At 61.5% G+C, this 55522-nt stretch carries 55 protein-coding genes, 1 tRNA gene and 1 pseudogene (2 of these 57 only partly in view); 30 read left to right on the forward strand and 27 right to left on the reverse strand.

Going from position 1 to position 55522, the window contains the following annotated elements:
* The 5 genes from GNP00_RS10890 to GNP00_RS10910 all read left to right on the forward strand — a co-directional run.
* Positions 1-78, forward strand: partial view of an ABC transporter substrate-binding protein gene (locus GNP00_RS10890; protein ID WP_011581700.1) — the end only. The gene continues 1017 nt to the left of window position 1, outside the view; the window shows 78 of its 1095 coding nt (coding positions 1018-1095); its start codon lies off the left edge, out of view; it ends in the stop codon at positions 76-78.
* 140 nt (positions 79-218) lie between these two features.
* Positions 219-1016, forward strand: coding sequence for an ABC transporter permease (locus tag GNP00_RS10895; protein WP_157038083.1), 798 nt, complete (start codon positions 219-221; stop codon positions 1014-1016).
* Positions 1009-1833 (forward strand): ABC transporter permease, encoded by an 825-nt coding sequence (locus GNP00_RS10900; protein WP_011581698.1) that lies wholly within the window; start codon positions 1009-1011, stop codon positions 1831-1833. Before GNP00_RS10895 ends, GNP00_RS10900 begins: the two co-directional genes overlap by 8 nt.
* Before the next feature lie 99 nt (positions 1834-1932).
* Positions 1933-3054, forward strand: a complete 1122-nt coding sequence (locus GNP00_RS10905; protein ID WP_011581697.1) for an ABC transporter ATP-binding protein — start codon at positions 1933-1935, stop codon at positions 3052-3054.
* 57 nt (positions 3055-3111) lie between these two features.
* A complete protein-coding gene (locus tag GNP00_RS10910; RefSeq protein WP_041544755.1) occupies positions 3112-4668 on the forward strand; it encodes a TCP-1/cpn60 chaperonin family protein in 1557 nt (518 codons plus the stop codon).
* 34 nt (positions 4669-4702) lie between these two features.
* On the opposite strand, the gene GNP00_RS10915 is transcribed toward GNP00_RS10910, so the two are convergent.
* On the reverse strand, positions 4703-5464 hold the full coding sequence (locus tag GNP00_RS10915; protein ID WP_011581695.1) for an IclR family transcriptional regulator: 762 nt from the start codon (positions 5462-5464) through the stop codon (positions 4703-4705).
* 186 nt (positions 5465-5650) lie between these two features.
* On the opposite strand from GNP00_RS10915, the gene argH reads away from it, so the two are divergent.
* From argH to GNP00_RS10950, 8 genes and pseudogenes are all read left to right on the forward strand, one after another.
* The gene (argH, locus tag GNP00_RS10920) at positions 5651-7132 is read left to right on the forward strand and encodes an argininosuccinate lyase (protein WP_166016053.1); all 1482 of its coding nucleotides are present in this window, start codon (positions 5651-5653) and stop codon (positions 7130-7132) included.
* Positions 7129-8331: a M24 family metallopeptidase gene (locus tag GNP00_RS10925; protein ID WP_011581693.1), complete on the forward strand. Its 1203-nt coding sequence runs from the start codon at positions 7129-7131 to the stop codon at positions 8329-8331. Before argH ends, GNP00_RS10925 begins: the two co-directional genes overlap by 4 nt.
* Before the next feature lie 10 nt (positions 8332-8341).
* A complete protein-coding gene (metC, locus tag GNP00_RS10930) occupies positions 8342-9532 on the forward strand; it encodes a cystathionine beta-lyase (protein ID WP_041544754.1) in 1191 nt (396 codons plus the stop codon).
* A gap of 162 nt (positions 9533-9694) precedes the next feature.
* Positions 9695-11032: an MFS transporter gene (locus tag GNP00_RS10935; protein WP_166016055.1), complete on the forward strand. Its 1338-nt coding sequence runs from the start codon at positions 9695-9697 to the stop codon at positions 11030-11032.
* Positions 11029-12354, forward strand: coding sequence for an LLM class flavin-dependent oxidoreductase (locus tag GNP00_RS10940; RefSeq protein WP_011581689.1), 1326 nt, complete (start codon positions 11029-11031; stop codon positions 12352-12354). The genes GNP00_RS10935 and GNP00_RS10940 overlap by 4 nt, the downstream gene beginning before the upstream one ends.
* A 9-nt stretch (positions 12355-12363) precedes the next feature.
* The gene (locus tag GNP00_RS23165) at positions 12364-13191 is read left to right on the forward strand and encodes a creatininase family protein (RefSeq protein WP_041544753.1); all 828 of its coding nucleotides are present in this window, start codon (positions 12364-12366) and stop codon (positions 13189-13191) included.
* The gene (locus GNP00_RS10945) at positions 13184-14041 is read left to right on the forward strand and encodes a D-amino-acid transaminase (protein ID WP_011581687.1); all 858 of its coding nucleotides are present in this window, start codon (positions 13184-13186) and stop codon (positions 14039-14041) included. The genes GNP00_RS23165 and GNP00_RS10945 overlap by 8 nt, the downstream gene beginning before the upstream one ends.
* Positions 14042-14232: 191 nt before the next feature.
* Positions 14233-14340: pseudogene (locus GNP00_RS10950) on the forward strand (oligopeptide/dipeptide ABC transporter ATP-binding protein); the annotation flags it as partial.
* A gap of 134 nt (positions 14341-14474) precedes the next feature.
* Here GNP00_RS10950 and GNP00_RS10955 read toward each other — a convergent pair.
* From GNP00_RS10955 to GNP00_RS10965, 3 genes are all read right to left on the reverse strand, one after another.
* Positions 14475-15323: an FCD domain-containing protein gene (locus tag GNP00_RS10955; RefSeq protein ID WP_157038082.1), complete on the reverse strand. Its 849-nt coding sequence runs from the start codon at positions 15321-15323 to the stop codon at positions 14475-14477.
* Between the two features lie 275 nt (positions 15324-15598).
* Positions 15599-15766, reverse strand: coding sequence for a hypothetical protein (locus GNP00_RS10960; protein WP_166016041.1), 168 nt, complete (start codon positions 15764-15766; stop codon positions 15599-15601).
* A gap of 476 nt (positions 15767-16242) precedes the next feature.
* A tRNA-Met gene (locus tag GNP00_RS10965) sits at positions 16243-16319 on the reverse strand.
* A gap of 181 nt (positions 16320-16500) precedes the next feature.
* Here GNP00_RS10965 and GNP00_RS10970 point away from each other — a divergent pair.
* Positions 16501-17493 (forward strand): Gfo/Idh/MocA family protein, encoded by a 993-nt coding sequence (locus GNP00_RS10970; protein WP_011581552.1) that lies wholly within the window; start codon positions 16501-16503, stop codon positions 17491-17493.
* A gap of 245 nt (positions 17494-17738) precedes the next feature.
* Here the strand turns inward: GNP00_RS10970 and mnmA are convergent, their stop codons facing one another.
* Positions 17739-18920 carry a tRNA 2-thiouridine(34) synthase MnmA gene (gene mnmA / locus GNP00_RS10975; protein WP_198139686.1) on the reverse strand — a complete coding sequence of 394 codons (1182 nt, stop codon included), beginning with the start codon at positions 18918-18920 and terminating at the stop codon, positions 17739-17741.
* A gap of 233 nt (positions 18921-19153) precedes the next feature.
* Between mnmA and sciP the strand changes: the two genes are divergently transcribed.
* Entirely contained in the window at positions 19154-19429 is a 276-nt protein-coding gene (gene sciP, locus GNP00_RS10980) for a CtrA inhibitor SciP (protein ID WP_011581550.1), read from the forward strand.
* On the opposite strand, the gene bla is transcribed toward sciP, so the two are convergent.
* Entirely contained in the window at positions 19426-20307 is an 882-nt protein-coding gene (gene bla, locus GNP00_RS10985; protein ID WP_166016111.1) for a class A beta-lactamase, read from the reverse strand. The genes sciP and bla overlap by 4 nt on opposite strands.
* A 212-nt stretch (positions 20308-20519) precedes the next feature.
* A complete protein-coding gene (locus GNP00_RS10990) occupies positions 20520-20888 on the reverse strand; it encodes a flagellar export protein FliJ (RefSeq protein WP_011581548.1) in 369 nt (122 codons plus the stop codon).
* A 441-nt stretch (positions 20889-21329) separates the two neighbouring features.
* Between GNP00_RS10990 and ctrA the strand changes: the two genes are divergently transcribed.
* A complete protein-coding gene (gene ctrA / locus GNP00_RS10995; RefSeq protein ID WP_041544736.1) occupies positions 21330-22025 on the forward strand; it encodes a response regulator transcription factor CtrA in 696 nt (231 codons plus the stop codon).
* 53 nt (positions 22026-22078) lie between these two features.
* Here the strand turns inward: ctrA and GNP00_RS11000 are convergent, their stop codons facing one another.
* Both GNP00_RS11000 and chpT read right to left on the reverse strand, forming a co-directional pair.
* Positions 22079-22447: a response regulator gene (locus GNP00_RS11000; RefSeq protein WP_011581546.1), complete on the reverse strand. Its 369-nt coding sequence runs from the start codon at positions 22445-22447 to the stop codon at positions 22079-22081.
* 88 nt (positions 22448-22535) lie between these two features.
* Positions 22536-23165: a histidine phosphotransferase ChpT gene (chpT, locus tag GNP00_RS11005; protein WP_011581545.1), complete on the reverse strand. Its 630-nt coding sequence runs from the start codon at positions 23163-23165 to the stop codon at positions 22536-22538.
* Positions 23166-23438: 273 nt separating this feature from the next.
* Here chpT and GNP00_RS11010 point away from each other — a divergent pair, with 273 nt between their 5' ends.
* A complete protein-coding gene (locus GNP00_RS11010; RefSeq protein WP_011581544.1) occupies positions 23439-24032 on the forward strand; it encodes a DUF1134 domain-containing protein in 594 nt (197 codons plus the stop codon).
* A gap of 75 nt (positions 24033-24107) precedes the next feature.
* Positions 24108-25292: a coiled-coil domain-containing protein gene (locus GNP00_RS11015; RefSeq protein ID WP_011581543.1), complete on the forward strand. Its 1185-nt coding sequence runs from the start codon at positions 24108-24110 to the stop codon at positions 25290-25292.
* Here the strand turns inward: GNP00_RS11015 and GNP00_RS11020 are convergent, their stop codons facing one another.
* Complete coding sequence (locus GNP00_RS11020) at positions 25293-26093, reverse strand: TrmH family RNA methyltransferase (RefSeq protein ID WP_011581542.1); 801 nt, start codon at positions 26091-26093, stop codon at positions 25293-25295. It lies immediately after the preceding gene.
* Positions 26094-26216: 123 nt separating this feature from the next.
* Complete coding sequence (locus GNP00_RS11025) at positions 26217-26972, reverse strand: HugZ family pyridoxamine 5'-phosphate oxidase (protein WP_011581541.1); 756 nt, start codon at positions 26970-26972, stop codon at positions 26217-26219.
* Between the two features lie 188 nt (positions 26973-27160).
* On the opposite strand from GNP00_RS11025, the gene GNP00_RS11030 reads away from it, so the two are divergent.
* From GNP00_RS11030 to GNP00_RS11040, 3 genes are all read left to right on the forward strand, one after another.
* Positions 27161-28051, forward strand: a complete 891-nt coding sequence (locus GNP00_RS11030) for an NAD(P)/FAD-dependent oxidoreductase (RefSeq protein WP_011581540.1) — start codon at positions 27161-27163, stop codon at positions 28049-28051.
* 145 nt (positions 28052-28196) lie between these two features.
* Positions 28197-29321 carry a DUF2333 family protein gene (locus tag GNP00_RS11035; protein WP_011581539.1) on the forward strand — a complete coding sequence of 375 codons (1125 nt, stop codon included), beginning with the start codon at positions 28197-28199 and terminating at the stop codon, positions 29319-29321.
* 106 nt (positions 29322-29427) lie between these two features.
* The gene (locus tag GNP00_RS11040) at positions 29428-31107 is read left to right on the forward strand and encodes a formate--tetrahydrofolate ligase (protein ID WP_011581538.1); all 1680 of its coding nucleotides are present in this window, start codon (positions 29428-29430) and stop codon (positions 31105-31107) included.
* A 13-nt stretch (positions 31108-31120) separates the two neighbouring features.
* Here the strand turns inward: GNP00_RS11040 and GNP00_RS11045 are convergent, their stop codons facing one another.
* From GNP00_RS11045 to GNP00_RS11055, 3 genes are all read right to left on the reverse strand, one after another.
* A complete protein-coding gene (locus GNP00_RS11045) occupies positions 31121-31594 on the reverse strand; it encodes a GreA/GreB family elongation factor (RefSeq protein ID WP_049764770.1) in 474 nt (157 codons plus the stop codon).
* Between the two features lie 194 nt (positions 31595-31788).
* A complete protein-coding gene (gene rnk / locus GNP00_RS11050; protein ID WP_011581536.1) occupies positions 31789-32196 on the reverse strand; it encodes a nucleoside diphosphate kinase regulator in 408 nt (135 codons plus the stop codon).
* Between the two features lie 224 nt (positions 32197-32420).
* Positions 32421-33548 (reverse strand): site-2 protease family protein, encoded by a 1128-nt coding sequence (locus tag GNP00_RS11055; protein WP_011581535.1) that lies wholly within the window; start codon positions 33546-33548, stop codon positions 32421-32423.
* Between the two features lie 95 nt (positions 33549-33643).
* On the opposite strand from GNP00_RS11055, the gene GNP00_RS11060 reads away from it, so the two are divergent.
* From GNP00_RS11060 to GNP00_RS11070, 3 genes are all read left to right on the forward strand, one after another.
* Positions 33644-34390 carry a phosphatase PAP2 family protein gene (locus GNP00_RS11060; protein ID WP_011581534.1) on the forward strand — a complete coding sequence of 249 codons (747 nt, stop codon included), beginning with the start codon at positions 33644-33646 and terminating at the stop codon, positions 34388-34390.
* 201 nt (positions 34391-34591) lie between these two features.
* Positions 34592-36781 (forward strand): anthranilate synthase, encoded by a 2190-nt coding sequence (locus GNP00_RS11065; RefSeq protein ID WP_011581533.1) that lies wholly within the window; start codon positions 34592-34594, stop codon positions 36779-36781.
* Positions 36782-36828: 47 nt separating this feature from the next.
* Positions 36829-37710, forward strand: a complete 882-nt coding sequence (locus GNP00_RS11070) for a cation diffusion facilitator family transporter (protein WP_011581532.1) — start codon at positions 36829-36831, stop codon at positions 37708-37710.
* Between the two features lie 12 nt (positions 37711-37722).
* On the opposite strand, the gene GNP00_RS11075 is transcribed toward GNP00_RS11070, so the two are convergent.
* From GNP00_RS11075 to GNP00_RS11085, 3 genes are all read right to left on the reverse strand, one after another.
* A complete protein-coding gene (locus GNP00_RS11075) occupies positions 37723-38139 on the reverse strand; it encodes a YciI family protein (protein ID WP_011581531.1) in 417 nt (138 codons plus the stop codon).
* A 190-nt stretch (positions 38140-38329) separates the two neighbouring features.
* Positions 38330-38881, reverse strand: coding sequence for a dihydrofolate reductase family protein (locus GNP00_RS11080; RefSeq protein ID WP_011581530.1), 552 nt, complete (start codon positions 38879-38881; stop codon positions 38330-38332).
* Positions 38882-38896: 15 nt separating this feature from the next.
* Positions 38897-39763, reverse strand: coding sequence for an alpha/beta fold hydrolase (locus GNP00_RS11085; protein WP_011581529.1), 867 nt, complete (start codon positions 39761-39763; stop codon positions 38897-38899).
* A gap of 103 nt (positions 39764-39866) precedes the next feature.
* On the opposite strand from GNP00_RS11085, the gene GNP00_RS11090 reads away from it, so the two are divergent.
* Positions 39867-40397 (forward strand): winged helix-turn-helix transcriptional regulator, encoded by a 531-nt coding sequence (locus GNP00_RS11090; protein WP_011581528.1) that lies wholly within the window; start codon positions 39867-39869, stop codon positions 40395-40397.
* On the opposite strand, the gene GNP00_RS11095 is transcribed toward GNP00_RS11090, so the two are convergent.
* From GNP00_RS11095 to GNP00_RS11105, 3 genes are all read right to left on the reverse strand, one after another.
* Positions 40394-40843: a GFA family protein gene (locus GNP00_RS11095; RefSeq protein WP_011581527.1), complete on the reverse strand. Its 450-nt coding sequence runs from the start codon at positions 40841-40843 to the stop codon at positions 40394-40396. The two genes, GNP00_RS11090 and GNP00_RS11095, sit on opposite strands and share 4 nt — an antisense overlap.
* A 128-nt stretch (positions 40844-40971) precedes the next feature.
* On the reverse strand, positions 40972-41445 hold the full coding sequence (locus GNP00_RS11100) for an SRPBCC family protein (protein ID WP_011581526.1): 474 nt from the start codon (positions 41443-41445) through the stop codon (positions 40972-40974).
* Positions 41435-41782 carry an ArsR/SmtB family transcription factor gene (locus GNP00_RS11105; protein WP_011581525.1) on the reverse strand — a complete coding sequence of 116 codons (348 nt, stop codon included), beginning with the start codon at positions 41780-41782 and terminating at the stop codon, positions 41435-41437. Before GNP00_RS11105 ends, GNP00_RS11100 begins: the two co-directional genes overlap by 11 nt.
* A gap of 399 nt (positions 41783-42181) precedes the next feature.
* Here GNP00_RS11105 and leuA point away from each other — a divergent pair, with 399 nt between their 5' ends.
* The 3 genes from leuA (at position 42182) to GNP00_RS11120 (ending at position 44899) form a co-directional block, all read left to right on the forward strand.
* The gene (gene leuA / locus GNP00_RS11110; protein WP_041545443.1) at positions 42182-43849 is read left to right on the forward strand and encodes a 2-isopropylmalate synthase; all 1668 of its coding nucleotides are present in this window, start codon (positions 42182-42184) and stop codon (positions 43847-43849) included.
* Between the two features lie 147 nt (positions 43850-43996).
* Entirely contained in the window at positions 43997-44596 is a 600-nt protein-coding gene (locus GNP00_RS11115) for a hypothetical protein (RefSeq protein WP_041544735.1), read from the forward strand.
* A 108-nt stretch (positions 44597-44704) separates the two neighbouring features.
* Entirely contained in the window at positions 44705-44899 is a 195-nt protein-coding gene (locus tag GNP00_RS11120) for a DUF3955 domain-containing protein (RefSeq protein ID WP_041544734.1), read from the forward strand.
* Between the two features lie 53 nt (positions 44900-44952).
* On the opposite strand, the gene GNP00_RS11125 is transcribed toward GNP00_RS11120, so the two are convergent.
* Positions 44953-45876: a metallophosphoesterase family protein gene (locus tag GNP00_RS11125; RefSeq protein WP_011581521.1), complete on the reverse strand. Its 924-nt coding sequence runs from the start codon at positions 45874-45876 to the stop codon at positions 44953-44955.
* A gap of 51 nt (positions 45877-45927) precedes the next feature.
* Here GNP00_RS11125 and GNP00_RS11130 point away from each other — a divergent pair, with 51 nt between their 5' ends.
* Entirely contained in the window at positions 45928-46425 is a 498-nt protein-coding gene (locus GNP00_RS11130; protein WP_011581520.1) for an NUDIX domain-containing protein, read from the forward strand.
* A 33-nt stretch (positions 46426-46458) separates the two neighbouring features.
* Here GNP00_RS11130 and GNP00_RS11135 read toward each other — a convergent pair whose 3' ends face one another.
* Positions 46459-47448 (reverse strand): glutathione S-transferase family protein, encoded by a 990-nt coding sequence (locus tag GNP00_RS11135; protein WP_011581519.1) that lies wholly within the window; start codon positions 47446-47448, stop codon positions 46459-46461.
* Between the two features lie 286 nt (positions 47449-47734).
* Between GNP00_RS11135 and GNP00_RS11140 the strand changes: the two genes are divergently transcribed.
* A complete protein-coding gene (locus GNP00_RS11140; protein WP_011581518.1) occupies positions 47735-48307 on the forward strand; it encodes a GNAT family N-acetyltransferase in 573 nt (190 codons plus the stop codon).
* A gap of 13 nt (positions 48308-48320) precedes the next feature.
* On the opposite strand, the gene GNP00_RS11145 is transcribed toward GNP00_RS11140, so the two are convergent.
* The 5 genes from GNP00_RS11145 to GNP00_RS11165 all read right to left on the reverse strand — a co-directional run.
* Positions 48321-49178, reverse strand: a complete 858-nt coding sequence (locus GNP00_RS11145; RefSeq protein WP_011581517.1) for a hypothetical protein — start codon at positions 49176-49178, stop codon at positions 48321-48323.
* 100 nt (positions 49179-49278) lie between these two features.
* The gene (locus tag GNP00_RS11150; protein WP_011581516.1) at positions 49279-51351 is read right to left on the reverse strand and encodes a membrane protein; all 2073 of its coding nucleotides are present in this window, start codon (positions 51349-51351) and stop codon (positions 49279-49281) included.
* A 247-nt stretch (positions 51352-51598) separates the two neighbouring features.
* On the reverse strand, positions 51599-54427 hold the full coding sequence (locus tag GNP00_RS11155; RefSeq protein ID WP_011581515.1) for a DUF4159 domain-containing protein: 2829 nt from the start codon (positions 54425-54427) through the stop codon (positions 51599-51601).
* Positions 54424-55329 (reverse strand): DUF58 domain-containing protein, encoded by a 906-nt coding sequence (locus tag GNP00_RS11160; protein WP_011581514.1) that lies wholly within the window; start codon positions 55327-55329, stop codon positions 54424-54426. The genes GNP00_RS11155 and GNP00_RS11160 overlap by 4 nt, the downstream gene beginning before the upstream one ends.
* 8 nt (positions 55330-55337) lie before the next feature.
* Positions 55338-55522 carry the final stretch of an AAA family ATPase gene (locus tag GNP00_RS11165; RefSeq protein ID WP_011581513.1) on the reverse strand. Its footprint extends 838 nt past the window's final position, so the window shows 185 of its 1023 coding nt (coding positions 839-1023); its start codon lies off the right edge, out of view; its stop codon occupies positions 55338-55340.

Raw genomic sequence — 55522 nt, forward strand, 5'->3', positions numbered from 1 at the left:
GTGTGGGTGGATGTCGATTGGTGGGCCGACAATCTCGAGGCGGCAACCGTTCGCTACAAGACTTGGCTGCTGAGCTAACAACCGGGATATTGCGGGCGAGCGTCGGCTCGCCCGTTTCTCAATGTAAACACCGCCGCCCCGTCTGACGGCGGGCGCCGCCTTGCAAGCCACTTTGCGCCGAGGGACAATTGTACTTTATACTGCCATTGCTGATCTATATGGCCGCCGTCTTCCTGTTGCCATTGCTGTTCGTGCTGTTCACCAGCGTGGTGTCCGAAACCAGCGGCCAGCTCACGCTGGAGTTCTTCGAGCGGTTCTTCACGCACGGCCTTTATCTGCGTGTCTTGAAGACCACGTTGGAGATCTCGCTGATCGGGACGGCGCTCACGCTGCTGATCGCGTATCCGATAGCCTACTACCTCGCCAAGCAGACGCCGAAACGGCGCTCGTATCTGACGCTGCTTATCCTGCTGCCCTTTTATACGAGCATTTTGGTGAAGGCCTTCGCCTTCATGGTGGTGCTGGGCTACAACGGTGTCGTCAATGATGCCATCCGTTTGGTGCTGGGCGAAGACTTCGTTTTGCCGCTGCTGTTCAATCGTTTTGGCGTCATGATCGGCGTGGTCCATGACATGGTGCCGTTCATGGTCTTTCCGATTGTGATCAATCTGCTGGCCCAGAACTCCTCGATCCACAAGGCGGCAGAGATCATGGGCGCGACCAGGACCCGCATCTTCTGGTCCATCATCTTTCCGCTCAGTTTGCCCGCGGTGGCTGCCGGAAGCCTGCTGGTGATCATTCGCCTCATGGGGCAGTTCGTTACGCCGGCGCTGCTCGGCGGACGCACCGACATAATGATGTCGAACCTGATCAGCTTTCACATCAAGGATGCGCTGGACTGGAACATGGCTGCGGCCGTTTCCATCGTTCTGCTGCTCCTGTCATGTCTGATTTTGCTTGCCCTCACCCGGGTGAGGGGGGCTCAACTGTTTGGGGAGCAGCCGCGCCATGGATAAAGAACGCGACGTTGAGGCGCTGGGCGGCTCGGCGCCATCCCCCCTGGTCGCCACCGCCGCTTGGCTGGGGTTCGTCTACCTTCTCCTCCCAAGCCTCATCATCATCCCGATGTCTTTCGGAGACACGCGCGAGATCGTTTTCCCGCCCGCCACTTATACGCTCGACCTTTACCGGGAATACTTCACCAACCCGACCTGGACCGGTTCCACCATCCAGAGCATCCGCATCGCGGTAATCGCGACACTCGCCGGTTTGGCACTAGGCACATCCGCCGCCTATGGCATTGTGCGGGGCAGCTTCCGTGGGAAGGTCCTGCTTGGCGCGCTCCTGCTGAGCCCGTTTTTCGTGCCGGCGGTGGTCAAGGCCCTTGGCTTCTACATCTATTTCGCGGCGCTCGGCATTCAGGGAACGACTCTTAGCGTGGTGCTGGGGCACACGCTGTTCGTCACACCTTACGTCATGATCGTGATGATGGCCGCGTTGCGGAACGTGGACGCGCAGATCGAGGCAGCGGGAATGATTATGGGCGCAAGCCGCATTTACGTGTTTCGTAAGGTGACGCTTCCGATGCTCCGCAATGCGCTGATCGCGGCAGGGCTGTTCGCCTTCCTCATGTCCTTCGACGAGATGATCATCGCATTCTTCCTGTCGGGCTTCGGAACGGCGACCCTGCCCGTCAAGATGTACGAAAGCATCGTGCACGAGGTGTCGCCGGTACTGTCGGCTATATCGGCGCTGCTGACATTTCTTGCCCTTGTCATCTGCTTGGCCGTCACCGCGCTGAGCGGGAGAAGCGGCAGACAACCGTCGCACTGAGTGTATGGAGCGGGCTCGGCTGGTCCGCCAGCAGAATGGTGCTCCTCAGAAAATCGGGTTCGCATCGGTGCGTAAAGCATTAATCGTAGGATACCAAGCATGTATATAGCTCATCATCAGGTGCCCGCCGGCGATACGGCGCAGCCCAAGGTTTGGCTGGAGAACGTCAGCAAGCAGTACGGCTCGGTGACCGCACTTCAGCCATCGGACCTCAAGGTCCGGTCGGGCGAGTTCCTCACTATTCTTGGGCCGAGCGGCTCGGGAAAGTCGACGGTGCTGAACCTGATCGCCGGAATGACCAACCCCACGGCAGGACGGGTCTGGATCGACGGCCGTGACTGCACCAATGTCCCCCCAAGCAAACGCGGCTTGGGTATGGTGTTTCAGAACTATGCCTTGATGCCGCATATGAGCGTATTCGAGAACGTGGCTTTTCCCCTCCGCGTACGCAGGGTGACGGAAGCCGAGATCAAGCGCCGGGTCGGCGAGGCGCTGGAACTCGTCCGCCTGCCTAGCGTTGCCGGGCGCAAGCCCGCCGAACTGTCCGGAGGACAACAGCAGCGCATCTCGATCGCGCGCTGCCTCGTCTACAATCCCGCCATCATCCTGATGGACGAGCCGCTTGGTGCTTTGGACAAGAAGCTGCGCGAGGAAATGCAACTCGAGCTGAAGCGCCTGCACGTTGAATTGAAGGTGACGGCGCTTTATGTGACGCATGATCAGGAAGAAGCACTGACCATGTCGGATCGCATCGTCCTGTTCAATGGCGGCAGGATCGAGCAGGCTGGCACACCGCACGAACTGTATTTCCGTCCCAGAACTCTCTTTTCGGCGAAGTTCCTCGGCGACTCCAACGTCCTCTCCGGCAAGCTCCAGGGCCGGGCGCAAGACGGCCTTGTCGAGACGCCGGTGGGGCTGTTGCGCAGCTCGAACGGCAACGAGCATGTAGGCGACGGCGCGTCCGTGCACCTGATGGTTCGGCCCGAGAATGTGCTGCTGCTGCCTCCGGACAATAAGCACGAATATGCGAACGGGTTGGAGGCGATGGTCGTCGACACCATTTCCTTTGGTGGCGTGATCAAGACATTCGCCCGGCTTTCGGATGGCTCCACCATGACCGTTCAGGAGCTTACTCGCGCGCGGCGGCAGGCTTTCGATCGTGGTGCGCGTGTTCGGTTGGCCTGGCAGGCTGAGGACATGCTGCTTTTGCCGGCGGCGTGAAGCCAGCCTCGCCGCCATCCTTGGCGTGGCACGGTGACGGGAGCTTTACGGACGGACATGGCGCGCGACTTCATTTTTGCCGGGGATGACATGCGGCGCATCATGGCGTCCGATGCAGCGCTCGTGGCGCGTGTCATCGCCTCGAGCATGGGGCCGGGAGGCTGTCATGTCGCAATCGAGCGCAGCTACGGCAATCCGGTCGCACGCGACGCCGTCAGCGTGGTTCGCGCACTGGCCGGCGGCCCCGACAGCATCTCTCCCGGTCAGCGGCTTCTGCGTGAGGCCGTCATGGAGGTCCATCAGACCTGGGGCGACGGCGGAAGCACGGTGGCGATTGTCGTTTCGTCGCTCCTGCGGAGCATCACCAGGCTGTGCGCTGGCCAAATTGATCGCCTTGAACTGGGGCAGGGGGTTCGAACCGCGCTCGCGCAGGCCCGCGATCGCTTGATCGCGGACAGCCGCCCGGTGGTCGAGGACCGCGAACTCCTTTGTCTCACCACCACTGCTGCACAGGACAAGGCGCTGGGCGGCCTGGCGATGCAGGCATTGCGGCGAGCCGGGATGGAGGGCCAGGTCAGCGTGCAGGTCTCGCCGGAAGGCGGCGACCGGCTCGAAGCCGACCATGGCTTTCGCGTTCCGCCGCTTGCGGCGCCGCTTGGGTTCAGCAAAGGGCTGGCGCTGAACCAGCTGGAACGCCCTTTCGTGCTGCTGCTGGACGAAACACTGCCCGGCTTCGACCCGCTTGGTCCTCTTCTCGACAAGGTTCTACGGACGGAACGCCCTTTGCTGATCGTATGCCAGGGCGGCGCCCCCGCAGCAATTCAGGCGATCAACCAGAACCGAAGGCAAGGTGGCATGGCCACCGCCCTCGTCACAGCGCCTCCGCGTCCCGACCAGCGGGAGGAACTACTGGAGGATCTGGCGGTGCTGTGCGGCGGGTTGGTCACTGGATCCCACCGCGGAGTGCCGCTGGCATCCGTCGATATTGACATGCTGGGTTCGCTCGACGAAGCCATCTTCGGTGCGGCGGATACCGTTCTCAAGCCAGACCACACATCAGGGATCTCGAAACGTCTCGAGATCCTGCGCCGGAGGCGGGAATCGGCACCCCCGCAGGAGGTCGAGGCGCTGCGTCAACGCATTGCCCGGCTGAGCGGCCACCTGGTATCTCTGATGATCGGGGGTGCGACGGGGCTGGAGGCGACCGACAGGCGCGACCGTTGCGAAAGCGCGCTCAAGTCAGGCCGTGCCGGGCTGGTCGGCGGCTACGTGGCGGGCGGCGGCGCGGCGCTGGCGCGCGCGGCGGCGGCGATCACCGTTTCGCCCGAGGCTACGGTGGGCGCGATGGCAGGCGCGCGCATTGTGCAGGAGGCTCTGCGGCAGCCCTGCTCGACCATCGCTCGCAATGCAGGCCATTCGTCGCCGGCTGCGGTTGCGGCTCTTTTGGCTGAAGCCGATCCCGACATCTGCTTCGACCTGCGCACATCTCGGTTTGGAAACATGCTGGACTTGGGCCTGTGCGACGCGGCGGCGCCCCTGGTGCATGGGTTGACGGTAGCCCAATCGATCACACGGAGCTTCCTGGATGCTGAAATCCTGCTTATCCGGCGCTGATCCGAGCGGCGCGCCGCCTGCGATCCGATCTTTTTCAGCCCGGCGACCAGCCCAGATCGCGCGAGACGGTGTCGGCGGCGGCCACCACGATGGGCGCGACGTTGTCGATCGTCAAATGCGGCGAAGATCGTTCGGCGAATGCCACGCTCATGGCAGCTTGCACTTCGCCGGAGGCATTGCGCACCGGCGCGCCGACCGAGATCACGCCCAGTATCGTCTCTTCAACCACGCTGGCGTAGCCGGCCTCACGTGCCTCTCGAACCTGCTTAATAATCACGTCCGGATCGGTAATCGTGGCGGGCGTCATCTTAGGAAGCGGCTTCTCACGGAGGATCGCTTCGGCCTCGGCGTCATCCAACGCCGCAAGCAAGACCTTGCCCATGGCGGTGCTGTGCAAAAATGCCAGCTCGCCCGGCGAATTGCGGATGGCAATCGGCCCAACCGATTGCACGCAGAGCAGATAGACGGCTTGGTTGCCATGGCGCCGGCCGAGATAGCCGTTCAGTTCGTGGTTGCTTGCGACCATTTCCAACTGCCGCTGCGCCGACACGATCATGCGGTCCTTTCTCAGGATCGAATTGCCCAGGCTGAATGCGCGGTAGCCGATGCTGTAGCGGCGGCTTATTCTGTCCTGCTCGACAAAGCCGTGCTCAAGGAAGGTATTCACCAGGCGCTGTACGATCGCATTGCTGAGCCCGATGTGGCGGGCGATCTCGCGGATGCCCATCGGTTCATTGGCGCGGTCCAGCAGGTCAAGAATCTGAAGCGCTCGTTCGAGTGATTGGCTGTTTGTCATGGCTCTTCTGAAAGGCAGGGTGAAAACGTAATCCAGGAAACGTGAAGCAAAGGCAAGGGGGGCACACGCATTGACAGGAATAGCGCACTACTCTACAAATAGGAACAACGTTCCTAATTTAGGTACATCACCATCATGCTAGACGCCAGTAGCGCGGGTGGCTCTGCTGCCCCATCCGAGCCGTTGTTGACCGATGCGCGACTGGGAAAGAAGCCGGCCGACCGTCTTCAGCGGCACTATCTCCAGGCGACCTTGAAGCGTGAGGAGAACAAGTTCGACCAGATCATCGCCGTCGATCAGGCCCATGCGGTGATGTTGACGGAACAGGGTATTATTCCCCGCGCAACGGGGACGGCCCTACTGGTCCAGCTGTCCAAGCTGCGGCGCGAGGATGTCGGCATAGACGTGATGCGCGGCAGCATGTTGCTGCAGATCGAAGGGCACCTGGCCAGCAAGACCGGAAACGAAGCCGCTGGCGCGCTCTCGACTGGGCGAAGCCGCATTGATCAGGGCGCGACCTTTCGCAGACTCTACGAACGCCAGGCAATTATCGCGGTCCTTACCGAGCTGATCGACCTGGAAGCCGCCGTGATTGCGCAAGCTGCAAATCATATCGACACCATCATGCCGGGATACACCCACCTACAGCCATCTCAGCCCTGGGTCTTCGGCCACTATCTTCTCGGTGTGGCGGAGCGGCTGGATATAGATCTCGTCCGGCTGGAGAGGGCCTACGCGGCGGTCAATCTCTGCCCGTTGGGAACAGTGGGAGGCAGCGGCTCGACGTGGCCGCTGGATCGGCATCGCGTGGCCAGCCTTCTGGGCTTCGACGGTATCGTCGAAAACGCGCGTCTGGGACGGGACATCCAGTACACGGGCGACATCGCCGCGGCGGCCTCGATGCTTATGGCGACGCTGAACGACCTGGCGACGGACCTGCAGCTATGGTCGATGCAGGAGTTCGGATTTGTCGAGCTGGACGCCGGCTATTGCGGCACCAGCAGCATCTTCCCGCAGAAGAAGAATCCGGTGGCGCTCGAAGGCGTCCGCTCGGCGGCGGCCGGCGCGGTTCAATGGGTGGGCAACGTGCTGGCGGTCTCGCGCGGGGTCGGCTCCGGCGACCTGGCGCTGCGAGGGGCGGCATTCCTGGACACGGCGCTGCAGAGCACGGCCCAGATGTGCGATCTGATGACTGGAGTGATGGAGACGCTGATCGTGCATAAGGACCGAATGGCCGAAAGGGCGGGCGAGGGCGGCACCACGGCAAGCAATCTCGCCGATACGCTGGTGCGCGAGCTGGGCCTTTCCTATCGGGCGGCCCACCATGCGGTCGGAAGATTCGTGCGGGTCTGCCTGGAGCGCAACCTCCCGTTGACGGGCGTCAGAGCGTCCGAATTCCATGAAATGGCCGGCCTGGCCGACCAGCCCCGCCTCAGTGACGAGCAGCTTGCGGTTGCTTTGGATCCCGCCGGTTTCGTGCGGAGATGCCGGACGCCCGGTGGGGTCGCTCCCGAAGAGGTCGCGCGGCTGCACGCGGCCGCCGTCGAGCGGCTGGGTGAAAGCCGCGCGCGTCTGGAAGCGCGGATCGCTGCCTTGAATAGCGCGGAGCGAAAGCGGGCGGCGGCCATAGCGGCCATTTTGAACGCGCCGGAGGCGGCAACCCGATGAGCCGGCGCGATCTGGATCAACTGTCCCTGGCCTCTCAGCTTCGATCGCGGGTTTTTGCGCGAGGGCCGAACTTCGACGCGCTTATCACGTCCGACCCCGACCATGTGGGTTATCTGACCGGCTATCGAAGCATGTCCAGCGACATGAATCGCTATTATCCCATTGCGGCCGTCGCAACGGCGGACGATGCCATCCTAATCGTCAGCGCCGGCGACGCTCCGCCGGCCCGCGAGGTCGTGGGCCAGGCAGTGATGACCTACGGTCGCTTCTTCGTGATGCAGGACGGCGCGTTCCAGCCTTCCGATGCGGATGAAGAGCGCTCGTTCGGCGTCGCCATCGTCCAAGCCGTGAACAGGCTCTGCGGCCCACGCGCGACCGTAGGCCTGGACTGCACTGGCCTCTCGGCACACGACGTCCGATCGGTTATTCAGCGCGACCTGCCGAATCTGCGGACCGTTTCTGCATCCCAATGGCTGCGCGACTGCCGCCGCACCAAGCTGCCCGGTGAAATCGGGCAACTGCGCCGTGCCGCACGCCTGCTGGAGCGCGGCATCGAAGCCGCTCTCGCAGCGGCGGAGCCTGGCGTGACCGAGCGATACATCGCCGCCCGGATCGCAAGCGCGGTGGTGGAGGGCGGCGGCGTACCGCGCTCGCTGGCGGTCACCTCGGGCCCGCGATCGGCCTTGGTCGACGCCTATGCGGCCGAGCGGGAACTTCAGCCGGGCGACCTGCTCAGGCTCGACCTCAGCTGTACGTTTCAGGGCTATTGGGCCGATATGGCCCGGACAGCCGTCATCGAAGGCCCATCTCCGCTGCAGCGGCAGTATTTCGATGCCATTTCTTCGGGTCTGGCTGCTCAGCGCGAGATATTGCGCGCGGGCATTGAGGCGCGCCGGCTTTTTGACGTGGCGGTCGAAGCCACGCGCGGCAACGGTATCCCGCACTACCGCCGCCATCATTGCGGCCATGGCATCGGGGTTACGATCAACGAGTTTCCGGTGTTGTCGCCCGAAAACACCGCAGAGCTGGAGTCGGGGATGGTGCTGTGCATCGAGACACCGCTCTACGCGGCGGGCTGGGGCGGCATGATGACTGAGGACATCGTCGAAGTGACCGACACTGGATGGAACCCCATAACCGAACTGTCGCGCCACCTGCACGTCTGCACCGGCGGACGCGCTGAAGTTCTTGCCTCCTGACGAGATGCCTATGTCGCCGTTGCTTATCAACCCGCCGCAGGATGATGACACTTGCTGTGTCCACCATCCCGAGATCGACGAGACCGGCTTTGCGGCCGTCACTGTTCCGGTCTGGCGCGCCTCGACCATCGTCTTTCCCGATATGGCCGCCTATGCGGCGCGCAACAGCAAGGGCCATGACGCCTACAGCTACGGCCTGCACGGTACGCCCACGACCCGCACCCTTGAGGCGCAGATCGCGCGGCTGGAAGGAGGGGGCCGCTCGATCGTGACGAGCTCGGGCCTGTCGGCGATCACGATGACGCTGCAGACGATGCTGTCGCCCGGCGATACGGTCCTGCTCGTCGATACTGTCTACCCACCCGTGCGGGAATTCGCCGACCGCTTTCTCCGACGGATGGGGGTCGATATCGTCTACTACGACCCGGCGATAGGAGCGGGAATCGCCGAGCTGATCACCGCCACGACGAGGCTGGTGTGGATGGAGTCGCCGGGATCCACGACGATGGAGGTCCAGGACATCCCCGCGATCGTGGCGGCCGCGCGTGCGCGTGGCGTACCCACGGCCATCGACAACACCTGGGCCACTCCGCTTCTGCTCAAACCTCTGGAACTGGGTGTTGATATCGTCATACAGGCGGTCAGCAAATATATGGCGGGTCATTCGGACCTGCTCATGGGGGCGGTGACCGTACGCGACCTCGCGCTCTTCGACAGGTTGAGAACAGCATTCAAGCTGCTGGGGCACGGCGTTTCTCCCGACGATTGCTCGCTCGTCCTGCGAGGGCTGGAGACGCTGGCCGTCCGGCTGCGACAATCCTCGGCTTCCGCATTGGATCTGGCGAGGATGCTGGAGGAAAGCGGGCGCTTTCAGGCCGTTCTCCACCCGGCATTGCCCAGCTTTTCCGGCCACGCAATTTGGAAGCGCGACTTCAAGGGTGCGAGCGGAGTGTTCAGCGTGGTGCTTAAGCCAGAAAGCCTCGATCGGCTGCCAAACGCGCTCTCCCGGCTAAGAGTTTTCGCCATAGGCGCGTCCTGGGGCGGAACGCACAGCTTGGTCGCACCCATGGATATTACGGCCGCGCGCACGGCGACGGCATGCCCATGGAGATGTCCGATCATCCGCCTCAGCGTCGGTATGGAAGGCCTCGCCGACCTGCGCGCGGACCTCCAGGCATTCGCCGGGGGACTGACGTCGTGAAGCACCGAGACTGCCGAATAGGAATGGACGGGAAAATCATGCCGTCGTGCCGGCCGGCCAGCATACGACATCCAGCACGGGGCAGTCGTCGATGGCAAACAATAGGGACCAGGGGGCCGTATCGACCGCTGGTGAACGCAGTCTGAGGGAAGCGTCCGGGGCATGTTCGCCGTACTGAACCATCCGATCTATCGCCGGCTTTTCACGGCCCAGGTCGTGTCTGTCCTGGGAACGGGGCTGGCGACCGTGGCGCTCGGTTTCCTGGCGCTGAAGATCAGCCCTCTTCAGGCCGGCTTGGTTCTGGGCATGGCCTTCGCCATACGTATGGTGGCAAATGTGGCGGTCACGCTTGCCGCAAACGCACTGTTGATGAACGTGCCGCGAATGCGGCTGCTTTCCATGCTAGATTATAGCCGTGCGGCGATGGTGCTGGCCTTTCCGTTCGTCTATGAGATCTGGCACATCTACGTGCTGGTCTTCTTGATCCAATCGGCTTCGGCTGTCGCATCGCCGCTGATGCAGGCCACCATTGCCGACACCGTCAAGGGTGAGGCCGATTATGGCCGCGCCCTCTCGATGACTCGTTTCGCTTACGACGTCGAGCTGGTGATCAGTCCGGTTTTGGCGGCGGCGCTGCTGATGGTGACCACTTTCGAGTATCTGTTCGCCGGGACTGCGGCGGGTTTCGTCGTCTCGGGCTTGATCCTGGCCCACACGCGCACCGAGAAGACTGCTGCGAAGATTGCGCGGCGCGATGCGATCAATCGGATCGCCGTCGGGCTGCGGGCATATATCGACACTCCGGCATTGCGTGCTGTGCTTGTGCTGAACTTCGCCGCCGCGGGCGCTCTGTGCACGGTACTGGTCATCACGGTCGTGCTGGTGCAGGTCCATCTGGGCTTAGGGGAAAGCCACACGGCCTTGGCGGTCGCCTGTTATGGCGCGGGGTCAATGGCGCTCGCACTGGCGCTGCCTGCGCTTTCCGCCCGCATTCCCGACCGCATAGTGATGGTTTGCGGCGGGGTGCTGATCGCCTGCGCGCTGCTGCTTGCTGCCGCGCTGCCCAGCAATACGATGCTATGCTGTCTATGGTTTGCGCTCGGGATCGGCCATTCTTCGATCCAGACGCCGGCAGGCCGGGTGATCCGCGCCAGCGGTGATGAGGATCTCCGCACGGCACTTTTCGTCGCCAATTTCAGCCTCACCCATGCAGTGCGCCTCTCCGGATACCTGGTGGCAGGCTGGCTGGGCAGCCGAGCGGGCTTGCCGGTGGCGTTGGCCGCTGCCGGCGGAATTGCTCTGGCCGCCGCCGCGCTGGGAAGTCTGTTTTGGCGAACGCGGCGCCGGGGGCAGGACATTCATGTGCACAACGATCTGCCGGCGGACCATCCGCACCTCTTGCAGGTGCCGCTTTTCCGGGGCCGGCACAGGCATGAGCCTATTCAGGATTCGCTGCATGGCCATACCGACTTTCACCATCACGGGGTTTTGGGAAGATGAGCAAGCGCCAGATCAAACTCGGCTTGTCCATGCGGCAACTGGGCTATCATGCCGGAGCATGGCGGCACCCTGACGTCAATCCGGGCGGAGCGATGGACATTCAGCACTTTGTCCGGATCGCGCAGACGGCGGAGCGTGGTCTGTTCGACATGGTATTCCTCGCCGATGGGCTGGGCCTTCGCCAGACCGACAAACCGAAGGGCTCGCTGTCGCGTTCCAACCAGAACGTCGAACTGGAGCCGCTGACGATGTTGGCCGCCGTCGCCATGACGACGCGCCATGTGGGCCTCGTTGCAACCGCGTCCACCAGCTATAACGAGCCCTTCCACATCGCCCGCAAATTCGCCTCGATTGACCACATCAGTGGCGGCCGCGCAGGTTGGAACATTGTCACCTCGTGGTCCGAGGAGGAAGCCAAGAATTTCAACAGAACCAAGCATTTCGAATATGACGAGCGCTATGCTCGCGCTGCCGAATTCGTGGAAGTCGTGCGCGGCCTCTGGGACTCCTGGGACGATGATGCCTTTGCTCATGACAAGAAGGAGGGGCTCTTCTTCCATCCCGACAAAATGCATGTGCTGAATCACAGGGGCGAGCATTTTTCCGTGATGGGTCCTCTAACCGTCTCGCGTTCGCCGCAGGGGCATCCGGTATTGGTTCAAGCGGGCACTTCGCCCCAAGGACAGGAGATCGCAGCCGCCAGCGCGGATGTCGTCTTCACCGCTCAGACCGATCTGAAGGACGCCACGGAGTATTACCGATCGGTGAAGGGGCGAATGGCCAGATACGGGCGGAAGCCGGAGGATCTAAAAATCTTGCCCGGCCTGCTGCCGGTGGTCGGCAAGACGCGCGCGGAAGCCTCCGATAAGATGCAGCAGCTTCAGGACCTGATCCATCCGCTGGTTGGATTGGCGCATGTCTACGGCCCGATGGGAGACCTGTCGGGTTATCCTCTGGACGGGCCCGTGCCGGAGCCGGTTGATCCGGAACTGCGCAGCCGGGCGAAGGTCATGCTCGACCTGGCGCGCCGTAACAACTGGACTGTCCGGCAGCTATATCTCGCCGCCTCGGCCGGGCGCGGCCACCGGACGGTCGTGGGAACGCCGGCCGAGATCGTCGACGCGATGCAGGAATGGATCGATGCCGAGGGCGCCGACGGATTCAACATAGTGCCGCCCTATCTGCCGGGAGGTGCGGAGGATTTCGTCGACCTGGTGGTGCCGGAGCTGCAGAACCGGGGGCTGTACCGCACGGCTTACGAGGGCAGCACATTACGTGAAAATCTTGGCGTTCCCAAACCGCCAAGCCGCTATGCCAGTTAGGACGCAGACATGAAACATGCCATCGAGGAAATGACGTTCGTCGAATTCCGGGAAGCGGCCAAGCACGATCCCGTGATCATCATTCCCCTGGGCAGCCAGGAAACTCAGGGGCCGTGCAATCCCATGGGGGACTTCATGCTAGTGCGGCGGCTGGCGAACGAGGTCGCGTCGCGAACGGGCTGCCTGGTGGCGCCGACCGTTCCGTTCGGCTTTGCCGACTGCTTCAGCACCGTGCCTGGTGGCATTCAAGTTTCGCCCGAAACCTTCATGAGCCTTGTCCGCGACGTGCTGCTGTCGTTTCTGAACCATGGGCTCAGGCGGCTGGTCATCATGAACGGTCATACCGGGAACAGCGCTCTTATAGATTTGACGGTCCGGCGCCTTAGACAAGAGCGCGGAGCGCTGGTGCCCTGGATCAATATATGGCCGCTGGCTTCGACCGGACGCCGAAACGAGGCGCACGGAGCGAATGCGGGACAGGCGACCGGGCACGGGGCCGACCCGATCGGTTCCGTGTACGAATACTACTATCCCAACCTCACCCGGCGAGAGCTGGCGACGACCGAGGGAACGGGTAAAACCTTTTTCGGCCTGCCGACGAGCGGATTGCAGTCGGTCGACCTGGCGGGGACTCCCGTCCATCTGCCAGTACGGGTCGACGATCACTGCGATTATGTCGTGGGCGGCGATCCGTCGCTCGCCAATGCTGCGGCGGGAAGGATCTTTGCCGATTTCATCGTGGCCGAGTTCAGCAAGCTTGTCGAGCACGTGGCCGGCCTGCCGGCGGAGCAGCTGGTCGAACCGAAGCCGTCGCGGGTGGGAGGCACGGGTGCCTGACGATTCACGCGTGGTTTATGTCAATGGCGATTACGTCGCCGCCGCAGAAGCGAAAGTCTCCGTATTCGACCGCGGATTCTTGTTCGGCGATGGGATCTACGAGGTTACGGCCGTCGTTGATGGCCAGCTTGTGGACAGCGACGCCCATCTGAGCCGGCTGGCCCGATCCGCACGGGAAATCGGCATCTCGCTTCCCTGGACGGCAGCCGAGATCGAATCCGTCGAAAAACAGTTGATCGTGAAGAACGGCCTGCGCGAGGGCCTCGTCTATCTTCAGGTAACGCGCGGCATCGCCGACCGGGACTTCAACTATGGCTCGCTCGTGCCGAGCATTGTGCTGTTCACTCAGAAGAAATTACTTATCGAATCGCAAGCGGCCGCGCAGGGTATTGCCGTCAAATCTGTTCGCGATCTTCGATGGGCGAGGCGCGATATAAAGAGCGTGTGCCTTCTCCCGCAGGTTCTGGCAAAGGCCCTTGCCCGGTCCGAGGGATGTGCCGAGGCCTGGATGATCGACGAGAATGGACTTGTAACGGAAGGTGGGTCGTCGACGGCGTATATCGTGAAGAATCGCAGGATCTTTACGCGAGAGAATTCGCAAGCAATCCTGCCCGGCTGTACCCGTGCGTCGCTCCTTCATCTGAGGCGACATCACGCCGTTGAGGTCATTGAACGTTCTTTTTCGCTCGAAGAGGCTTATGCCGCGGATGAAGCGTTCATAACCAGTGCCTCGTCTTTCGTAACACCTGTCATATCAATCGACGACCGCCGGATCGGCGAAGGTAAGCCCGGCGCGGTCACAAAGGCACTGCGGGAAGCTTACATCCGGTTCGCGCGTCGGGCCACATAGGCAGTAGGACAGAAGGTACACGGCCGCCATCGCCCCAGAGTCCCAGCATCAGCTGCCGACGCCGCTTCGCTGTGCCGAGAGTTGAGTCAGAGTTCGTGTTGTTAGCCTAGGTTCCTGACCTGCAGGTTTTGGCGCGATCAGCGGTACTTTTGATAAATGACATTCCGTGACCACTTCAATGGGGAGCGCCGATTCTGCTCGGCGACGTGCCGAGCCCCCTCGAGCCGCCGTCCGGCTGCCGCTTTCATACGCGCTGTTCGATCGCCCGGGATGTCTGCCGAAGAGCCGTGCCGGAATAGCTAGAGATCGACTCGGGACATCGCGTCGCCTGTCATGCGGCGACTTTTCGCTGGCTCTAGCACAATCTCGGCTCTCCCTACCGCTTCCGGATCGGAAGGGAGGTCAACGAAAAGGGCGTTGGATTTAAACAAGGTCAGACTGCCACTTTGCCGAGAGATGCAAACGGCCCTGCCTTTTGCTCGATAGATGCCTGATTTATAAGAAAGTCACGGGTCTTGCCGATGTCCAGGACCATGGCGGATTGCGCAGCCTCGGGGTCCTTTTTCTTAAATGCATCCTGCAGAAGACGGTGGCCTGAATTGTCCCAAAGGTTGTTTGGAGAATTGAACGAATAATACATGGTCGGCCCGCAACGAAGCCAGAGTGATTCGATTATCGGCATCAGGACCTCTGAATCGGCGGCCTCGTATATGGTGAAGTGAAATTTCTGATTCAGGCGTAGAACTTCGGTCATGTTCATCGCCTTGAGGCTCTTTAGGAGAGCGTCGTTGATCTCCCTCAGGTCGCGTACGATCGATGGTCCAACGGTTTCGCAGGCAATTCGCGTTGCAATCGCTTCGATTGATAGTCGTATTTCAAAGATTTCCTTTAGTCCCTTGGCGGACAGCTTCGGGACACGAACAGATCCATTTGGCAGTTCTTCCAGCGCATGGGCGGCGACGAGCCGGTTAAGGCTTTCCCGGACGGGCATAGCGCTTGTACCCAAGCTTGATGCTAGCTTTCGCAGACTGAAAACGTGGCCGGGAAGGAAAACTCCGGACATCAAGGCGTCTTTCAGATTTGCGAGAACCTGATCTTGAACAACCGATCGCGACCGCTTTGGATGTTCGGACGACGGGGCCTCCCCAGCGAGATCTCCCAGTTTGTTCATAAGGGCTTCCCTATCACCTGTGGTGCAGCCAATTGTATTCCGCCTTATGACATGTTCCCGAAAACTTCGAAATAGCCGATTGACAATGTCGTGATTAGTTACTGTGATCACGATTAGGGACTGATGAGCGAGATGATAACGGGCCAGTTGCCGAGATCTCGACTGTCGGGCATGCCGTGCTCTTCAAGGTATGCTAACCGGTGTTATTCCTCAGGCGCGCGCCGGCTGAGACCACGTCCCGGTGCGGGGAACTCGGCGAAATCATCCGCGCGTTATGACGGGCCTGACCGTTGCTGGCTTGTCCTGAGGATTTCAGAAGGGGTTCGAACCGCGTGATCATGATCGATCGGCATTTGCCGGATCGGGGGTCGCGGCCACCGCTCTCGTCATTCCCGGTTCGTGTCTTGCATCGAAGCGCGTCCGTCAACAACGGTATCGCCAGTATCGATGAACTGATTGCCGGAAAAGTCACGGCAGCAAACAATGTTGACGGTCGGTTCCACCTTTACCGTGTCGGCGATGCCGTCTCCAGCCGGAACATTCCATTCGGCCATATTGGATTCGCTGCGGATCTGCCGCTCCCTTTAGAGCCTCTGCGGAACGAACGTCGTCACCGGCGCTCGGGTTTATACCAACGCTCGGGAAGGTTTGAGCCGCACGGAACTCGAAGGAAAAGCCAGTCGCCTCGATCAAGGTAAGTATGCCCAATAAATCTAGCACCGTCCTTTATGACGGCTGAAACCGATCTTGTTGCCGCTGCTCAGAGCGTTCCCGATGCATCGGTTACAATTCAACGGCTAGGGACGTAATCTCCGCGTCCGAAGGCTTTGGTGCATTACCTGCTGACCTAAAGGCGGGATGGAATGCGGCACGTGCTAAACCGGCCGGATACAGATGACCGGCTGCCATACGGCTTGGCCTTAAAGGATTTGATTGTGCGGCCCGCGAAAAAACTTCAGCCCAAGGCTATCGTGCTGGAACTCGCCAAGGCAAGCTCACATCTAAATACCTAAAGTCGCAGGGAAAATTTTGGTAGCGGAGGAGGGACTCGAACCCCCGACACAAGGATTATGATTCCTCTGCTCTAACCAACTGAGCTACTCCGCCCCAAGGTTCAGGGCGTTGCGCGCCCTGAACTCGAAGTCGGGCGGATATAAGGTTGCATGTTGAATGGTGTCAAGCGTCTGTGTCGGCGTCTTTTCCATTTCCTTCGTCACATCGCCGCGTGGGGTTGAGTTGCGTCGCCAGCACCGATATGTGTCCGGCGAGCAAATCGTGTGAAGATTAGATGAAGCTGCGTGTCGCCGTTCTTGGGTGTGGGTATTGGGGGGCGAACCACATCCGCACACTGAAGTCGCTCGGCGCTCTCTACGCCGTTTCCGATGCCAATCGCGCAAGGGCGGAAGGGTTCGCCAGCGAACAGGAATGCCTCGCGATCGATCCTGACGATCTTTTCGAGAACCGTGAGGTGGACGCGGTCGTCATGGCCTTGCCGCCGCAGTTTCACGCCGAAAATGCCATCAAGGCCGTGCAGGCGGGAAAGCATGTGCTGGTGGAGAAGCCGATTGCGCTCACAGTTGCCGACGCGGAGCGGGCCGTCCGGACCGCGCGCGATGCAGGCCGCGTCTATATGGTCGGCCATGTGCTGCGGTTCCATCCTGCCTTCGAAAAACTGAAGGCCCTCATCGATGCCGGTGAATTGGGGGATGTCCGTTATATCCATTCGCACCGGCTCGGTCTCGGCAAGTTTCACACGGAGAACGACGCGCTTTGGGACCTGGCGCCGCACGACCTCTCCATGATCCTCGCCATTACCGGCGCGCCGCCTGTCGAGGTGCGAGGGGAGGGGGCGGCCCTTCTGGATCATCTGAGCGATTTCGCCCATCTCCATATGCGCTTTGAAAGCGGGCTTAGGAGCCATCTCTTCGCCTCACGCCTTAATCCCTATCGCGAGCGGCGGCTTACCGTCGTCGGCAACAAGGCCATGGCTGTGTTCGACGATGTCGAGCCGTGGAGCCGGAAGCTTGCGATCTACCGCCATGCCATATGGCAGGACAGCGGTCAGTGGGCTTTCACCACCAATGAGCCCACCTATGTGCCCGTGGAGGAAGGCATGCCGCTCACGCGCGAGCTCGAGCACTTTATGGATTGCGTCGAGAACAACAGGGAGCCTCGCACCACGGGCGAGGAGGCCATCGAAGTGCTCCGTATCCTCACCGCCGGTACCATCGTGCACAGCCGCGACACGGGCGATTTCCTGGACACACAGGCCGGGCAGTAGGACATCCTTTTTCCTCCCGGTCTGAAGAGCCGATGGCCGCGCGCTTCATCCTTACCAAGCCCGGCTGTTTCCATCTGGCCATTACAGGAGAAGCTGGGAAGCGGAGCCTCTTGCCGGAAAGCTGTGGCGTAACAGGGAGGAGCATTGCCCAGAGCATAGGCGCCTTCTGGCACGCGGAAAGTCGATGCGAGACCCGTCTGCCAATCACAGTTCAACCAACTCGAAGCGGGCTGCCGGGCCCTTTTTCAGGCCGGGATCTTCTCCAGGCGGGAGAGCAGGGCTTCGGCGTCGGCGCACCGTTCGGAGCGCTCGATAAAGCCGCCGCCAAAGACGCGTGCGTCGTTCCGGTCATCCGAATAGAGCACACAGGCCTGACCAGGGGCGACGCCTGTTTCACCCTCATGCAATTCCACCCAGGTCGAGCCGTCCCGATTGTGCAGCGTCGCAGGCGTCGGCGGGCGCGTTGAGCGCACCTTTGCGAACAGGTCCATTCCGTTCGCCGGCAGTTCCTCGAGCGGAAAATCGCCCAGCCAGTTTACCTGGCGCAGGATCAGCCTGCGCGTCTCCAGCGCCTCACGCGGGCCAACCACGACTCGCGCGTGCTCTGCATCAAGATGCACCACATAAAGCGGCTCGCCGGCGGCGATCCCAATGCCGCGGCGCTGGCCGATCGTATAGTGCAGGATGCCCTCATGGCGGCCGAGCACGCGCCCGTCGATATGCACGATATCACCGGGGCTTGCCGCGCCCGGCTTGAGCTTGGTGATCACGTCGGAATATTTGCCGCGCGGCACAAAGCAGATATCCTGGCTGTCATGCTTGGCGGCAACGGACAGTCCCATTTCTTCCGCGATCGCCCGGACCTGCGGCTTCGACATGCCGCCGAGGGGAAAGCGAAGATAGTCGATCTGCTCCTGGGTGGTGGCGAACAGGAAATAGCTCTGGTCCCGGTCGGCGTCCACTGGGCGGTAAAGCGCCCGATGCGCTCCATTGGCGCGGGAGCGGATGTAATGGCCGGTGGCGAGCGCATCCGCGCCGAGCTCGCGCGCCGTCTCCAAAAGATCTGAGAACTTGACGGTCTGATTGCAGGCGACGCAAGGGATAGGCGTCTCGCCCGTCACATAGCTTTCGGCGAAAGGATCGATGACGGCCTTGCGGAAGCGCTCTTCATAATCGAGCACATAATGGGCGATGCCCAGGGTCTCGGCGACGCGCCGGGCATCATCGATATCCTGGCCCGCGCAGCAGGAACCCGCGCGGTGCACGGCGGCACCATGATCGTATAGCTGCAGGGTGACGCCTACGACCTCATAACCCTCCCGAGCCAAAAGGCCCGCGACGACGGATGAATCCACGCCGCCCGACATGGCAACGACGACGCGCGTCGCTTCAGGGCGTCCCGGAAGGTCAAGGCTGTTCATAGGCAACAATCCAATCTGCTCGCGGGCTAAATGGCAACGAGGCGAGACAAGGTCAAGATGCGCGGCGAAGCACGGGATTTCCAACGCGGGCGGAAGTGCTTCGCATTTGAATCAAGATGCGGCTCAATTCCTAACGCGGGATTCATTTCCGTTACCTTAGCATTACCAGGCGTTTAGGCAAATATTAAAAGCTGCGGCCTTATTGTCGCGTTGAGGTCTTGGTTAGTGTAGAGAGTACGATGACCGATCTGGTTCGACCGCGCGTGAAATATGTTATCGGGCCTGATGGCAGCCCGCTGACGATAGCCGATTTACCGCCGTCCAACACGCGCCGTTGGGTCATCCGCCGTAAAGCCGAAGTGGTGGCGGCGGTCCGCGGGGGCTTGTTGAGCCTGGAGGAAGCATGCCAGCGCTATCGCCTCACCGTGGAGGAATTCCTGTCCTGGCAAGCGTCTATTGAGGAATATGGCCTTCAGGGCCTCAGGACTACGCGCATCCAGCAATACAGGCATTAGTTCAGATCGGCCATTTCCGAGGCGATCTCGCCGATCTCCCTGAAGATTCCGTCGCGTTTTGGGGCCGGCAATTGGGGTGCTTCGAGATAGGCGGAAACAACCAGGGTGGCGCCGCTGCGAGCCCAGGCGACGGCGATATCGCTCGCCACGGTGCTGCCCGTGCCCGTTTTGTCCCCGACGGTCCAGCCTGCGGGAAAGCCAGCACGCAGCCGCTTGTCGCCGGTTTTGCAACCAATCAGCCAACCCGCCAGGCGCTGGCGGGAATTCGGCGACAGGGCGTCTCCAAGAACGACCGATCGAAGACTGCCCAGCATGGCCTCAGGTGTCGTGGTATCGCGTAGGTCTCCGGGCGGCACATCGTTCAGTTCCGGTTCCCAACGGTCCAGCCGCGAGACCTCATCACCCAGGGAGCGGAAAAACGCCGTCAGTCCCTTAGGCCCCCCCAAGCTCTCCAGCAGAAGATTTCCGGCGGTGTTGTCGCTCATGGTGACCGCCGCCTCGCAAAGCTCCGCAAGCGTCATGCCCGGACCGTCCGCATGATTCTTGGTTACCGGCGACCAGAAGATCAGTTTTTCCCTTCCGTAGGAAATGCGGCGGTTCAGATCCTCCTTGCCGGCATCGGCGCGCGCCAGAACCGCTGCTGCGGCAAGCGCCTTGAACGTGCTGCACATGGCAAAACGCTCATCGGCGCGATGCGTCGCCTTCAGCCCCGTTCGTGTGTCGAGAATGGCGACGCCCAACCGACCGCCTGATCTCTTTTCCAATGCGGCAAGACGCTCGCTTGGCGATCGCGGCGCCGAAGCTCGGACGGAAGCCGTGCCCATGGTAAATAAGGCGGAGGTGGCGAGCAGGGCACGTCTGGAAATCATGAAAACAATCCTCTCCGGTGCAATCAGACAAAGTGCCGGGGAGAGAGAACAGCGTTCAGGGCAAATTTAGGGCGATGGAGCGCCGTCGCGAAACGCGACTGTGAGCCAATGGAGAGCCGGAAGAAAAAGCATAATTGAGGGTTTCAACAGGAGCCGGAAGGGGGGCAACGGCTTCGCTGCCGAAGCCGATATCCGTCCGTTAGAATGCTGTTTCGTGCGGCTCAGCCCGCCGCCACCCGTGGTGCGCCATCGCCGCGCCGGCCGTCGCGCGTTTCCAGCGCCTCGGCCTTGCGAAGCTCGGCTTCGGCCTCGGCCAGATCAAACAAGGCCTGCTCCCTCTGCTGCACCAGCTCAGCCTGTGAGATCCGCAGGTTATCGCGGCGCAGCCGCGCCGCCTTGGCAAAGGTGGGATAGGCAAAATGGTTCTGGTCGGTGATGCCGGCCTTCGCCTCCTCGGCGGCGACCTGAGCGTCCAGCTCGACGGCCATCCGCTCGAATTCGGCAATCATCGTATTGAGCTGGTCGATGCGCCGGCTCCTCTCGTTCACCTGAAATTGTTTCAGTCGAACCAGGTTCTCACGTGACTTCATCGCGAACTCCCACAAAAACGCGTACGCATGCCCTTGCCCGGCTTTTTCCCTGCCGTTTTTCGGCGGAGATCCTCTTCACGAGCACATTTGGCAAATAAAACACTAAAATTTGCCACCGACGGTAACCATTCGTTTACGGGCATTGTTAATCATAAGGCCGATGGCTTAAGGCGCGGTAAAGATCCGGGGCGCAACTGTGGCCGAGGCCTGGAAACGAAGTTCATTTGCCACGATGCCCCGCCGGGCTGGAGCTAAAGAGAGTCTAACTGTGATTCAGCGTTTCAATTCAAATAGGTGTCAGCGAATGCTGAAAAAAGCGCTTAGCGCTTTGAGGGGCGAATCAGATATTGTTAACCATTAAATGGCAGCTTGCGATCCGGGTGCTCAATGTTCCGTACCGGATGCCTGCCAGTCCCGGTCGGCGGCGGAAAGGGGAATAAGATGCGTGTTTTGTTGATAGAAGACGACAGTGCGACCGCACAGAGCATCGAACTGATGCTGAAGTCGGAAAGCTTCAATGTCTATACGACCGATCTCGGCGAAGAGGGTGTCGATCTCGGTAAACTGTATGACTATGACATCATCCTTCTCGATCTGAACCTGCCGGACATGTCCGGCTACGAAGTCTTGAGAACCCTTCGCCTTTCTAAAGTGAAGACGCCGATCCTCATCCTCTCCGGCATGGCCGGAATAGAAGACAAGGTGAGGGGCCTTGGCTTCGGCGCCGACGACTACATGACCAAGCCCTTCCACAAGGACGAGCTGATTGCACGCATTCATGCGATTGTCCGCCGCTCAAAAGGCCATGCGCAGTCGGTTATCACGACGGGCGATCTGATCGTCAATCTCGACGCCAAGACCGTCGAGGTCGGCGGGCAGCGGGTGCACCTGACCGGCAAGGAATATCAGATGCTGGAGCTGCTCTCCCTTCGCAAGGGCACGACGCTGACGAAGGAGATGTTCCTCAACCATCTTTACGGCGGCATGGACGAGCCGGAATTGAAGATTATCGACGTCTTCATCTGCAAGCTTCGCAAGAAGCTCGATATGGCCTCGGGCGGCCAGAACTATATCGAGACCGTCTGGGGCCGCGGTTATGTGCTGCGTGAACCGGAGGAAGTTCGCGAGAGCGCCTGAGCCGGCTTATACCCAAAGAAGCAAAGAACCCGGCCAATGCCGGGTTTTTGTTTTCAGGTCGTGGCCAGATACTCTCGGAAACTTTCCAGGAGCTGCGGCCGGGTGAAGGGTTTCTGGATATAGCCGACCGCGCCGGCACGCCTGGCACGCATGAGGAGCCCCACATCGAACTCGCACATGCAAAGCAGGATGACGGGCTTGCGCTCAGCCTTCAACGCCATCAGGCACGCGATCAAATCGCAGGAATCCATGTCCGGAAGAAGATAATCGACGACAACGATATCGGGCATCTCATGGGCGCAGATATCGAGGGCGTCGTCAGCGCTGGCAGCCTCGGCGACCAGCATTTCAGGCCCGGAAAGAACCTTTTTTGCCACCAGCCGGATCACGCTGGAGTCATCAACAATCAGACAGCGTTTCATCGCCGTACCCGCCAAGCCACTATCTCCTTCATCGGCCCACATTGAAAGCGGCCGCGATGATCATGGCAGGCCATGCGATAAAATTTCCCTAAGCGGCCTTGAGGACGATTTCTTCCGGGGACGCATGAATGGAGATTGTTGCGCCGGTCTCACGGGCAAGCAGGAGCGTATAGTAGAATTGGACGCTGTGCGCGTCGATGGCTTCGTCAAGCTGGCGTCCCGCGTGAAGGTCCAGAAACTTCGCCGGCACGCGGACCATGGGGCCATGCGCCGTGATGGTGAAGAGTGGTGATGCGTCCAGGTTTTCCAGCCGGACTGTAAGTTTTCCGCCGCGGGGAATGGCGGCGTTGGCGATGAGCAGGAGGTTCAGGAGGAGCTTGACCCTGTTCTTGGGCAGGAACGCCCGGCCGCCGATCCATTCCAGATCGGGCTTCTCGTTGCGGATGAAAGCCGTGGCGACAGCTTCTGCATCTCCCGTGTCGATCTGCATGCCGGCCGAGCCTGCCGCGCCGAAGGCGATGCGGGCAAATTGCAGGCGTGCCGATGCGTTGACGGCGCTTGCCCGGATAAGCTGCATCGCATCCTCATCCGTGCCGCCTTCGTCCAGCAGCTCCAGCCCGTTATTGATCGCTCCGACCGGTGAAATGATGTCGTGACACACGCGGCTGCACAGAAGGGCGGCGAGATCCGGCGCGCTCAGCGTGAAAATGTCCGTCATTGTTCAACATCCCCTATGGCAAATCGCGGGAAAGAGAAGGCGGAGAGCCCATGCGCGAATCACAGTCCCACGGATAACACTCTTGGTTACACATGAGCGCATTTCTGGGCAATAAACCGTGCGCCGCAACTGGACGAATGCAGGAATTTCCATTCTTTAGTCCGGTAATTGCAACGCGCTTAATGGTTGAAAAAGGATTACGGCCTACTCTCGCATTGTCCGGATCCGGGGCGTCTGGGCGTTACGCTTAGGTGCTTACAAGGAGTTGAACCGATGCTATCCAACTTGTTCAGCCGCGCTCAAACGCGCCTTGCCGTCCTGGCTATGTTGGCATTGGTTGCGGCGATCCTGTTGCCGCAGCCTTCAGCCCGCGCCCAGGACAACAACGGCTATTCGATGGAGGAGATCGTCGAGGCCGGCGGTAATTTCTTTGGCGCGACGACGGGCGGCCTTGCCACATTGGTGGAGAAGATCTTCTCCACCTACGGTCTTCCCAACGGTTATGTGCTCGGCCAGGAAGGCTCGGGCGCGCTGGTGGGCGGGCTTACCTATGGCGAGGGCACGCTCTACACGAAGAATGCCGGCGATCATGCGACATACTGGCAGGGACCATCGATCGGCTGGGATTTCGGCGGCCAGGGCTCGCGCGTGATGATCCTGGTCTACAATCTCGACCAGGTTAACAGCCTTTATAGGAGATATGCCGGCGTAGCGGGCTCGGCCTATATCGTTGCAGGGCTCGGCTTCAACGTGCTCAAGAACGGGCCGGTGCTGATAGTGCCGATCCGTACCGGCGTCGGCGCCAGGCTTGGCGTCAATATCGGTTATCTCAAGCTGACGGCGCGGCCGACTTGGAATCCCTTCTGATATGCAAATAAGCAACTGAATTTCTGGCGTCGTCATGGCACACTACTGAAACCAACGCCCCCGGATCCTTCGCCCGTGATTGAAAACACCCTTTTCTTCGCTCTCGGTTTCCTGGTCTCGGCGACTCTCGCGCTGTTCCTGTCGCCTGTCCTGTGGCGCCGCGCGGGCGAGCTCATGCGCCGTCGCATCGAGGCGACCCTGCCGATGACGCGCGAGGAGCTGGAGGCCGAGATCGATGCCGTCAAGGCCGAGCATGTGATGGCCATGCGCCTTCTCGAGATGAAGAACGAATCCCTGAGAAGAAAAGCGGCGGACGATCTCGTTGAACTGAATGTCCTGCGGGAGAAGGTGGAGAAGCTGAAGGAATATGATGCGGCGATGGTCGCGCTGGAGGCGGAACGCAACGATCTTACGGCGCAGCTTGCCGAACGGGATGCGGAACTGCAGAAGAGGGCGAAAAAGATCGCGCAGTTGGAGCGCCAACTTCAGAAGCGCGAGAGGGAGATTGAAGAGCTTTCAAGCCTGTATGAGGAAGCAAGCCTGACGGCGAGCACACGGCAGATCGATCTGGTGGCGCGGGAAGCCAGCATTGAGCAGCTCAACGACTCCGTCAGTCTCCTGCGCACCCAGCGCAAGGAAGCTGACCGGCTGATCCGCGACGCGATGGCGAAAAAGGCGGCCGCCGACGAGGCGCTGCTTATCGAGCGAGCTCGTGCCGACGATCTGGAACGCAAGCTGGACAGCATGATTGCCGCTCTTTCCACCCGTGAGGAGAAGCTCGAACGCAGGGAGAAAGAGTTGGCGCGCTTGAAGCGGAAGCTCGAAGCTATGGATGACAACAACACCGAAACGGAAGACGTGGGTGAAGAGAGGGCGCGGCTCGAAGCGCAGGTCGCCGAGCTTTCGTTGAAGCTTTCATCCTTGCTGGCCCCCAAAGGGAGGGGTGGAAAGCCATCAGCCCTTCGAAAGCCAGAGATGGAACGGCTGCAGTCTCGGCTCGCCGTGCTGATGCGCGAGAACAAGAGACTTCGCGCGGAACTCGCCGGGGCCGCCCACAGCGATCAGGCGGACGACGGAGCGCTGCGCGAACGTGTTTCGGACCTCGCGGCCAATATGGTTGATGTGGTGGCCACATTGGAAGGCCCGGATTCGCCAATCGAAAAAGCACTCTCCCAGCAGGAACCGAACGGGAAGGACGATCGGCCGCTTAGCCTTGCCGATCGCGTGAGGAGTTTGCGCGGCCGCTCGGCGGCGGGGTGATCATCGCCACAGCCGATGAAGAGCAATGGCAGTGGCCGCTGCGACGTTGAGGCTATCGAAATCATTTCGCATCGGAATTCGTACGGAGGGCAAGCGCGCAAGCAGCGCTGCGGGTAAGCCGGGCCCTTCCGCTCCAAGAAGGACCGCTGTTCGCGGAGCACGTTTGACCGTCTCGATCTCCCTTTCTCCGCTCGGGCTGAGCGCGAGGATATCGAATCCGCGTGCCGTCAATGTTTCGATCAGCGTGGAGGCATCGCCACCTCGCGCGAACGGCACTTTTAGGACCGCACCCACCGAAACGCGGATTGCCTTGCGGTAAAGCGGGTCGCAGCAGTGGCTGTCCAGAAGGATGGCATCCGCACCGAAGGCGGCGGCGTTACGGAAGATTGCACCCATATTGTCGTGGTTGGCGATGCCGGAAAGCGCCACCACCAGCGCGCGGGCCGGCGGGGCGGTGATAAGTTCATCCGCGCTATCCTCCTCGCCGCGCAGGCCTATCGCAAGCACGCCGCGGTGCATGTGAAAGCCGGCGATCGCGTCCATGACGGCGCTGCCCGCCACATAGAGGGGGACGTGTTCCGGGATGCGGGCAAGCAGCTCCTCCATGCCCGCCACGCGGTTCTCGAGCAGGAGCACGGATTCCGCCGAGAAGCGCGAGGTGGAGAAGAGCACGTTCAACACGACCTTGCCCTCCGCCACGAAGCGGCCTTGCCGTCCGATGAGGTCACGTTCGCGGATATCGCGATAGGAGGCGATGCGCGGGTCGTCAGGGGAATCGATGCGGATGAGCGGATGGGGCATGGGTTGGAGTATAGGGTTGAAGTGATGGCGAGTGGTCGAATTATCTCAGGCTATATCCTAACGGCGGCGCGAAGTGGCATCGTCATCTCCATATGAGATCGTGTTGGAGTTATCGGCTCCTTCTCAAGCACCACGCGCCATCTTCGCCATTTCGACAAGCGCCGGCCGCATCTCGGAGGCGTCCCCAAGCGGGGCTTTAAAGAAGACGCGGCGTACCTCGTCGCCCTTTGCAAGGTCGATGCCCTCGGGATCTATGCCGGTCAAGAGCCACCTGCCGCGTTCGGCGCCTGTGAAGTGAACGGCATAGTTTTCCACCGCATCCGCATGATCCTCGTTCATATGGTCGACGGCGCGCTGCTCCATCTCCAGGAAAGCGTGCAGAGGGCCACCGGTCAAAAGCTCCTCACGCTTCAGCCTATAGGCGCGGGCAAAGCCGCCGTTGAGAAGGGCGCTTTCCGGTGAAAGCCGGAAGAAGGAAAAATCAGGAAAATCAACGTAAAGTTTGCCCTTCGGATGCCTGTTCAGGTAGCGGCGGGCAGCATGGCCGTGCTCGGGCGTTCCCCGTTCGAGCTTTTCGGCGCGCGCCTTGATTGTCAGGCGCGGGTGGGCGAGGGGATCGCCCTTGCCGGGTTCGCCAACCAGCAACGAGCAGCGAGGATCGGCGGTAAGCGCTTTCGTGTGGGCGGAAAGGGCGGAGACCAGGATGAGCGGCGTTCCATCCATATCGCTTGCCACTGCCACGCGCGTTGCAAGTGGTGCGCCATCCGCCGGATCGAGGGTCGCGAGCGCTCCGAAACGGGCGGAGCGCAGCAGGGTCTTTGCCAGCCGGATCGCCTCGGCATCCGTCTCCAGGATCGGGTCGGTCTGTTCCTTTTCCATTTTGCTCCCCTTTCTTTCCTCGAATTGCGCAGCCGTCGCAGCTCCGCAAGTCTTTTCGTCGCGAGCTTGCTTTTCCGCGAGGCGGAAGCATTTCCCAGTGGCCGGGCGGGGATATCACTCTAGCTAAGCTTGCCACGGATATCGATCGGGCTCCGCTCATCGTTACAGCCACAAGCAAAGGCATTCGAATGGATTATGATGTGATCGTGGTCGGCGGCAGCTATGCCGGCCTTGCGGCGGCACTGCAGCTCGGGCGCGCACGCCGCCGTGTGCTGGTGATAGACGAGGGACAGCCCCGCAACCGCTTTGCCAAGAGCTCCCACGGGTTTCTGACGCAGGACGGCGCATCTCCCAACGAGATCGCCGCACGCGGCCGCGCGGAAGTGATGGCCTACCCCACCGTGGAGTGGAAACAGGGCAGGGCCGAAACCGCGGGGAGGGGAGAGGAGGGCTTCCTCGTGGGAACTTCAACCGGCGACAGCTATGAAGCACGGCGCCTGATCCTCGCAACCGGTGTCGTCGATGACCTGCCGCAGGTTCCCGGCCTCGCGGAGCGTTGGGGAAAGAGCGTCTTCCACTGCCCTTATTGCCATGGGTACGAACTCGAAGGCGGACGCATCGGCGTGCTTGCCTCCCAGCCGGCGTCGATGCATCACGCGCTGCTGCTGCCCGAGTGGGGCAAGACCATCTTCTTCCTCAACGGCATTTTTGCGCCGACCGAGAAAGAGCAGGCGGAGCTGAACCGGCGCGACGTGGTGATGGAGACCGGATTGATCGAGAGGATCGACGGCGAGGCCGATGTTGTAATGAGCGACGGGAGGGTGTTCTCGCCTGCCGCCCTCTTCACCGCCACGATCACGCGCCTTTCGGGCACGCTCGCCGAGCAGCTCGGCTGCGAGCTGGACCAGGGAGCCGTCGGCACGTTCATCAAGACCAATTCCTTCAAGGAGACGTCTGTGCCGGGGGTGTTCGCCTGCGGTGATGCCGGCCGGCCGGCGGGCTCCGTCCCGCTTGCCGTGGGCGAAGGAACCTTGGCGGGGATCGGGGCGCACCAGTCGCTGGTGTTTCCGGAGGGGTAGAGCAAACATCGGAAAAGGTTATCGCCGGCGTCGGCAATGCCTCTGACGTGCGGCTTGCCGCGGGCCTGCATTGTGATGGAGCCCAAAACCGCCTATCTGAAATGGACTTGGCGCCGGCGAGGCGCTGTCGTGTCAGGGGGTGCCGGTGCTCGAATCCATCGTTGGTTTCTTTACGCGGGTGTTTGCGGCCATCGGCAAGGGGATCGGCTGGTTCATCTACTGGCTTGCATGGCCGTTCATGGCACTCGGGCGCTGGTTCATGCGAAGCGGATGGATCGCACGCGGCGTCGTAGCCGCTTTTCTCGTCATCTTTGTCGGGCTCTACATTTATTTCTTCTCGCAGACCCAGGTCTGGACCGGCTTCAACCCGGACTATGTACAGGCCTATGACGCCGACAGACGTGGAGCAGCGCCCGGCGAACAGCTGGCGGCGACGTCCGCAGGGCAGGCACCGCAAAGCTGTGCTCCTTCAGCCATCGCAGAGGTGGCGGCCGATCTCACGGACTTCAACGTCAACCAGAATGCCTGGATCTCTTCGATGATCCTCTACAAGCTGGGCTTCTTCGGCCTGGACTGGGACAGCACGCCCTATTTCGACAACAAGGCTTCGTTCCAGCGGGGCGTGAACCAGGCGGTCCGCCGCACCACGGTGGAACTGGTGGACGCGCTGGGCCGCGTCCGCGGCACGTCCCAGATCGATAGCGATCTGCAGAAGGCGCGCGAGAGCATGCAGTTCAGCGAAGACGCCTGGTATTTCGGTCTCAATCCCTTCGGCCCGAAAACGCCGACGCCAAGCTTCTACCGAACCGCCATTTCGTCTCTGCGCAGCTTCAATACGCGTCTCGCAAACTGCGAGGCCACGTTTGACGCGCGCGCCGACAATCTCATCCAGTTCCTCGATCGCATCGCCAGCGATCTGGGCTCGACATCGGCCATTCTGCGCGAGCGGTCGGAGAACTATAACGCCGGCTGGCTGGATACCCGCGCGGATGACCGGTTCTGGTTCGCCTATGGCCAGCTCTACGGCTATTACGGGATACTGCACGCGGCAAGGATCGATTTTGACGGCGTCATTACGCAGCGTTCGCTGGGGCCTCTCTGGGATCAGACCGAAAGCCAGTTTCGCGCCGCCCTCAACATCACTCCCTTCATCATATCCAACGGGCGGGAAGACGGCTGGATAATGCCGACGCATCTTGCCACGATGGGATTTTACATCCTGCGTGCGCGCTCGAACCTGGTCGAGCTGAGGGATGTTCTGGATAGATGAGTGACGACTAGGAAGTAGCGAATAGCGGATTGGGCCGGTTGACAGGCCCGCGCCCATTCGGGCCATCTATTCGCTAATTCCTACTTGCTATTCGCGGGGGGTGCTCATGGCAGATGTGAAGTCAGATATCGAGATCGCCCGCGCGGCGAGGAAGAAGCCGATCCAGGAGATTGGGGCGGGGCTGGGCATCGCGTCTGAGCACCTTCTGCCTTACGGCCACGACAAGGCGAAGGTGTCGGCCGAGTTTATCGCTGAGGCTCGAAAAAGGCCGGACGGAAGGCTGATCCTCGTCACCGCGATTAATCCGACCCCGGCAGGCGAGGGCAAGACGACCACAACGGTCGGCCTTGGCGACGGCCTCAACCGCATCGGCAAGAAGGCGATCGTCTGCATCCGCGAAGCCTCGCTCGGCCCCTGCTTCGGCATGAAGGGCGGGGCGGCGGGCGGCGGTTACGCGCAGGTGATCCCGATGGAAGACATCAACCTCCACTTCACCGGCGATTTTCATGCGGTCACCTCCGCCCACAATCTGCTCTCTGCCCTGATCGACAACCACATCTATTGGGGAAATGAGCTTGGCATCGACACGCGCCGGGTGACCTGGCGGCGCGTGATGGATATGAACGACCGCGCGCTGCGTGAGATCGTCTGCTCCCTCGGCGGTGTCGCCAACGGCTATCCGCGCGAAGGGGGATTTGACATCACCGTCGCCTCGGAGGTGATGGCGATCCTTTGCCTGGCAAAGGATCTCGGCGATCTCGAAAAACGGCTGGGTGACATCATCGTCGCCTACCGGCGCGACAAAAGCCCTGTCTTCGCGCGCGACCTCAAGGCCGACGGAGCGATGGCCGTCCTCCTCAGGGATGCGTTGCAGCCGAACCTGGTTCAGACGCTGGAAAACAACCCGGCCTTCGTCCATGGCGGGCCTTTCGCCAATATTGCCCATGGCTGCAATTCAGTGATGGCCACGAGCACTGCGCTGAAACTGGCGGACTATGTGGTCACGGAAGCGGGGTTTGGGGCGGACCTCGGCGCCGAGAAGTTCTTCGATATCAAATGCCGGAAGACCGGTCTTAAGCCTGCCGCGGCGGTCATCGTTGCTACCGTGCGCGCGCTTAAAATGAATGGAGGCGTGAAGAAGGAAGATCTCGGCGCGGAAGATGTCGATGCCCTCATCAGGGGATGCGCCAATCTTGGCCGTCACATCGAAAACATAAAGCAGTTCGGCGTTCCAGCTATCGTTGCCATCAACCATTTTGAAACCGACACTCCGGCGGAAATAGAGGCCGTGAGGGCCTATGTGGGGGCGCAAGGCGAAGAGGCGGTGCTTTGCCGGCATTGGGCGGAAGGCTCGGCCGGCATCGAGGAACTGGCTCATAAGGTCGTGGCGTTGGCGGAGAGCCGCGCTTCCCAGTTCGCACCGCTCTATCCCGACAACATGCCGCTGTTCGAAAAGATCAATACGATCGTGCGGCGGATCTACCGAGGTTCACGCGCGGTGGCCGACGGCACCGTGCTCGCCCAGCTTAAGCAATGGGAAGACCAGGGCTATGGGCATCTTCCGGTCTGCATGGCCAAGACCCAATATTCCTTCTCCACCGATTCCAATCTGCGCGGGGCGCCGGTGGATCACGTCGTCCCGGTGCGGGAAGTGCGGCTTTCCGCAGGGGCCGGCTTCGTGGTCGCGATCTGCGGTGAGATCATGACCATGCCGGGCCTGCCGCGCGCGCCCTCGGCCGAGAAGATATTTCTCAATGAGGCCGGCTACATAGAAGGTCTTTTTTAATCAGAACAATAGGTCAGGCCGCGTTTGGGCCCGGATCATCTCCGTCCGGACGCTTTAGAGACTTCTGGTGAAGGCCGGTTTCCGCCTGATTTCCACCTTCGCTAACGCGGAACCTGGAGCCCTTAGCTGCATCCAAGTCCCTTATTCTTGCGGCGCGCTCCGGCTGATAGTGGATGGCGGTTACCTGAAGGATTTCGACGAGCGACCGGCCTCGGGAAACGGGTGTCATCTGTCCTTCAGTCAATCCCAATAGCGCCAGTCCGCGTATGGTCGTGATCGGCAGGAAATAGCCGAGCGGACCGCGCGACCGGTCACGGCATATTATGCGTGTCTCCGGCATACCGTTACCCACGCGAAAGCTGATGCGGCTGTTGAGCGTCACGACGTCGTCCGGTGTGACTTCCGGCCGCGTCACGCGCGCCGTTTCAAGCTTGTGACGCAAAAGCATGGTCATCGCTTCGTTGCGGTCGCGATGTTCCTCGAACATCTGCTGGAGTGTCTCAAAGTCCCTTGTTGTAAGCGTACAGCCCCGTTTTCCCCACACGACAATCTCCAAGGCCCCGCGGTTTGGCGCGGACCGTAAGTTGACAAACTGGTGAGACCACCCCTGCGCCAGCGTTTATCGGCGCAGGGGCTTGTTGCCGTTTTGGAGAGTGCCTGCGAAGAAGAGGAGCCTCAGGCTCATGACTGTCCGTCGCTACCAGACTTGCTGATGTTAATGACCTTCAGGCGGTGAACCCGACCGTCACGCGCCGTCCAGTCGATCGTCTGGTTCACGGAAAGGCCGATCAGCGCGGTTCCGACGGGCGTTGTCACTGAAACCCTTCCCTGCGCGATGTCAGCTTCTCCGGGATAGACGAGGGAAACGGTCTGCGGCTCGCCGTCATCAGCGGTATAAGTCAAAGTTGAACCCATCCGCACGACTGTGTCAGGCAAGGCCGCATCTTCCACGACGCGGGCCCGCTCCAACTCTGAGATCATCGTTTCGGCGAGCACCGGATCCCGGTTCTCCATTGCCGTCGCCAGCCCCAGAAGCCGGTCGTGGTCCGTTCTTGAAATTGTGATGCTTGGCTTGCGCTTACTGTGCATAGGTTCACCCATTGAGCCGAGATCTGCCCGGCCAATTTCTTGTTCTTGCTGGATGCGCCTGCTGCGAGCCGCCGATTAGAACCGGCCCATCGCGCCCCGAGGTTCGGGGGCGCAGAGCCCGAACCCGGGGTTAGTGTCCGGCGATGGGACAGACCCTAAAAAGAAAGAATATGCGGGGTGCGGTTTCGCTCATAGGTTTAACTTGGGCCACCGGACTTTCAATGTCAAGGACGGCGAATGAAGGGGGTCTGCCGCAAACGGCCGAAGCGAAAGCCCTCTGGCATGGCCGCGCGCACCATCATCATTTCGCCAATGGTCTCGTGCGTGAGCAAGCCGACAAGCCGGCCGCCGCTGTCCACCACGGCGACGGCGGGCGCGCTTTTCTCCTGCATCAGCCGGAACCCGTCAGTAAGGCTCTGAAGACGGTGAACGCTCGGCACATCCGTGCGCATCACGCTCACCACCGGCGCGTCGGGCCCTGTCTCCTTCAAGGCGGCGATCATGTCGTTTCGGGTGAGCAGACCGGTCAGATGACCATCGGCGTCGAGCACGGGGAATTCGCTCTGCGTGGTCGCCAGCAGGCGGTCGATGGCCTCGGCGATGGTCGATGAGCGCTCGAGAGAGGCGAATTCCGTCACCATCACATCGCCCGTCAGCACGCTGTTTGAGATGTCCCGGATCTGCGCGTTCTGCGCCTCGGCGGCGGCGGCGAGATAGACGAAGATTGCGATGAAGATGAGCAGCGGATTGTAGAATAGACCGAGAAAGCCGAACAGGAAGGCGAGCCCCTGGCCGATATTGGCAGCGATCTGCGTGGCGCGCGCCCAGGTCATGCGCGTGGCGAGAATGGCGCGCAACACCCTGCCGCCATCCATGGGAAAGGCGGGGATCATGTTGAAGAGCACGAGAAACACGTTCACGCCGGCAAGCCGCACGAGAAAGCTCGTGCGCGGATTTTCCACCTGCATCATCTGCTCTATTCCGGCGGAACCGCCCACCGCTAGGAAAATAATCGCCGCGATAATCACATTGACCAGCGGGCCCGCCACCGCGATCACAAATTCCTGGCCGGGCTCTTCCGGCATGCGCTCGAGTCGGGCGAGCCCGCCGATCGGAAGAAGTGTGATATCTGGCGTCTTGATGCCGTATCGGCGGGCGGCGAACGCATGGCCGAATTCGTGCAGCACGACACAGGCGAAGACCGCGATGATAAAGGCCACGCCCTCCCATGCGGCGGCCGCGCCGCCGATCCGGTAATGCATGAACCAGATCCAGACGAGCAGCAGCAGGAACGTCACATGCACGCGCACAACGGTGCCGCTGAACTTACCGATATTGAATGACCAGGCCATGTTGCCGCGCCCCTGCCGGAATGGATGAGAAATACATATTAAAGACATTTGGAACGACGACGTTATTTTCAAGCCGCTGAAATGATGGAGGCTCAATGAACCTGGTTACCGGAGGGATGGTCGAATGGGCGACCCGCATAGTCCGAGGCATGCAGCACCGGCCCGGATCGGTGCTGCCGGTCGCTGTCATCGGCATCATGGGGCTGGGCCTTTATGCCTTCCTGTCGCTCGCCGACGAAATGGCCGAGGGCGAGATCCGCGCCTGGGACGAGAGGCTCTTCCTCGCTTTCCGCAATCCGGCCGATCCCGCCAATCCGCTCGGTCCGCCCTGGCTGGAGGAGGCGGCGCTGGAGGTGACCGCGCTCGGCGGCTACACCCTGATCATCCTCACCGTCGCCGCCGTGGTGGGACTGCTCCTCGTCACGCGACGCCATGGCCCGGCTCTTTACACGATCCTGTCGGTCGGAACAGGCTCGCTTGCCTCGTTCCTCTCCAAACAGTTCTACGACCGGGCGAGGCCGGATCTCGTCCCGCAGCTCGACATAGTGCATACGGCGAGCTTCCCGAGCGGACATGCGATGGTGACCACCGTCGCTTATCTCACGCTCGCGGCCCTTGTTATCCGCTTCGTTCACGACCTGCGCGTGAGAATCTACGTGGCTGGGGTGGCGGTCTTCGTCTCCTTGATTGTGGGTGTAAGCCGCGTCTATCTCGGGGTCCATTGGCCAAGCGATGTTGCCGCCGGATGGGCGCTCGGGGTTGCGTGGGCAAGCCTCGTCTGGCTTCTCGTGGCCGTTCTGCAGTTCCTGCGCAGGAAGCGCACGGTTCGGTCGGAAGAGTGAGGAAACAGTTGCGCGAATGCCGGTTCGCCGCTATGGAAATGCTATGAGCATGGTTCTAAACGCAAAGCTTTGGTGGTGGGCCCGCTAACGAGCGGCCGGCGCTAGCATGAGCGTTTGAACTTCGACGATGGCCGCAGGTGAAAACCGGGCGGCCATTTTAGTTTGGGGCTTCCCGGCGGCATCTTGAAACGGGAGCAGGAGATGAGCTTGGAAGTCTTGGAAGACGGCAGCGAGCGCTTCGTCACGGCGGGCGGTATCGCGATTACCCGTTCGCGCATGGAGGTGCCTTACGGCGGCGCAATCGACGCCTATATCGACGCGCTCGACAGCCGCCGAGGGGCGGTGTTTTCCTCCAATTACGAGTATCCAGGCCGCTATACGCGCTGGGATACGGCCATTGTCGATCCTCCACTTGTGATTTCCGCGCGTGGCCGCGCCATGAAGATCGAGGCGCTGAACAGGCGCGGTGAAGCGATGCTGCCTGCCATCGCCGGCGTCGTCGAGGCGCTGCCGGAGGTAACCATGGCCCTCGCGCAGCCGCGGCTGATCACGGTCGATGTGTCCGAGCCGACGGAGGTCTTTGCGGAGGAGGAGCGCTCCCGCGTTCCTTCCGTCTTCACCGTGCTTCGCGCCATCACCAATCTCTTCCACACGGACAACGACAGCAATCTCGGACTCTACGGCGCGTTCGGCTACGATCTTGCCTTCCAGTTTGACCCGGTGAAGCTGCGGCTCGACCGGCCGGAGAGCCAGCGCGATCTGGTGCTGTTCCTGCCCGACGAGATCCTCGTGGTCGATCACTACACGGCCAAGGCATGGCATGACCGCTACGACTATGCGGGCGAGGGCTTTTCCACCGAGGGCCTGCCGCGGGAGGGCCGTGAGGAGCCGTTCCAGAAGCCGTTGAAAGTGCCGCCGCGCTGCGATCATGAGCCTGGCGAATATGCGAGCCTCGTCGAGAAGGCGAAAGAGAGTTTTCGGCGCGGCGACCTCTTCGAGGTGGTGCCGGGGCAGATGTTTTTCGAGCAATGCCAGAACCCGCCCTCGGCCATCTGCCGCAGGCTGAAGCAGATCAATCCATCGCCCTATTCCTTCTTCATCAATCTCGGTGAGGGGGAATATCTCGTCGGCGCCTCGCCGGAGATGTTCGTGCGTGTGTCGGGCCGGCGCGTTGAGACCTGCCCGATCTCCGGCACCATCAAGCGCGGCGACGACGCGATCTCCGATTCGGAGCAGATCCTGAAGCTCTTGAACTCCAAGAAGGACGAGTCGGAGCTGACAATGTGCTCGGATGTCGACCGCAACGATAAGAGCCGCGTGTGCGAGCCGGGCTCGGTGCGCGTGATCGGGCGGCGGCAGATCGAAATGTACTCGCGCCTGATCCACACGGTGGACCATATCGAAGGCCGGCTGCGCGAGGGCATGGACGCCTATGATGCGTTCCTCAGCCATGCCTGGGCAGTCACCGTTACTGGCGCGCCGAAGCTCTGGGCCATGCGTTTCATCGAGGAGAACGAGAAGAGCCCGCGCGCCTGGTATGGCGGGGCGGTCGGCATGGTCCATTTCAACGGCGACATGAACACGGGCCTGACGCTGCGCACCATACGCATCAAGGACGGCATCGCCGAAGTGCGGGCAGGGGCGACGCTTCTCTTCGATTCCAATGGAGAGGAAGAGGAGGCCGAAACGGAACTCAAGGCTTCTGCAATGCTTTCGGCCATTCGCGACGCGGGGAAGACGAATATGGCCAATGAAGAACGAGAGACAGCGCGCGTGGGCGAGGGCGTGAAAATCCTCCTGGTGGATCACGAGGACTCCTTCGTGCACACGCTCGCAAACTATTTCCGGCAGACGGGCGCGGAGGTGACGACCGTGCGCACGCCGGTTGCCGAAAGCGTGTTCGAGCGCGTGAAACCGGATCTTGTGGTGCTTTCGCCGGGGCCGGGCACGCCGGAGGACTTCGACTGCACGGCTACGATCAAAAAGGCGCGCGGGCGGGAACTCCCGATTTTCGGCGTCTGTCTCGGCCTGCAGGCGCTGGTGGTTGCCTATGGCGGCGAGCTGCGCCACCTGCACGAGCCGATGCACGGCAAGCCCTCGCGCATCCGCGCCGGCCACAACAGCCTTATCTTCTCGGGTCTGCCGCAGGAGGTGACGGTGGGGCGCTATCACTCGATCTTCGCCGATCCGGTGCGCCTGCCGAAGCCCTTCGTCGTCACGGCAGAGACGGAGGACGGCGTGGTGATGGCGATCGAGCATGAGAGCGAGCCGGTGGCGGCTGTGCAGTTTCACCCCGAATCCATCATGACGCTCGGCCACAATGCCGGCATGCGCATGATCGAGAACGTTGTGGCGCATCTGCCGCGGAAATCCAAGGTGAAGGCGGCGTGACCATGCCGCCTTTTCATAACTCCGCGGCAATGGCCGCCGCGTAGCCAATGCCGAAGCGCTCCAACATCCGCCGTCTGTCCACGTGGACCATCGTGGTCGGCATGGTCATCCTGGTGCTGAAATTCCTTGCCTGGTGGCTGACCGGGTCCGTGGCGCTGCTATCGGATGCCATGGAATCCATCGTCAATGTCGTGGCGTCGCTGGCGGCATGGTACGCGATCCGCGTCTCCTACATCCCGGCGGACGAGAACCATCCCTTCGGGCACCACAAGGCCGAGTACTTCTCGGCGGTTCTCGAAGGCGTGCTCATCGTGCTCGCCGCGCTGCTCATCCTGCGGGAGGCGGCCGATGCCTTTTTCACGCTCCACAGGATCGAGGCGCCGGGCCCGGGCGTGGCGATCAATGCCGTAGCGGCGGTCGGCAACGGCCTCTGGGCTATGGTGCTGATGCGCGAGGGTCGCAAGGCGCGGTCGCCCGCGCTCGTCGCGGATGGGCGGCATCTTTGGGCTGACGTGGTCACCTCGGCGGGGGTAATCGCCGGGCTGTTGTTCGCCCTTGCCACCGGCTGGCTTTGGCTCGATCCGCTGATGGCGGTGATCGTGGCCGTCAACATCATCTGGCATGGTTGGAAGATGTTGAGTTCATCGGTGCAAGGGCTGATGGATGTGGCCGTGGACCCGGCCGACCGTGCCGAGATCGAGCGGCTGATCGCGGAGAACAGCCAAGGAGCGCTGGAATTCCACGACCTGAAAACACGAGAAGCGGGCCGGGCCCGCTTCATCGAATTCCATCTGGTGGTCCCTTCCGAGATGACGGTCGAGCGTTCGCACGACATTTGCGACCGCATCGAACACGCGCTGGGCAGGGAGATGCCGGGAACGCGCGTTGTCATCCATGTGGAGCCGGCGCATAAGGCCAAGCACGCTTGAGAGGGGCGAAGCTTATTTCGCCTTCTTGGTCTGCATCGTCTCGAAGCCATCTGCCACTGCACGTAAGTCCTCCGGAAAATCGTCCATCTCCATGATCTTCCGGATCTCGATGGTCTCATTGGGGCTGCCGGGGCAGCGCTTGGCCCATTCGATCGCCTCTTCCAGCGAGCCTACATCAATGATCCAGAAGCCGCCCAACACTTCCTTAGCCTCGGCGAACGGGCCGTCTGTCACCTCCGGAAGGCCATGTGCGAAGGAGACCCGCGCACCCATGGAGGGTGGGTGCAGACCTTCCGCGGAAACGAGGATGCCAGCCTTCTGAAGTTCCTCGTTGTAGTGCATCATCGGCCCGACGGCATCGGCCTCTGGAAGAGTGCCGGGCTCGGCCGCTTCGTAGCCTTTCGGGATCATCAGCATCATGTAACGCATCGTTTGCTCCTAACGATTGGCCTCGTGATTGCCGGCACAGCGTAACAGCAAAATAGCGAGGTGCGCTGCCGCCCGGCAACCAAAGGACGAGGAAAGGTAGCGATGTCCGACAGCACCCGTTGAAAAACGTGAAAAGGGGATGGCGGATGCCTCGCATACCCGCATCCGTGGAACGCCCTGAAAACTGAGCTTATCCGCCCACCTGGTAGGTGACAATTACAGCGCCGGTCTTGAGGGGGCGCGTGCCTTGAAGGTGCATCTTTAACTGCTGGTCCTGAGGCTTGAACAGCGGATTGCCCCCGCCTAGCACCACTGGCGCGACGCAGATCCGGTATTCATCCACGAGCCCCGCCTTGAGCAGGGAATCGAGCATGTCGGCGCTGCCGAACACAAAAACGTCCTTGCCATCCTCAGCCTTTAGCGCCCTGACCGCCTCGGTAGCATCGCCCTTCAAGAGCCGGGTGTTGTTCCACGTTGCCTCGTCGAGCGTGCGCGTCGCCACCGCCTTCTCGATCGAATTCATCATGTCGGCAATCTCCCCGGTCGCCTTTGTCCAGTAGTCGGCCATGCCCTCATAGGTGCGCCGTCCGAAAAGAAGCGTGCCGATCTCCTTGCCCTGCTCGAGCGAGAACGCCTCCAGCTCGTCTCCCCATATTGTCTCGTGAAAGCTGAGATCCCACGGAGCTTGGCCCTCGAAATAGCCGTCGAGCGTCATTGCGTTCCAGACCACCAATCGTCTCATCGCTTGTCTCCTTTGTCAGTTGGTTTGCTTCTCTCTTCCGGTATCGTTTGTGTGCTCGGCGATCGCGCCGACGATCCCATCCCAATGGCCCGGATGCAATTCGTGGCCGCCCCCGTCGAGCTTCAGCAGGCGGGCGCCGCGAACGGCAGCGGCAAGGGTCTCGCCATGCTCAACCGGGAATACCGGGTCAGCGGTGCCGTGGATGACGAGAAGCGGCACCTTCATCTCGTGCAGCCGGCCTCGCCACGGTTCACCGATCTCGAAGAGGATGCTGTGGTTGGTGGCGCTGAGATAGCCACCCGAGCGGTCGAAGTCGCGTTCGATGAAGGCTCGGGTCCGGGCTTCGTCGAACGGATGTGCCGTGCCCGCAGTCAGGCGCGCATCGTCGACCAGGTACCTGACCGCCTCTGCCCGGTCCGACCAATCCACGTCCAGTTTCATGTGTTCCAACCAAGCCTCGCCGGCTGCAGGAAGGTGGGAGGTGTCCGTCCCAAGCGGCGAAGTGCTGATCGCCGTCAAGGAAAGCACGCGCTCCGGTTTCTTCAGTGCAGCGCCCTGGCCGGCCATGCCGCCAAGCGAAAAGCCGACAATATGTGCGGCGGAAATCCCGTAGCCGTCGAGCACGCGGAAGACGTCATCGACCGCATCGCCATAGCCATAGCGCGGCTGGCCGGGCGGATATTTCGTCGAGAGACCTGTGTCGCGCTGGTCGTAGCGGATCACGAAGCGGCCGCGTCCCGCGAGCCGACGGCAGAATTCCTCCGGCCACCATAACATGGAGGCCATCCCGCCCATGATCAGAACCACCGGAGGGTGCGATTGATCGCCGAATGCCTCCGTGGCGATTTCGATATCATTGGCCTTGACTATGCGCGTATTCATGGTGGCCTCCCTAACTTGATATGAGTCTGATTGCAAATTGCAACTGGTTGCAGGGTAAACGAAACTGATCTTATATTGCAACCGTTTTTTTGGAGAACGCGAATTGACTGCTGAAAGGGAAGAATCCGACACCCATCGTTCGGGCTGCCCCATCAATCTCACGCTCGAAGTGCTGGGGGACAAATGGTCGCTCATCATCGTGCGCGACATGATGTTCGGGAACCGCCGCCACTTCCGCGAACTGCTTTCGCAGAACGAGGAAGGGATCGCGTCGAACATCCTTGCCGACCGGCTGCGGCGGCTCGTGGCCGAGGGCGTCATCTCCAGGGAAGATGACCCGAGCCATAAACAGAAGGCGATCTACAGCCTGACGGAAAAGGGCATCGAGCTTCTGCCGATTTTTGCGATGATCGGCGCCTGGGGGCGCAGGTGGCTGCCTGTCACGGAGGCGCTTTCAATTCGCGCGCAGCTTCTGGAGGAGGGCGGGCCGGCGCTGTGGGAGGAATTCATGGATGAGCTGCGCCAAGAGCATCTGGGCATCCCGACGAAGCAAAGGCCAGGACCGGGCGTGCGCGAGAGGCTATATGCGGCCTATCAGGAGGTGGCGGCGCGGCAGCCCTCGGCGCAGCTCTAAAGATAGGAAGTCACCTTCGGAGACTTATCCCAAGCGTTGTGCCGGCCGTCCTCGTAGATGATAGGCGCGCTAGCCAATTCCGCTTCGGTGGCATCGTCCAGGCAAACTATGTTCACCGCGTAGAAAGCTCCGCCCATGATTTCGAAATCAGCGCTGGCAAAGGGGTGAACACCGCAATGTTTGCAGAACACATGGCCGATCATTTTCTCGCCGAAGCGGTATTCCGTCAAAGCGTCCGCGCCTGAGAGCAATTGGAAATCTTCCGGTGGGACAAAGGCTTTCCAGAATCGTGTTTTCAGGCAAGACGAGCAGTTGCAGCGAAAGGTGGACGTCCACCAAATGCCTGGCCGTGCGGGTTCGGAGCGTTCGCCAGCCGATGCAAGGTCGATATCGGCCGCAAAGCGCACCGCGCCGCAATGGCAGCTTCCGTGGTAGGTCTTCTTCATTCCGGTCCTCCTTATGTGTGAAGACGGGCTCAGTGTCTCACTCTCCCTTTCCTGAAGAGCGAAATGCGAGTCTTTCTCGAGGCTTGGTCGCGGAAGCTCGCATTTCAGCTCAGGTGCTCGGACGCATTTCAACCTGAAAGCGCCGCCAGGTAGTCGGCCAGATTGTCGAGTGTCTCGTTCCAGCCCTCTTCATGCCCATGGCGCGAGGCTTTGGTGACGAAGAAGGCCTGTTGCAGGGTGAGCCGCGTCTTCCCGCCTTCCTCTTTGAGCGTGACGGTCACCACCGTTTCATGACCCGGTGTGCCGTTCTCGTCGTGCCAGGCATGGGTAAAGACGAGGCGTTCGGGTGGCGTTATCTCGCGATATGTGCCGCTCAGCCAATGGTCCTGCCCCTCGGGCGAGCGCATACATGTCTTGAACGAGCCGCCGGTGCGGATATCGCCTTCTGAAAAGGGAAGGGTGAAGCCCTTGGGGCAGCACCAACGGTTCAGGTGTTCGGGCTTGGTCCAAGCTTCGAAGACGAGCGCGCGCGGCGCGTCGAAGAGGCGGGAGATGTAAAGCTCGGCATCGGATTGCCGCGCGGCCGTGGCATCAAGCGTCATCGGATTTCTCCTTGTGCTGGATTTGCATCAGATAGCTGTCGAGCTGGTCAAAGCTTTCTTCCCAGAACCGACGGTAACGCTCCACCCAATCGGCGATTTCCTTCAGCGGGCCAGCTTCCAGCCGGCAGGGGCGCCACTGGGCGTTGCGACCGCGCGAAATGAGGCCGGCGCGCTCCAGCACCTTCAGATGCTTCGATATGGCCGGAAGACTCATGTCGAACGGCTCGGCAAGCTCATTCACCGTCGCTTCGCCAGCCGCGAGCCTCGCGATAATGGCGCGGCGTGTTGGGTCGGCAAGGGCCGAGAAGGCGGCATTCAACGTGTCTGCCTTCGCCATTATTTATCTTTCTAGTTAATTAACTAGATGGTTTATTGCAAAGGACACGCCGTCTGTCAAGCTGCAAGAAGGGGCATCTTGCATCATTGAGCGGCCTCGGCTATCAGGGAGCCATGTCACACGCTGCGCATTTCGATCCTTTCAGCCCCGCTGCCAATTGCGGCGCGACGGCTCGTGCGCTTTCCAGCCTCCTTCTTCTCGGCCTTATCGGCGATCGCCGGGCCCGCTGAAGGAGCGCCCGGCGATCGATCGCCGGTGATCGCTGGTCTGCTCCTTCCCGTCAGAAACTGGATTTGAAGCCTTGACAGGCGGGCCGTCGCTTCCGAGCAACGTGCTACCGCCCGGAGTGAGCAAATGGACGCCAAGAACGAGATTTTGCATCGCAGCACCCGCAAGGGAATGCCGACCGCCCCGCGCAAATATCAGCCCTATCCCTTTGTCGACCTTTCCGACCGCACCTGGCCCTCCAAGCGGATAGAAAAGGCGCCGGTCTGGTGCTCGGTGGATCTGCGCGACGGCAATCAGGCCCTAATTGACCCCATGGGGCATGATCGCAAGGCGCGGATGTTCGCTCTCCTCCTCGATATGGGCTTTCGGGAGATAGAAATCGGCTTTCCCTCGGCCTCTCAGACCGATTTCGACTTCACGCGCTGGGCAATCGAAGAGGGCAATGTGCCCGACGACGTCTCCCTCCAGGTGTTGGTGCAGTGCCGGCCAGAGCTGATCGCGCGCACTTTCGAGGCGCTCGAGGGGGCCACGCATCCGATCGTCCATTTCTACAACTCCACCAGCGAGTTGCAGCGTCGCGTTGTGTTTGAAAAGGATGTCGCCGGCATCAAGACGATCGCCACCGATGCCGCCAAGATGATCACGGATATGGCTGCGAAAGCGGGCGGGGGCTACCGCTTCCAGTATTCGCCCGAGAGCTTTACCGGCACCGAGCTGGATGTGGCGCTGGAGATCTGCAACGCGGTGATCGGGATCGTCCAGCCCACGCCGGAAGACAAGCTCATCATCAACCTGCCATCCACGGTGGAGATGTCGACGCCCAACATCTATGCCGACCAGATCGAGTGGATGTGCCGGCAGCTCGACCGGCGCGACAGCCTGATCGTCTCGTTGCACCCGCACAACGACAGGGGCACGGCCATCGCGGCCACCGAACTCGGCTTGATGGCAGGCGCGGACCGTGTGGAAGGAACGCTGTTCGGCAACGGCGAGCGGACGGGCAATGTCGACATCGTCACGCTGGCGCTCAACATGTACACGCAGGGCGTCGATCCCGTGCTCGACTGTTCGGAAATCAACCGCATCAAGGATGTCTACGAATATTCCAACCAGCTCCGCATCCCGGAACGGCACCCCTATGTGGGCGAATTGGTCTACACGGCCTTCTCCGGCTCCCATCAGGACGCCATCAACAAGGGCATGAAGGCCTACCGCAAGGCCAATAAGGAGCTGTGGGAGGTGCCGTATCTTCCCATCGATCCCGCCGATGTGGGTCGCACCTATGAGGCGATCATCCGCATCAACTCGCAGTCAGGCAAGGGCGGCATCGCCTATGTGCTGCAAGCCGATTACGGGCTCAACCTGCCGCGCAACCTGCAGGTGGAGTTTCGCGAGGACATCCAGGCCATCACCGACGCGGAAGGGAAGGAACTGCCTTCCAAGCGTATCCATGACCGTTTTCTGGAGGTCTATGTCGATCAGCCCGGAGCACGGATCAAATTGATCGATCACCAGACCTTTCCCGATCCCGAGATGAAGGGCCGGCGCATTCTCGAAGCCACGATCCTCGACAACGGCAAGGAGACGGTGATCAAGGGAACCGGCACCGGGCCGATCGACGGGATCGTCAACGCGCTGTCGCGGCATATCGGTATGGAGATATCGGTTCTCGATTATTCGGAGCACTCGCTCCAGCGCGGCACCGACGCCGCCGCCGTCTCTTATGTGGAGATGGAATTTCCGGGCGGAAAGCTCTTTGGTGTCGGCATCAATACCAATATTACGACTGCCTCGCTGGAAGCGGTCGTCTCCGCGGTCAATCGCATTCTAAGGGTGTAGAAAAATAGGGCAGTAGGGGCCATGCAGCCGGTTCGTTTTCTCCTATTGCCTTATTTCCCCACTCTCTTGCTACCTTAATCGTGTGATGATTTTCCTATTGGTTCATGTTAACGGTAAATTTAGCTTGAGCCGCTTGGGAGAACCATGATGAGCGAGGCTGGTCAGAACACGGCACCAAAGGTGCACCGCCTTGCCGAGGCGGTTCGCGAGATAAAGACCGCAGCCGCCGACCGCGAGGATGTCGTGGTCGATATGCGTGAATCGACCCGAGCGCGGCTAGAGATTCTGGCGCAGGAGCTTGCTCCTGTGTTCGCCGAGGTTCCGGAGGATGATCCGGCGTTCGATTTCGCCATCTCTTCCGGCCAGCAGCCACGTCTCTGGATCGATTCGGTTGCCCATGTGGTGATGGGGCCTGACCGGCGCACATACCGCTTTTTGCGCGATACCCGGCTTGGCCGCGTGGTGCTTGGCGAATCGACCGAAATTGCGCCAATCGCCGACCTCGTGACCCGCTACATTGCCGAACGCATGGTGGAGCGTCAGCGCTATCTGGAAGGAGAAATCTTTTCCCTGCCGCGCGCAACGGAGGAGGAACCGGTCGAGGACGTCGTGGCCCGCAAAGGCCGCGCGCGGGGCCCGTTCCTCGCTTCATTCTTTCTTGTAATTCTCGGGGGAATTGTCGGCACCGCCTCGATTATTCTGCTTCTATGGGACCGCTTCCCCGAACTGCATCGGTATTTTCAATAGCTTACAGGGCCATAATGGCTCTAAATCGCGGTGCGGCATAATTTAGCCGCTCTCATCCGCAAGGCTCTACATATTTTTAGTGGTTGCTTCTTCTTCGGAGCTATTTTGATGAATAAATTTTTCTGGGCCTCGGCCTTCTTTGCGTTGTTGGCAATTATCTCCCTAGTCGGTTTTATGCTCATCGGTAGCTATGTGGACGAGCAGGGATATATGCACGAACCGCTCTTCCTGGCGCCCATCGGCATGATCTCGCTTGCCGCGAGCGGCGTCTGCTTCTTCGTGGGCCTTGCTTCGAAGGGGTGACACTCTCATAAGCGCAGGAAACGCGGAATTGCCCTAAGTTTCGATTCTTCACTTTAAGCAGGTGCGCGGTCTGTCGAGATCAGCCATTGGGTGGAGAGTTGCACGACCTTCCCGCCCGGCTCGGCCACCCCGCGCCGTATCAACTGCACCTGCCATGTACCTGGTGCGCCCATGATCTCGAACAGGTTGTAATGCGCGGCGGGCAGCGCCGCGCCATGGGCCTGTCCTGCAGCGGCGACACCCACCACCGGCACGCTTGCTCCATTGCTGCCATCGATCCGGTGCACCGTCGGTAGGTGTGTGTGCCCGTGCAGTACAAGCTCGGCGCCGTATTTGCGCACCATGCTCTGAAAGCGGGAAATGCCAAACAGCCGCTTGTGCTGGCCTGTTGCGCCGCGCACGGGCGGATGATGGATGAGAAGGACGCGGAAGAGCTTCCGGTCGGCCGCTTCTTCCAGCAACTCGCAGGCGCGGCTCTCCTGTTCCTCGGTAAAGTAACCGCTGGCGAGAAAGGGTGCCGTCGCCCGCGCGGAAGACAGGCCGATAATCGCCACAGGCCCGCGCACCCGCATATAGGGAAATTGATGGCGATCGGTGATCGGTTCCGCCCCGTCTGCGGTCATATAAGCGCCCCAGGCGCGGCAGGCCTTGTTCAGCGCGTGCGGCACATAGGCGTCGTGGTTGCCAGGAACGACGGAAATATCAGCGGGCGTACCAAGACTCTCAAGCCACAGCTGCGCCATTTCGATCTCGCGGTCGAGCGCCAGATTCACCAAATCGCCAGTCAGCGCGATATGATCGGGAGCCGACGCCAGAATATCGTTGCTGATGAGGTCGATAATGCCGTTGTCGAGATTGACCCGCCGCCTGCGATGCCAATTGATATAGCCAGTGATGCGTTTCGAGATCAGTTCGCGATAGGAAAGCTCGGGAAGGGGGCCCAAATGGATATCGGAAAAATGTGCCAATCGAAACATGATGTTTCTGTAAAACACCCCGTCGCGGCTTACCAGCCCTAAGAGAATTCGATGCCTTCACCCGCCCATGCCGAAACGCGAACTGCCGAGCAGATGCGGTTTCGCGTAAAACTCTTTCACCTCTGGCACTTGTTCCGGCGTCCGCTGACGCTCGGTGTTCGCGGCGTGGTCTTCGATCAGCAGCGGCGTGAGGTGTTCCTGGTGAAGCACACCTATGTGGGCGGCTGGCATCTGCCCGGAGGCGGGGTCGAACCGGGCGAGACCATGCTTTCCTGCCTTGCCCGAGAACTTCAGGAGGAAGGCAATATCGTGCTCACCGGAGCGCCGCAGCTCAAGTCTATCCATTTTAACGGCAAGGCGAGCCGTCGTGATCACGTGGCGATCTATCTGATTACGCAATTCGCGCAGACCGCTCCGCGCAAGCCCGATCTGGAAATCGCGGATGCCCGGTTCTTTCCGCTCGATGCGTTGCCTGAGGGAACGACGGAGGGCACCCGCCGCCGCCTCGGCGAGATTTTCAGCGATTTGGAAGTTTCGGCAGATTGGTAGCGGTTCCCTAGTCTCAGAGGGGGAGGGGTATGTTCAAGCAGCTTTGGCAAACCTTTCCCGGTCATGCGGCACGGCAAAGTCAAGCTCGGGGCCCAGCGGCACGACGCCGGTCGGATTGATGGTCCTGTGGCTGCCGTAATAATGCGCCTTGATGTGAAGCATGTTCACGGTCTCGGCCACGCCAGGCATTTGGTAGAGCTCGCGCAGGTAGTTCGACAGGTTGGGATAGTCCGCGATGCGTCGCAGATTGCACTTGAAGTGCCCGTGATAAACGGGGTCGAACCTTACGAGGGTGGTGAAAAGCCGCCAGTCGGCCTCGGTGAGCCGATCCCTCAGGAGATAGCGGTGCCGCGACAGCCGTCCTTCCATCACATCCAGTGTCTCGAAGAGCTGCCGAAAAGCCTCCTCATAGGCTTCCTGCGTGGTCGCAAAGCCCGCGCGGTAGACGCCGTTGTTGATGTTTGCATAGACAAGCTCGTTCACCGTATCGATTTCGCTGCGCAGTGACTCCGGGTAGAAATCGAGCGAAGCATCGCCCCATTCGTCGAAGGCGGAATTGAGCATGCGGATGATCTCCGCGGATTCGTTGCTGACGATCGTTTCCGTCTTCCGGTCCCACAATACGGGCACGGTTACACGCCCGGAGTAATGCGGGTCCGCTTTGGTATAGATCTGGTGCAGGTAATCCAGTCCATAGAGGTCGTCGCCGGTGGCGCCATCCTCGTTCTTGAAAGTCCAGCCGTTCTCTCCCATGAAGTGGTGCACAACGGAAAAGGAGATAGCATCCTCCAGCTTCTTCAGCTTTCTGAAGATCAGGGTTCGGTGGGCCCAGGGGCAGGCATAGGAGACATAGAGGTGATATCGTCCGGGCTCTGCCTTAAAGCTGCGCGTGCGCCCTTCCGCCGGTCTTCCGTCTCTGGTCACCCAGTCACGGAACTGCGATTTCGATCGCTCAAACCGGCCGCCGGTCTTGGAGGTATCGTACCATTTGTCCTGCCACGCGCCTTCGACAAGCAAACCCATGCGCTTCTCTCCTTTTCTCAAAGACCGGATTTAGGACTCTGCTTTCGCCTTCCCAAGCTTTTCGAGGTAGACGCATCGTCAATAAAATCGGTTCCGAGGGCCTGCAGGTAATCAATCCTGTGGACGGTGGCGATATTTGGTGCTAGCGGAACGGCGCTTTGGGAGAAGAGAGGCATGATCTATTTCCGGGTGGAGCGACGACGAAAGGGCTAAGCGCCGAATGGGCGCGCGGTAAACATCGCGCCTGCGCCGCACATGTCCCTTTTGAACCTACCGGAACCTTGCCATGGCCTCTGCCGACGTCGTTTTCCTGCCGGAAGCTCCGGCGCACTATCCTGAAATCGAAGACATCAACGCCGAAGCCTTCGGGCCGGGCCGCTTTGCCAAGGCGGCCTACAAGATCCGCGAGGGCGGACCGCACGAGCGCGCGCTTTCCTTCGTGGCGCTGCATAAGGGCAGGGTCATCGCCTCGGTGCGGCTATCGCGCATCATCGCGGGCGAGGGCAGCGGTCTTCTGCTCGGTCCGCTTGCCGTTCGGCCCGCCTACAAGAACCAGGGCATCGGCAGGAAGCTCCTGAGGATCGCCCTCCAGGCGGCACGGGAGGTCGGGGCCGGGGTCGTCGTCCTGGTAGGCGACGAGCCCTATTATGGCCCGTTCGGTTTTAAGCCGGTTCCTTCCGGCCAGCTCGCCATGCCACGGCCCGTGGACCCCGGCCGCCTGCTCGCCGCGGAGCTGAAGAAGGGTGCGCTTGCCGAGCTTCAGGGGATGGTGATGCATGAGGCGATGTCAAGGCGGGGGCCTGCCATACCGCTTGCCTCACCTCCACCGATGGAAAAGCTATTAAAGCAAGTGGGCTAACCCACTTCGCCGCCTATTGCCCGAGGTTCTCGATCTCGACCCGGTTGACGCTGACGCGGTTCTCTTCATCGCCCTTGCCGCGGACGATGCCGTAAAGGACGCCAGGCTGCGAGCGATCCCAAGCGATGCCCTGACCGCGGATTTCGAGGGGGACGGTGGCAAGCCATTTGAGGGTCGAGCCGATTTCGGGCACCTGCATGACGTAAGCTTCGGCCGGATCGTGACCGCTCAGGTATAGATTGCCGTCCGGTCCCCAGGAGCCGCCGGAATTCGACATATCATCAAACTTTTCGACTATCGCGTCGGGAATGACATATTGCTCCGCTATCTCCCAATCCGGTGTGAAGCGCACCACCTGGGTGTTGAACTTGTTGCCGTAAGCGACAGGGCTCTTGTCGAAGACGCGATTGTAATTGGCGAAGCCGCCCCACCAGGAACCATCAGGAGCCCGGTCGATCCAGGTGAAGGATCCGAGCTGGATGCCGAAACTGTAGCTGTCCACGTGATCCAACGTCGCGGCGTCGAATATTTCGAGGGAGCTAGTCATTGGCCAGGTCGAATAGTTCGAGTGCGCGACGTAAATCCTGCCGTCGACAATGGCGGCGCTATCGAAATGGATCGCGCCCCTGTCCTCGTAGTTGACCGACTTGACGAGCGTCTTGTTGCCCTTGGAATACTTGGCGATCACCGTGTTGTCGATGGCGTAAAAATGCTCGGCATCGACCCCAATGCCCTGGTTGGCTTCAGGAATTGCGAAGACCTCGATGACCTCCGACTTCATCGCCGGAGGCTCACTCTCCTGCGCCGTCACAGGTATAGCAATCATCGTTACGGCCAGCGGAACGGCCGCCCAAAAGGCTTTGGCAGGCATGTTGTTCTCCAGATTTTCCGCACCCGGTGGGGCACCCTCAACCCGGCTAGGTTAGAAATGGTCGATGAAGCCGGTGTGACGCTGGAGCAGATATCTGAAGTTACCGCCCCTCCCGGTACCACATCGAGCCGAGCGCGATCAGGAGAAGCGCGAGGCCCAGGAAGCCGGCGAAGAGCGGCACGCGGCTGACGGATTTCAGCACGCTGTCATTGGTCGTTCTGAGGCCTACCCAGTCGCGCCCTGCGGCAACAGTCGCATTGGCTCGCACCGGTACGATGTTGGGCAGGTTCACACCGGTCACGCCCGCCGTGAGCCGGCGCACACTGCCGCCGCTCTCCTCGGCCACCGGGCGCAGCACCTCTTCGGTGGAAACGGTATCGGCGAATTCAGGCGCATTGATCGGTCCGACATGGGCAAGAGCTGTCAGATCGCCGTTGCGCACCTGGAAAAGGCCGATCTCGTTCGTCTCCAAGGTGGCGCGGAAGAGCCCAGGCTCGGAGGCAACCAGCGGCACCTCGCGGGTGGCCCCGGAGGGAGTGGTCACGGTTGCCGTCCCCGCCTCGTCGGCCATAGTTTGCCGGGTAATGTCCAGGGTCATGCCCTGGCCGTCCGCCGTCAACCGCTCTTCCTCCAGTTCCGGCTCCTGCATCAGCCAATGGGCGATCCGGCGATAGAGCGAGACGTAGGGGCCTCCGCCCTGATAGCCCCGCGCCCAGAGCCACCCCTGATCGGAAAGGAACATGCTGACGCGGCCTTCGCCCTGGCGGGCAAGGAGGAGCAGCGGGCGCCCGTCCGGCCCCTGCATAACCGCCTGACCGTCGGGCCGGTCGACGCCGATGATGCGGAACCAGCGGCTCCAATCGGGCGGCTCGGCATTCGAGCCGTCGAGCGCCCGGGTAACGGGATGGCGCTTGCCGAGTTCGCTCACCCGCGGATGGAAGCCCTGCTCCAACACCTCGCCATTGGGCAGGGCAGGCAGGGCCGAGATCAGCGGGGTTCGCGCGATCGACTGCTCACCCGCGAATTCAGGCCCCGCCGCGATCAGCAGGGCGCCGCCGTTCTGCACATATTCGGCGATGTAATCGTAGTAGAGGATCGGCAGCACGTCCCGATGCTGGTAACGGTCGAAGATAATGAGGTCGAAGTCATTTATCTTTTCGACGAACAGCTCGCGCGTCGGGAAGGCGATAAGCGACAATTCGTTGATGGGCGTACCGTCCTGCTTCTCCGGCGGGCGCAGGATCGTGAAGTGGACGAGATCGACGGAAGCATCGGACTTCAAGAGGTTGCGCCATGTGCGCTCGCCCGAGTGCGGCTCACCGGAGACGAGCAGCACACGCAGGTTCTCACGAATCCCGTCCACCTGCGCCACGGCGCGGTTGTTGCTGTCGGTAATCTCGCCTTCCTCGACCGGAACACGAAGTTCCACGATGTTCCTGCCGGCCGTGGGCAGCGTGATCTCGAAAGGCATTTCCTGCCCGATCACCGCCTGATCAACCGAAGAAAGCTGGCCGTTCACGTAGATCTCCACTTCCGTGGAGCCGCTTTCGCCGGCTGTGTCCAGCACCCGGTAGGTCATTTCCATGGGCTGGCCCACGATACCGAAGCGGGGCGCGCGCTCGAAGCGGATGCGCCGGTCGCGTTCGTCTTCCTGGCCGGTAATCAGCGCATGGAGCGGCCCTGAGAGGCCGGCGGTGTTGGAGGGCGTGTCGTGCACCTGTCCGTCGGTGATCATGATGGAGCCGGCGACCCGAGAGGGCGGTACGTCGCGCAGGGCGCTCGACAGGGCGTCGAATAGGCGTGTCTGCGTGCGCTCGTCGGCTGCCTCGCCACGGCCTGCCTCCACCATGCGCACTTCGAACTGATCAAAAGCCTGGAGTCGTTGCTGCAGCGCCTCGGCGGCCTGCCGCGTCCTTTCCGCGCGGTCGCCTATGTCCTGGCTCTGGCTTTTATCCAGCACGACGGCGACAACGCTCTTGAGCGGCTCCCTCTCTTCATCGAGAAGCACCGGATTGGCAAGCGCGAGGGCCAATGCCGCAAGCGCCGCAAGGCGGAGCAGGGCGCCGCGCCGGCCCAGCAACAGGCTGAGCGCGATGAGAAGCGCCAGAGGGATGAGCCCTGCTGCAAGCACGGTCCAGGAGAAGAGGGGCTCGAAACTCACCGACCAGTTCACGGCGCGCTCCTGTCGAAATGGTCAGTGCGCTTCGCGGTATGGTGAGCGGCCGAGTGCTGCCGTATCCCCCTCTGGCCTGCCGGCCATCCCCCCCTTAAAGGGGGAGATTGCTCCGGCCGCTTTGCCGGCTCCTGCTGTGCAGCGCTGGCGATTGGCGAAATTGCCCATGAAAGCTGATCTCCCCCCTTGAGGGGGAGATGGCCGGCAGGCCAGAGGCGGGTGGGGATGCGCAGGTCGCCGCTCATCTTTACTGTCCCAGCCTCTCGAGCAGGACGGGCACGTGCACCTGATCGGACTTGTAGTTGCCGGTCAGCATATACATGATGATGTTGACGCCCGACCTCAGCGCCAGCATGCGCTGCATGGGATCAGCCGGGACGGTGGGAAGCAGCGGGTCGCCGTTGCCGTCGATCGCCCAAGCGCCAGCGAGGTCGTTTCCGGTGATCATGATGGGCGTCACGCCGTCGCCTGTCCGTACCGGTCGGTCCGCGCGGCTTTCGGATGTCGAAGCCTCCACCCAAAGGGCGCTCCCGCGGTAGCGGCCGGGAAAATCAGGCAGGATGTAAAATGCCTTCGTCAGCACATGGTCGTCCGGCACGGGCTCCAGCGGCGGCACATTGAGGCCGGAAAGGATATCGCGCAGCCGCTGCGTTTCAGGGGTAACGGACCCGGACGCCCCAAATCCTCCCGCATATTGGTCGCGCGTATCGAAGAGCACCGTGCCGCCCTGCTGCATATAGGCGTCGATGCGGGCGATCGCTTCTTCCGAGGGCATGGGAGCGCCCGCATCGATCGGCCAATAGATGAGCGGATAGAAGGAAAGCTCGTCTTTCGAAATGTCCACCGGCGCCGGTTCGCCGGGCTCCAGCGCCGTCTTTTCCGCAAGAAACCGTGACAATCCCATGATGCCGGCGCGGCTCACGGTGTCGACTGAGGAAACGCCGGTGACCACATAGGCGATCCTTGTCGCCGAAATGGCCTCGATTGCCTCCTGGTCGGTCGGCTGCGGCTCGTCTATCTGGGCCATTGCGCCATCGGGCGACATAAAGCCGAACAGGACAACAGCAGCAAGGACCGCGGTGGCCTTCGCTGCCGTTCGGGCCCTGCCTGACCGGCGCGACAAAAGCCCGCCCAGCCAAAGCACCGCGAGCGTGTCGAGAGCAAGCAGTGCGAGCGCTGCCGCCATAAGAGGTCCTTTCAGCGGCCGCGAACTGTCGAACGCATAGCTCGCCTCGGTTATCGGTACCGGGGCGGCAGGCCGTGCGATGGCGGCGAGCGTTGCTCCGGGCTTCAGAAGATTGTGCGCCACCACGCCTTCCTCCGAACCATAGAAACCGGGCGGATGGGCAAGAGTCACGGGCGTATCCCGGCCTGGGCTAAGCGGTTCTGCCTCCGGGCTTGGCGGCACCAGCGTGCCGGTGGCCGAGATCATGCGGTAGGGCGCAAGCTGTCCACCACGTGGATCCGCATTGGCCGTGACGGTTCCCTGGTTGCGGGAAAGCTGCACGATGCGCCGGAGCATCTCGACAAAGGTGCCTGAAATGGGCAGGTTCGACCAGGTGGCCTCCGGCGTTGTATGGAACAGGATTACCCGGCCTTCATCGCGCTGCGCACTGGTGACGAGCGGTGTGCCGTCGGCGAGATTGGCCCAGGTGCGCTCCACGATGTCGGCGGAGGGCTCCGCCAGCACCTGCCGGCTGACGGTCACGTCCTGCGGGGGGGAAAGGTCCGAGAAAGGCCCGCCCGCGGGAAATTCGGCGACCGGCTGCGGCTCCGACCATGAGAGCGTTCCGCCCAGTGAACGCTCTCCAGTGCGCAACCGCACCGGCAGCAGTTCCTCGTCATTTTCGGCTGCTGCAAGCCGCGGGCCTGCAAAACGGATCAGCGTTCCGCCACCCCTCATCCACTCGATAAGACGGCCGCGCACGGATTCCGGAAGCGTTCCGACATCGGCCATGATGATCGCCGCAGGGTGCTGCTCAAGAAGCTGCGGGATCGCTTCTGTCAGATCCGGACTGGAGGGCTCCACCAAATCCGCATAAGGGCCGAGCGCCCGCCGGATGTAGTAGAGGGGCGACAGCAAGGGCTGTGCCTGGTCAGCCTCGTTCTGGGAAAGAAGGCCAACCCGGCGGCGCCGCGAATTCTCATCGAGCAACCTCAGTGCGCCCGCATGGTTCTCGCCATCGATAGCAACGCTCGCAAAATCATTGCGCAGCTCGAAAGGCACGGTCATCTGCCCGGTCGCCTGCGCTTCCCCCGGACCGAAGCTGATCGCCGTTTCCGCGATCCGCCGGCCCTGCTCATCCGAGGCATAGGCGGTCACTTGCCGCGGGCCGGTCTCGCCCTCGGGACGCACGGCAGTCACGGTGAAGCGCTCCGGCTCGTTCGCGCTGTCGGAGAGCGCAATGGCCGAGAGCGCGCCGGGGCCTACCCAGAGCACGTTGGATAATTCGCTTTGGAACAGGCTCTGGAAGGCTTCCTCGTCGCCTTCGGCTGCCAGCCCATCCGTCAAAAGCGCGAGGCTGGCGCCGGGCATTTCCGCAAGCGCTTGCGCTACCCGCCCGTAGATTGCCGGGCGGTCGGTGGGTACAGGCCGCGGCTCGGCGGCGTTCAGCCGCTCGAGCGCCGTTTCCGCATCGAAGGGGCCGACATCCTGCGCCGGGCTTTCCGCCGTCAGGGCGAGAACCACCGGAACAGCTTGCGCCCGCGCATCATTGATCAGCCGCGCGGCGGTTGCCACGCGCCGCTCCCAATCGGGTGCGGCCGCCCAGCTATTGTCGAGCACGAGGGCCAAGCCGCGCCCGCCCACCGCGATACGCTCGCGTGGATTGAAGACGGGGTCTGCCAGCGCAAGAATCACCAATGCGGCGAGCAGCAGCCGCAGCAGCGTGAGCCACCAGGGGCTCTTATGCGGCGTTTCCTCGCGCCGGGCGATGCGGGCCAAGATCCGTAGCGGAGGGAACGTCTCCTGCTGCGGCCTCGGCGGCGTCAGGCGCAAGAGCCACCAGATGACCGGAAGGGCGATCAGCCCCCACAGGACCATTGGCGCGCCGAAGGAGAGCGGCAGGAAATTCATCGGCCGCCATCCATCTCGACCGTCATGGCCGTATGCACCCGGATCAGCGCGTCGGAAGCGAGCTTGTCAGTGTGATTGACGGTGTAGCTCCAGCCGCGTTTCTTGCACCAGCCGGTCAAGGTTTCGCGCCGGGCGAGATAGAGCTGGCGGTAGTCCTCCCCCAGCGTTTCGGCGCGGCCGAAGGTAAGCTTCTCGCCCGTTTCAGGATCACGGAATTCCGTACGCCCAGCATATGGAAAGCTCTCTTCCGCCGGGTCTGCCACCTCGACCAGGTGCGCCCGCGCGCCGACGCGCGCCAGCGGATCGAGCCATCGCATCGTCTCTTCCGGCGGGTCGAGGAAATCGCTGGCCACCACCACATCCGAGAAGCGGCGCACCTGGGCCAGGTCGGGATGGGTGGCGCTCGGCTCCGCGTGCGCCACATGCTGCGCCAGCCGCTCGGCTCCGTTGCGCGCGGCAAAAGGATCGGTGAGCCCGGGCCAGGCGATGCGCTCACCGCTGCGCGACAAGAGCTCGGCGAGCGCCAGAATCAGCACCAGCGCACGGGACTCCTTGGAAACGTCAGAGAGGGTGGAGCGATAGAGCATGGAAGGCGAGCGGTCGGCCCAAAGCCACACCGTGTGCGCGGCCTCCCACTCCCGGTCACGGATATAGATGTGTTCGTCTCGGGCGGAGCGGCGCCAGTCGATGCGGGCCACTGCCTCGCCCTCCACATAGGGCCGGAACTGCCAGAAATTTTCCCCGATACCGCGCCGGCGCCGCCCGTGCCATCCGGCAATCACATTGCCGACGATACGGCGTGCCTGGACGAGAAGGTCCGGCACGAGCGAAGCTCGCGTCCGCGCACGTACGAGCGCATCCTGCGTCGTGACGGGGGCGGTGACTTCGCCGATTCGCGCCATTCAGCCTCTCAATCGAGTGTCTTCACCAACCGTGCGATGACGTCGCGCACGCTCATGCCCTCTGCACGCGCGGCGAAAGTGAGCGCCATGCGATGCTGCAGCACCGGCTCGGCAAGAGCGCGCACATCGTCAATCGACGGCGCCAGCCGGCCTTCGTAGAGCGCGCGTGCGCGGGCACAAAGCGTCAGCGCCT

The sequence above is a fragment of the Chelativorans multitrophicus genome (genome assembly GCF_011317445.1).
In the GTDB taxonomy this organism is placed as follows: Bacteria; Pseudomonadota; Alphaproteobacteria; order Rhizobiales; family Rhizobiaceae; genus Chelativorans; species Chelativorans multitrophicus.

What these genes read in the sequence shown, in the direction of transcription:
- GNP00_RS11135 (WP_011581519.1), bottom strand. Translation starts at nt 47,448, where the DNA reads ATGGGTTTGCTTGTCGAAGGCGCGTGGCAGGACAAATGGTACGATACC.
- GNP00_RS11030 (WP_011581540.1), top strand. Translation starts at nt 27,161, where the DNA reads ATGGATTATGATGTGATCGTGGTCGGCGGCAGCTATGCCGGCCTTGCG.
- GNP00_RS10915 (WP_011581695.1), bottom strand. Translation starts at nt 5,464, where the DNA reads ATGACAAACAGCCAATCACTCGAACGAGCGCTTCAGATTCTTGACCTG.
- GNP00_RS10935 (WP_166016055.1), top strand. Translation starts at nt 9,695, where the DNA reads ATGTTCGCCGTACTGAACCATCCGATCTATCGCCGGCTTTTCACGGCC.
- GNP00_RS11130 (WP_011581520.1), top strand. Translation starts at nt 45,928, where the DNA reads ATGCCTTCACCCGCCCATGCCGAAACGCGAACTGCCGAGCAGATGCGG.
- GNP00_RS11100 (WP_011581526.1), bottom strand. Translation starts at nt 41,445, where the DNA reads ATGACGCTTGATGCCACGGCCGCGCGGCAATCCGATGCCGAGCTTTAC.
- GNP00_RS11025 (WP_011581541.1), bottom strand. Translation starts at nt 26,972, where the DNA reads ATGGAAAAGGAACAGACCGACCCGATCCTGGAGACGGATGCCGAGGCG.
- GNP00_RS11070 (WP_011581532.1), top strand. Translation starts at nt 36,829, where the DNA reads ATGCCGAAGCGCTCCAACATCCGCCGTCTGTCCACGTGGACCATCGTG.
- GNP00_RS11095 (WP_011581527.1), bottom strand. Translation starts at nt 40,843, where the DNA reads ATGAAGAAGACCTACCACGGAAGCTGCCATTGCGGCGCGGTGCGCTTT.
- GNP00_RS10900 (WP_011581698.1), top strand. Translation starts at nt 1,009, where the DNA reads ATGGATAAAGAACGCGACGTTGAGGCGCTGGGCGGCTCGGCGCCATCC.
- GNP00_RS23165 (WP_041544753.1), top strand. Translation starts at nt 12,364, where the DNA reads ATGAAACATGCCATCGAGGAAATGACGTTCGTCGAATTCCGGGAAGCG.
- GNP00_RS11010 (WP_011581544.1), top strand. Translation starts at nt 23,439, where the DNA reads ATGCTATCCAACTTGTTCAGCCGCGCTCAAACGCGCCTTGCCGTCCTG.
- GNP00_RS11065 (WP_011581533.1), top strand. Translation starts at nt 34,592, where the DNA reads ATGAGCTTGGAAGTCTTGGAAGACGGCAGCGAGCGCTTCGTCACGGCG.
- GNP00_RS11160 (WP_011581514.1), bottom strand. Translation starts at nt 55,329, where the DNA reads ATGGCGCGAATCGGCGAAGTCACCGCCCCCGTCACGACGCAGGATGCG.
- GNP00_RS11045 (WP_049764770.1), bottom strand. Translation starts at nt 31,594, where the DNA reads ATGTTCGAGGAACATCGCGACCGCAACGAAGCGATGACCATGCTTTTG.
- metC (WP_041544754.1), top strand. Translation starts at nt 8,342, where the DNA reads ATGTCGCCGTTGCTTATCAACCCGCCGCAGGATGATGACACTTGCTGT.
- chpT (WP_011581545.1), bottom strand. Translation starts at nt 23,165, where the DNA reads ATGACGGACATTTTCACGCTGAGCGCGCCGGATCTCGCCGCCCTTCTG.
- GNP00_RS10905 (WP_011581697.1), top strand. Translation starts at nt 1,933, where the DNA reads ATGTATATAGCTCATCATCAGGTGCCCGCCGGCGATACGGCGCAGCCC.
- GNP00_RS11020 (WP_011581542.1), bottom strand. Translation starts at nt 26,093, where the DNA reads ATGCCCCATCCGCTCATCCGCATCGATTCCCCTGACGACCCGCGCATC.
- GNP00_RS10990 (WP_011581548.1), bottom strand. Translation starts at nt 20,888, where the DNA reads ATGAAGTCACGTGAGAACCTGGTTCGACTGAAACAATTTCAGGTGAAC.
- rnk (WP_011581536.1), bottom strand. Translation starts at nt 32,196, where the DNA reads ATGCACAGTAAGCGCAAGCCAAGCATCACAATTTCAAGAACGGACCAC.
- GNP00_RS11080 (WP_011581530.1), bottom strand. Translation starts at nt 38,881, where the DNA reads ATGAGACGATTGGTGGTCTGGAACGCAATGACGCTCGACGGCTATTTC.
- GNP00_RS11000 (WP_011581546.1), bottom strand. Translation starts at nt 22,447, where the DNA reads ATGAAACGCTGTCTGATTGTTGATGACTCCAGCGTGATCCGGCTGGTG.
- GNP00_RS11105 (WP_011581525.1), bottom strand. Translation starts at nt 41,782, where the DNA reads ATGGCGAAGGCAGACACGTTGAATGCCGCCTTCTCGGCCCTTGCCGAC.
- GNP00_RS11085 (WP_011581529.1), bottom strand. Translation starts at nt 39,763, where the DNA reads ATGAATACGCGCATAGTCAAGGCCAATGATATCGAAATCGCCACGGAG.
- GNP00_RS10940 (WP_011581689.1), top strand. Translation starts at nt 11,029, where the DNA reads ATGAGCAAGCGCCAGATCAAACTCGGCTTGTCCATGCGGCAACTGGGC.
- GNP00_RS11115 (WP_041544735.1), top strand. Translation starts at nt 43,997, where the DNA reads ATGAGCGAGGCTGGTCAGAACACGGCACCAAAGGTGCACCGCCTTGCC.
- GNP00_RS11145 (WP_011581517.1), bottom strand. Translation starts at nt 49,178, where the DNA reads ATGCCTGCCAAAGCCTTTTGGGCGGCCGTTCCGCTGGCCGTAACGATG.
- GNP00_RS11075 (WP_011581531.1), bottom strand. Translation starts at nt 38,139, where the DNA reads ATGCGTTACATGATGCTGATGATCCCGAAAGGCTACGAAGCGGCCGAG.
- GNP00_RS10925 (WP_011581693.1), top strand. Translation starts at nt 7,129, where the DNA reads ATGAGCCGGCGCGATCTGGATCAACTGTCCCTGGCCTCTCAGCTTCGA.
- GNP00_RS11120 (WP_041544734.1), top strand. Translation starts at nt 44,705, where the DNA reads ATGAATAAATTTTTCTGGGCCTCGGCCTTCTTTGCGTTGTTGGCAATT.
- sciP (WP_011581550.1), top strand. Translation starts at nt 19,154, where the DNA reads ATGACCGATCTGGTTCGACCGCGCGTGAAATATGTTATCGGGCCTGAT.
- ctrA (WP_041544736.1), top strand. Translation starts at nt 21,330, where the DNA reads ATGCGTGTTTTGTTGATAGAAGACGACAGTGCGACCGCACAGAGCATC.
- GNP00_RS10910 (WP_041544755.1), top strand. Translation starts at nt 3,112, where the DNA reads ATGGCGCGCGACTTCATTTTTGCCGGGGATGACATGCGGCGCATCATG.
- GNP00_RS10970 (WP_011581552.1), top strand. Translation starts at nt 16,501, where the DNA reads ATGAAGCTGCGTGTCGCCGTTCTTGGGTGTGGGTATTGGGGGGCGAAC.
- GNP00_RS11040 (WP_011581538.1), top strand. Translation starts at nt 29,428, where the DNA reads ATGGCAGATGTGAAGTCAGATATCGAGATCGCCCGCGCGGCGAGGAAG.
- GNP00_RS11060 (WP_011581534.1), top strand. Translation starts at nt 33,644, where the DNA reads ATGAACCTGGTTACCGGAGGGATGGTCGAATGGGCGACCCGCATAGTC.
- leuA (WP_041545443.1), top strand. Translation starts at nt 42,182, where the DNA reads ATGCCGACCGCCCCGCGCAAATATCAGCCCTATCCCTTTGTCGACCTT.
- GNP00_RS11155 (WP_011581515.1), bottom strand. Translation starts at nt 54,427, where the DNA reads ATGAATTTCCTGCCGCTCTCCTTCGGCGCGCCAATGGTCCTGTGGGGG.
- GNP00_RS11055 (WP_011581535.1), bottom strand. Translation starts at nt 33,548, where the DNA reads ATGGCCTGGTCATTCAATATCGGTAAGTTCAGCGGCACCGTTGTGCGC.
- GNP00_RS11125 (WP_011581521.1), bottom strand. Translation starts at nt 45,876, where the DNA reads ATGTTTCGATTGGCACATTTTTCCGATATCCATTTGGGCCCCCTTCCC.
- GNP00_RS10895 (WP_157038083.1), top strand. Translation starts at nt 219, where the DNA reads ATGGCCGCCGTCTTCCTGTTGCCATTGCTGTTCGTGCTGTTCACCAGC.
- GNP00_RS11140 (WP_011581518.1), top strand. Translation starts at nt 47,735, where the DNA reads ATGGCCTCTGCCGACGTCGTTTTCCTGCCGGAAGCTCCGGCGCACTAT.
- GNP00_RS10960 (WP_166016041.1), bottom strand. Translation starts at nt 15,766, where the DNA reads ATGGCCGAATGGAATGTTCCGGCTGGAGACGGCATCGCCGACACGGTA.